The organism is Methylobacterium sp. EM32 (genome assembly GCF_040593685.1).
Taxonomy (GTDB): domain Bacteria; phylum Pseudomonadota; class Alphaproteobacteria; order Rhizobiales; family Beijerinckiaceae; genus Methylobacterium.
The window spans coordinates 1-42,229 of record NZ_JBEXZS010000037.1 but is presented as its reverse complement, the minus strand read 5'-3'; the positions used below and the strand labels follow the sequence as shown (position 1 = coordinate 42,229).

37 protein-coding genes and 1 riboswitch are annotated in these 42,229 nt (G+C 70.4%); of the genes, 6 read left to right on the top strand and 31 right to left on the bottom strand.

Annotated elements, in window-relative coordinates:
* Positions 1 to 109: 109 nt before the first annotated feature.
* Positions 110 to 1,438 (bottom strand): benzoate 1,2-dioxygenase large subunit, encoded by a 1,329-nt coding sequence (gene benA, locus ABZT49_RS05590; protein WP_355284129.1) that lies wholly within the window; start codon positions 1,436 to 1,438, stop codon positions 110 to 112.
* Positions 1,439 to 1,676: 238 nt separating this feature from the next.
* Here benA and ABZT49_RS05585 point away from each other — a divergent pair, with 238 nt between their 5' ends.
* Entirely contained in the window at positions 1,677 to 2,585 is a 909-nt protein-coding gene (locus ABZT49_RS05585) for a LysR family transcriptional regulator (RefSeq protein WP_355284126.1), read from the top strand.
* A gap of 436 nt (positions 2,586 to 3,021) precedes the next feature.
* Here ABZT49_RS05585 and ABZT49_RS05580 read toward each other — a convergent pair whose 3' ends face one another.
* The 7 genes from ABZT49_RS05580 to ABZT49_RS05550 all read right to left on the bottom strand — a co-directional run bounded on the left by ABZT49_RS05580 (position 3,022) and on the right by ABZT49_RS05550 (position 9,971).
* Entirely contained in the window at positions 3,022 to 3,789 is a 768-nt protein-coding gene (locus ABZT49_RS05580; RefSeq protein WP_355284123.1) for an SDR family oxidoreductase, read from the bottom strand.
* The gene (locus ABZT49_RS05575; protein ID WP_355284120.1) at positions 3,786 to 4,775 is read right to left on the bottom strand and encodes an ABC transporter substrate-binding protein; all 990 of its coding nucleotides are present in this window, start codon (positions 4,773 to 4,775) and stop codon (positions 3,786 to 3,788) included. The genes ABZT49_RS05580 and ABZT49_RS05575 overlap by 4 nt, the downstream gene beginning before the upstream one ends.
* A gap of 6 nt (positions 4,776 to 4,781) precedes the next feature.
* A complete protein-coding gene (locus ABZT49_RS05570) occupies positions 4,782 to 5,531 on the bottom strand; it encodes an ABC transporter permease (protein WP_355284117.1) in 750 nt (249 codons plus the stop codon).
* Positions 5,528 to 6,325 (bottom strand): ABC transporter ATP-binding protein, encoded by a 798-nt coding sequence (locus tag ABZT49_RS05565; protein WP_355284114.1) that lies wholly within the window; start codon positions 6,323 to 6,325, stop codon positions 5,528 to 5,530. The genes ABZT49_RS05570 and ABZT49_RS05565 overlap by 4 nt, the downstream gene beginning before the upstream one ends.
* Positions 6,315 to 7,769 (bottom strand): acyl-CoA reductase, encoded by a 1,455-nt coding sequence (locus ABZT49_RS05560; RefSeq protein ID WP_355284112.1) that lies wholly within the window; start codon positions 7,767 to 7,769, stop codon positions 6,315 to 6,317. Before ABZT49_RS05560 ends, ABZT49_RS05565 begins: the two co-directional genes overlap by 11 nt.
* Positions 7,766 to 8,893, bottom strand: coding sequence for a hypothetical protein (locus ABZT49_RS05555; protein WP_355284109.1), 1,128 nt, complete (start codon positions 8,891 to 8,893; stop codon positions 7,766 to 7,768). Before ABZT49_RS05555 ends, ABZT49_RS05560 begins: the two co-directional genes overlap by 4 nt.
* A 46-nt stretch (positions 8,894 to 8,939) precedes the next feature.
* A riboswitch (TPP riboswitch) is annotated at positions 8,940 to 9,042 on the bottom strand.
* Between the two features lie 341 nt (positions 9,043 to 9,383).
* A complete protein-coding gene (locus ABZT49_RS05550; protein ID WP_355284106.1) occupies positions 9,384 to 9,971 on the bottom strand; it encodes a TetR/AcrR family transcriptional regulator in 588 nt (195 codons plus the stop codon).
* Between the two features lie 106 nt (positions 9,972 to 10,077).
* Here ABZT49_RS05550 and ABZT49_RS05545 point away from each other — a divergent pair, with 106 nt between their 5' ends.
* A complete protein-coding gene (locus ABZT49_RS05545; protein WP_355284103.1) occupies positions 10,078 to 10,488 on the top strand; it encodes a RidA family protein in 411 nt (136 codons plus the stop codon).
* 57 nt (positions 10,489 to 10,545) lie between these two features.
* On the opposite strand, the gene ABZT49_RS05540 is transcribed toward ABZT49_RS05545, so the two are convergent.
* From ABZT49_RS05540 to ABZT49_RS05505, 8 genes are all read right to left on the bottom strand, one after another.
* Entirely contained in the window at positions 10,546 to 11,232 is a 687-nt protein-coding gene (locus ABZT49_RS05540) for a hypothetical protein (RefSeq protein WP_355284101.1), read from the bottom strand.
* Complete coding sequence (locus tag ABZT49_RS05535) at positions 11,229 to 11,651, bottom strand: DUF2188 domain-containing protein (protein ID WP_355284098.1); 423 nt, start codon at positions 11,649 to 11,651, stop codon at positions 11,229 to 11,231. Before ABZT49_RS05535 ends, ABZT49_RS05540 begins: the two co-directional genes overlap by 4 nt.
* Before the next feature lie 444 nt (positions 11,652 to 12,095).
* Positions 12,096 to 13,124, bottom strand: coding sequence for a GTP-binding protein (locus ABZT49_RS05530; protein ID WP_355284095.1), 1,029 nt, complete (start codon positions 13,122 to 13,124; stop codon positions 12,096 to 12,098).
* On the bottom strand, positions 13,121 to 14,731 hold the full coding sequence (locus ABZT49_RS05525) for an amidohydrolase family protein (RefSeq protein ID WP_355284092.1): 1,611 nt from the start codon (positions 14,729 to 14,731) through the stop codon (positions 13,121 to 13,123). The genes ABZT49_RS05530 and ABZT49_RS05525 overlap by 4 nt, the downstream gene beginning before the upstream one ends.
* Positions 14,732 to 14,757: 26 nt before the next feature.
* Positions 14,758 to 15,585: an ABC transporter permease gene (locus tag ABZT49_RS05520; protein ID WP_355284090.1), complete on the bottom strand. Its 828-nt coding sequence runs from the start codon at positions 15,583 to 15,585 to the stop codon at positions 14,758 to 14,760.
* 260 nt (positions 15,586 to 15,845) lie between these two features.
* A complete protein-coding gene (locus tag ABZT49_RS05515; protein ID WP_355284087.1) occupies positions 15,846 to 16,871 on the bottom strand; it encodes an extracellular solute-binding protein in 1,026 nt (341 codons plus the stop codon).
* Positions 16,868 to 17,929 carry an ABC transporter ATP-binding protein gene (locus ABZT49_RS05510; protein ID WP_355284085.1) on the bottom strand — a complete coding sequence of 354 codons (1,062 nt, stop codon included), beginning with the start codon at positions 17,927 to 17,929 and terminating at the stop codon, positions 16,868 to 16,870. Before ABZT49_RS05510 ends, ABZT49_RS05515 begins: the two co-directional genes overlap by 4 nt.
* Entirely contained in the window at positions 17,929 to 18,801 is an 873-nt protein-coding gene (locus ABZT49_RS05505) for an ABC transporter permease (protein WP_355284083.1), read from the bottom strand. Before ABZT49_RS05505 ends, ABZT49_RS05510 begins: the two co-directional genes overlap by 1 nt.
* Before the next feature lie 421 nt (positions 18,802 to 19,222).
* Here ABZT49_RS05505 and ABZT49_RS05500 point away from each other — a divergent pair, with 421 nt between their 5' ends.
* The gene (locus ABZT49_RS05500) at positions 19,223 to 20,467 is read left to right on the top strand and encodes an amidohydrolase family protein (RefSeq protein ID WP_355284080.1); all 1,245 of its coding nucleotides are present in this window, start codon (positions 19,223 to 19,225) and stop codon (positions 20,465 to 20,467) included.
* Positions 20,468 to 20,851: 384 nt separating this feature from the next.
* The gene (locus tag ABZT49_RS05495; RefSeq protein WP_355284077.1) at positions 20,852 to 22,537 is read left to right on the top strand and encodes a methyl-accepting chemotaxis protein; all 1,686 of its coding nucleotides are present in this window, start codon (positions 20,852 to 20,854) and stop codon (positions 22,535 to 22,537) included.
* A 7-nt stretch (positions 22,538 to 22,544) separates the two neighbouring features.
* On the opposite strand, the gene ABZT49_RS05490 is transcribed toward ABZT49_RS05495, so the two are convergent.
* The 8 genes from ABZT49_RS05490 to ABZT49_RS05455 all read right to left on the bottom strand — a co-directional run bounded on the left by ABZT49_RS05490 (position 22,545) and on the right by ABZT49_RS05455 (position 31,859).
* A complete protein-coding gene (locus ABZT49_RS05490) occupies positions 22,545 to 23,306 on the bottom strand; it encodes a DeoR/GlpR family DNA-binding transcription regulator (protein ID WP_355284074.1) in 762 nt (253 codons plus the stop codon).
* 5 nt (positions 23,307 to 23,311) lie between these two features.
* Positions 23,312 to 24,310 carry a 4-hydroxythreonine-4-phosphate dehydrogenase PdxA gene (pdxA, locus tag ABZT49_RS05485; RefSeq protein ID WP_355284072.1) on the bottom strand — a complete coding sequence of 333 codons (999 nt, stop codon included), beginning with the start codon at positions 24,308 to 24,310 and terminating at the stop codon, positions 23,312 to 23,314.
* Entirely contained in the window at positions 24,307 to 25,575 is a 1,269-nt protein-coding gene (locus tag ABZT49_RS05480) for a four-carbon acid sugar kinase family protein (RefSeq protein ID WP_355284069.1), read from the bottom strand. The genes pdxA and ABZT49_RS05480 overlap by 4 nt, the downstream gene beginning before the upstream one ends.
* Positions 25,572 to 26,591: a 2-keto-3-deoxygluconate permease gene (locus ABZT49_RS05475; protein ID WP_355284066.1), complete on the bottom strand. Its 1,020-nt coding sequence runs from the start codon at positions 26,589 to 26,591 to the stop codon at positions 25,572 to 25,574. The genes ABZT49_RS05480 and ABZT49_RS05475 overlap by 4 nt, the downstream gene beginning before the upstream one ends.
* A 193-nt stretch (positions 26,592 to 26,784) precedes the next feature.
* Entirely contained in the window at positions 26,785 to 27,453 is a 669-nt protein-coding gene (locus tag ABZT49_RS05470) for a hypothetical protein (protein WP_355284064.1), read from the bottom strand.
* A gap of 297 nt (positions 27,454 to 27,750) precedes the next feature.
* Positions 27,751 to 30,057: a TonB-dependent receptor domain-containing protein gene (locus tag ABZT49_RS05465; RefSeq protein WP_355284062.1), complete on the bottom strand. Its 2,307-nt coding sequence runs from the start codon at positions 30,055 to 30,057 to the stop codon at positions 27,751 to 27,753.
* Positions 30,058 to 30,128: 71 nt separating this feature from the next.
* The gene (locus ABZT49_RS05460; protein ID WP_355284059.1) at positions 30,129 to 31,496 is read right to left on the bottom strand and encodes a PepSY domain-containing protein; all 1,368 of its coding nucleotides are present in this window, start codon (positions 31,494 to 31,496) and stop codon (positions 30,129 to 30,131) included.
* Between the two features lie 48 nt (positions 31,497 to 31,544).
* Positions 31,545 to 31,859 (bottom strand): hypothetical protein, encoded by a 315-nt coding sequence (locus ABZT49_RS05455; RefSeq protein WP_355284056.1) that lies wholly within the window; start codon positions 31,857 to 31,859, stop codon positions 31,545 to 31,547.
* Between the two features lie 415 nt (positions 31,860 to 32,274).
* On the opposite strand from ABZT49_RS05455, the gene ABZT49_RS05450 reads away from it, so the two are divergent.
* Positions 32,275 to 32,844, top strand: a complete 570-nt coding sequence (locus ABZT49_RS05450; RefSeq protein WP_355284055.1) for a hypothetical protein — start codon at positions 32,275 to 32,277, stop codon at positions 32,842 to 32,844.
* Positions 32,845 to 32,854: 10 nt separating this feature from the next.
* Here the strand turns inward: ABZT49_RS05450 and ABZT49_RS05445 are convergent, their stop codons facing one another.
* A complete protein-coding gene (locus ABZT49_RS05445) occupies positions 32,855 to 33,802 on the bottom strand; it encodes a glyoxylate/hydroxypyruvate reductase A (RefSeq protein ID WP_355284052.1) in 948 nt (315 codons plus the stop codon).
* Between the two features lie 13 nt (positions 33,803 to 33,815).
* Complete coding sequence (locus ABZT49_RS05440) at positions 33,816 to 35,024, bottom strand: pyridoxal phosphate-dependent aminotransferase (protein ID WP_355284050.1); 1,209 nt, start codon at positions 35,022 to 35,024, stop codon at positions 33,816 to 33,818.
* A gap of 185 nt (positions 35,025 to 35,209) precedes the next feature.
* Here ABZT49_RS05440 and ABZT49_RS05435 point away from each other — a divergent pair, with 185 nt between their 5' ends.
* Positions 35,210 to 36,013: an alpha/beta hydrolase family protein gene (locus tag ABZT49_RS05435; RefSeq protein ID WP_355284048.1), complete on the top strand. Its 804-nt coding sequence runs from the start codon at positions 35,210 to 35,212 to the stop codon at positions 36,011 to 36,013.
* A gap of 290 nt (positions 36,014 to 36,303) precedes the next feature.
* On the opposite strand, the gene ABZT49_RS05430 is transcribed toward ABZT49_RS05435, so the two are convergent.
* From ABZT49_RS05430 to ABZT49_RS05410, 5 genes are all read right to left on the bottom strand, one after another.
* On the bottom strand, positions 36,304 to 37,617 hold the full coding sequence (locus ABZT49_RS05430; protein ID WP_355284045.1) for a dicarboxylate/amino acid:cation symporter: 1,314 nt from the start codon (positions 37,615 to 37,617) through the stop codon (positions 36,304 to 36,306).
* Positions 37,618 to 37,735: 118 nt separating this feature from the next.
* Complete coding sequence (aspA, locus tag ABZT49_RS05425; protein WP_355284043.1) at positions 37,736 to 39,151, bottom strand: aspartate ammonia-lyase; 1,416 nt, start codon at positions 39,149 to 39,151, stop codon at positions 37,736 to 37,738.
* Positions 39,152 to 39,347: 196 nt separating this feature from the next.
* Positions 39,348 to 40,247, bottom strand: a complete 900-nt coding sequence (locus ABZT49_RS05420) for a LysR substrate-binding domain-containing protein (protein WP_355284041.1) — start codon at positions 40,245 to 40,247, stop codon at positions 39,348 to 39,350.
* Positions 40,248 to 40,366: 119 nt separating this feature from the next.
* Positions 40,367 to 41,311, bottom strand: a complete 945-nt coding sequence (locus ABZT49_RS05415) for a hypothetical protein (RefSeq protein WP_355284039.1) — start codon at positions 41,309 to 41,311, stop codon at positions 40,367 to 40,369.
* 140 nt (positions 41,312 to 41,451) lie between these two features.
* On the bottom strand, positions 41,452 to 42,102 hold the full coding sequence (locus tag ABZT49_RS05410; protein ID WP_355284037.1) for an alpha-ketoglutarate-dependent dioxygenase AlkB: 651 nt from the start codon (positions 42,100 to 42,102) through the stop codon (positions 41,452 to 41,454).
* Positions 42,103 to 42,229 lie beyond the last annotated feature (127 nt).

Genomic DNA, 42,229 nt, shown 5'->3' with positions numbered 1-42,229 from the left:
GTGGGGGTGGTGCCGGAGAAGTCTCAGCGGTGCCTTCTGCACCACCCCCACGTGGGATCTTCGATCCCCATGACCCCTCCCCACAAGGGGGAGGGGAGAGGGCGTCGCGTCACGGCAAATGCCGCCGCATCGTGTCCATCCAGTAGCGGTGCTGGATCGCGAACAGGCCCTCGTCCTCGGTCTTCACCCCGCTGAGCAACGGCTTCAGCCCGATCGCCTTCGCGCCCTCGTCCGCCCCCTCGATCCAGTGATCGGCCCCGCGGCAGAGGTCGTTCCACTGCGCCGCCCGGCCGCGATAGCCGATCTGGCAGGCGCGGAACTCTTCGAGGTCGTCCGGAGTCGCCATGCCGCTGGCGTTGAAGAAGTCCTCGTACTGGCGGATCCGCCGGGTCCGGGCCTCCGGCGCCTCGCCCTTCGGGGCGATGCAGTAGATCGTCACCTCGGTCTTATCGACGGCGATCGGCCGATAGGTGCGGATCTGCGACGAGAACTGGTCCATCAGGTAGACGTTCGGGTAGAGGCAGAGGTTGCGCGAGCGGTTGATCATCCAGTCTGCCATCGCCTGCCCGTGCTGGTCCGCCAGCTCGGCCCGCCGGTCCCAGTTCGGCCGGTCCTCCGGGTTCGACCAGGTGGTCCACAGCAGCAGGTGGCCGTGCTCGAACGAGTAGAACCCGCCGCCCTGCTTCGCCCAGCCGCCCGCATCCATGGCGCGGGTCTTGTCGACGACGTGCGATTCCTTGCGCCGGCTGGTGGTGGCGGCGTAGTTCCAGTGCGTCGCCGAGACGTGGTAGCCGTCGGCGCCGTTCTCAGTCTGGAGCTTCCAGTTGCCGTCGTAGACGTAGGTCGAGGAGCCGCGCAGGACCTCGAGCCCGTCCGGCGACTGGTCGACGATCATGTCGATGATGCGCTTGGCCTCGCCGAGATGCTCGGAGAGCGGTTTCACGTCGGGGTTGAGGCTGCCGAACAGGAAACCGCGGTAATTCTCGAACCGCGCCACCTTGGTCATGTCGTGCGAGCCGTCGCGGTTGAAGCTCTCCGGATAGCCGGCGCCCTCCGGATCCTTCACCTTCAGCAGCTTGCCGCCGTTGCTGAATGTCCAGCCGTGGAACGGGCAGGTGAAGGTCGCCTTGTTGCCGCGCTTGTGCCGGCACACCATCGCGCCGCGGTGGCTGCAGGCGTTGACGAAGGCCTGCAACTCGCCCTTCCGGTTGCGGGTGATCACCACCGGCTGGCGGCCCATGAAGGTGGTGAAGTAGTCGTTCGGGTTCGGGATCTGGCTCTCGTGGGCCATGTAGATCCAGTTGCCCTCGAAGATGTGCTGCATCTCCAATTCGAAGAGATCGGGATCGGTGAAGATGTCCCGCCGGCAGCGATAGGTGCCGGTCTCAGCGTTCTCCTCGACCGCGCCCTCGATCACCTGATGCAGATCGTCCAGCATGATATTCTCCCTGCCGCTTCGGCTGTGACGAGACGAGAGAGGGCGTTGCCGGTCCACGCGCTGTGCGGGCCGGCTCGGATCCGTTTCTCGTCTTGCGCAGGGTGGCGTGGTCTCGGGTGGACTGTCTCGTCCCGAGCCTCGCTCGCGCCCTGAGCGTTTCCTCTTTTTTCAGTTCTAAGGAAGGGGCATACCGAGGTCCAAGACCGATTGGGAACAAAACCATTCCTGGGAGGAATGATTGGAGCTGCGCCACCTGCGTTACTTCGTGGCCGTCGCGCGCGAGCAGAGCTTCACCCGCGCGGCGGAGGCGATGCACGTCGCCCAGCCGGCGCTGAGCAAGCAGGTGCAGCAATTCGAGGAGGAGTTCGGTCTGGCGCTGATCGAGCGCGGCTCGCGGCCGGTGCGGCTGACCGAGCCGGGCCGGGTGATCTACGAGCAGGCGCTCCAGATCCTGGAGCGGGTCGACGACCTGCGCGAGACCGGCCGGCGCCTGCGCATCGCCGAGCGCAACAGTTTTCGCATCGGCTTCGTCGCCTCGACGCTCTACGGCCGCCTGCCGGAGATCCTGCGCGGCTACCGGATGAAGCGCCCGGACGTCGACATGACGCTTCTGGAACTGCTCACCCTGGAGCAGATCGCGGCGCTGAAGGAGGGGCGGATCGATGTCGGCTTCGGCCGGGTCGAGATCGAGGACCCGGCGATCACCAGGGTCTTGTTGCGCAACGAAAAACTGATCGTCGCGGTGCCGATGGCCTGGGACGCCGCCCGCCCGGCGGGTCCGCTGAAGTTGCACGACCTCGCCGATACGGCGCTGATCCTCTACCCGAAGAGCGCCCGGCCCAACAACGCCGACCGCATCCTGGCGCTGTTTCGCGAGCACGGCGTGCGCCCGCCGGTGATCCACGAGGTGCGCGAACTCCAGACCGCGCTCGGCCTCGTCGCGGCGGAGGCGGGTTTGTGCGTGGTGCCGGCCTCGATCGAGCGCCTGCGCCGCGACGGCGTCGCCTACCGGCCCCTCGACGAGGAGCGGGCGCTGATCCCGGTGATCATGAGCTATCGCCGGAACGATCCCTCGCCGGAGATCGGGCTGATCCTGCAATGCGTGAGGGAGGATTACGAGCGGGAGGGGTTGGCGTTCGGGGTGTGAGAATCAAATCTCGGGATTGCTTGTTCGATCCCATCCTCGACCTCATCCTGAGGTGCGAACGGAGTGAGCCTCGAAGGAGGGCTCCAGAGATCGCTGCGAGGACTGGAGCCCTCCTCCGAGGCCTACGCTTCGCTTCGGCACCTCAGGATGAGGTCGTGGGTGGGAGACGGAACAGGCGGTTATGAATGGGACAGAGCAGGCACCATCACGGAATAGTCTATCCCGTTGACGTCCATCCACCCTCCGTGTCATCCCGGGGCCGCGCAGCGGAGCCCGGGATCCATAACCGCTGACGGTGCCGAACAAGGCGACAGGTCTTCCGCGATGTCCTGAGCCGTCAGCGGTTATGGATCCCGGGTTCTCGCCTGCGGCGAGCCCCGGGATGACCCTGAGCGTTTGAAACGTCAGCGGGTCTCCTGTCCGCGGGTTCGCTGCTTCACCCCATCACCAACCCACCATCCACGTACAGCACCTGCCCGGTCACGAACCGGCTCTCCTCGCCCGCTAGAAAGAGCACCGGCCCGGCCACGTCCTCCGGCGTCGCGAGGCGGCGCAGCGGCGTCTGGGCGATCAGCGCCTCGCGCACCGCCTCCGGCGTGTCCCGGCTCGCCTCCGTGGGAGTGACCAGCCCCGGCGCGACGCAATTGACCCGCACGCCGATCGGTCCGAGTTCCGCCGCGAGGTTGCGGCTGAAGCCCACGAGCGCCGCCTTGGCGGTGGTGTAGTCGTGATAGGGGATGGTCGGTCGCGCCACGAGGTCGCTCGCCAGGTTGACGATGGCGGACCCGCTGCGCCGGGTCATCAGCGGGAGCAGGGCCTGGATCACCGTGTAGGCCGCCCGCACCGCGCCGTCGAACTGGCGCTGGTAGGAGTCCCACGGCACATCGCGAAAACGCACGCGATGGTCGGGGTCGAAGCGGTAGGGCGCGAAGGCGTTGTTGATGATCGCGTCGAGGCGGCCGACCTCCTCGGCGATCCGCGCCGCGAGCCCCGCCACCGCAGCCGCATCGGTCACGTCGGCCGCGACCGCGAGCGCCTGCCCGCCGAGCGCCCGGCATCTTTCCGCCACCGCCTCGGCGGCGGCATGGTTCTCGCGGTAATTGACGATGACGAGGCCGCCCTCGGCGGCCAACGCCGTGGCGATCGCCGCGCCGATGCCGCGGCTGGCGCCCGTGACCAGGATCGCGCGGTCGCGGAATCTCACGGCGTGGCCTCCTTCGCCGGGATCAGGTCGCCCTTCACCACCTGGCCCATGTCGAGTTGGCGCGTGACGAGGCCGAGGCTGCGGAACTGATCGGCGCCCTGTTGCAGCACCGGGAGGTCGAAATGGCCGAGGCCCTCGCGGTCGGTGGTCGGCGACACGCTCGACGCGTTGCGCAAGGAGATCACCTCGCGGTTGATCGCCTCGTCGCGCCCGTTGATCGCCCGGGTGACGGCGAGCCGCGCCGCCTCGTCGGGCTTGGCGATCATCCAGGCTGCCGAGTCGCGGTAGGCGGCAAGGAAGCGCGCCAGGAGCGGCTTCCTTGCCTCGTAGTCCTTCCGCGTCACCACGAAGATGTCGCTCGGGAGATTCAGGTGGTCCCGCACCGCGATGACGTCGACCTCGCCGAGTCCCTTGGCGCGGCCGACGAGGAGGCCCGTATCGGTGGCCGCCGTCGCGTCGACCTGGCCCTGGATCAGGGGGGCGAAGTTGAGCAGCCCCGTGACCTCGACCGTGACGTCGCTCTCCTTCAACCCGGCTCCGGCGAGCAAGAGCAGCAGGTGCTGGCGCGTGCCGCTCGCCAGACTGTAGACGCCGACGCGCTTGCCCTTGAGGTCCGCCACCGAGCGGATGCCGCGGGACTTCGGCGCGACGACGTTGAACACGTTCTGCGGATAGATGTTGTAGATCGCCACCAGGTCCGCCCCCTTGTCGAGGGCGAGGTAGAACGAGGCCGGATCGGTGAAGGCGATGTCGGCCTGCCCCGAGAGCAGCGCCTGGATCGCCGAGCCGCCGCCATTGCCCGGCACGTAGTCGAGGGCGATGCCGCGGGCCTTGAACAGCCCGTGATCGGGCTCGGCGAGCAGGTTGGTGATCTCGCTGATCGGCTGGCTCCAGCCGCCGACGGTGAATTTTTCGAGGTTTTGCGCCAGGGCCGGGGAGCCGAGCCAGGTGACGGCCAGGAGAATCAGGAAGCGTAACGCGCGCATGGTGGGTCAACCTCTGGCGTAGCGGCGCAGGATCAGGAACTCGAGCCCCCGGGCAGCCTCGTAGACGGCCATCCCGAGGGCGGTGATCACCACGAAGAGGGCGACGATCAGGCTCGAATCCATCGTGCTCTGGGCGGCGATGATCGAGGCGCCGAGGCCCTGGCGCCCGCCGACGAACTCGCCCACCACCGCCCCGACCAAAGCGAGCACGATGGCGACGCGAAAGCCCGCGAGGATTACCGGCAGGGCGGTGGGCAGCTTGAGGCGCAGGAGGGTCTGGGCACGACTCGCCCCGAGCATCCGAAAAAGTTCGCGCTGGCCGGGCTCGACCTGGGCCAGGCCCGTGAGGGTATTCTCGAAGAGCGGGAAGAAGCAGATCAGCGCGGTGATGACCACGGTCGGCGTCAGGCCGAAGCCGAACCACAGGATGAGCAGCGGGCCGAGCGCCAGCTTCGGCACCAGCTGGCTCGCCAGCACGTAGGGGCGCAGCACCCGGTGGAGCGCCGGCCACTCGCCGAGCAGGATTCCAGCGCCGAGGCCGAGGACCGTTCCCGCGAGGAGGCCGAGCGCCATCTCCGTCACGGTGACGCGCAGGTGCGGCCAGAGCCGGCCCGACGCCACCTCGCCCCACAATGTTTCGGCGACCGCGGAGGGTGCCGGCAGGACGAGGGGCGAGACCGCGCCGGAGCGGCACCACGCCTCCCAGGCGACGAGCAACGCCGCCAGCAGCAGCGCGGAGGCGAGCCGCGTCCTCACGCCGCCCGCCCGATCGCCGGGGCAGGGCTATTCGAGGGCGCGCCGTCCATGATCGCGCGGAGCGCGCGGCACACCGCCCCGAAGGCGGGCTCGTAGCGGATCCCCGGCGGCCGGGGCCGCGGCAGCGGCACCGCGCCCTCGTGCACCAGGCGCCCGGCCGCCATCACGCCGACCCGGTCGCCGAGATACGCCGCCTCGGCGATGTCGTGGGTGACGAAGAGCGCCGCGGTGCCGCGGGAGGCGCAGAGGCGCAGGAGATCGTCCTGCAGCTCCTCGCGGGTCAGCGCGTCGAGGGCGGCGAAGGGCTCGTCGAGGAGGAGCAGGTCCGGCTGCGTCACCAGCGCCCGGGCCATCGCGACCCGGCTCTGCTGCCCGCCCGACAGGGCGGCGGGGCGGCGCTCCGTGAGGTCGCCGAGGCCCATGGCCGCCAGGAGGTCGCGGGCAGCCTCGCGGTCGGAGGCGCGGGGCCGGCGCGCGAGCGAGACCGGCAGCAGCACGTTGTCGAGGGCCGAGAGCCAGGCGAGCAGGGTCGGGGCCTGGAACACGAAGCCGACGCCCGGGGCAGGGCCGGTCACCGCCCGACCGTCGATCCGCACCGTGCCGGCATCCGGCGCCAGCAGCCCGGCGGCGAGTTTGAGCAGGGTGGTCTTGCCGCAGCCGCTCCGCCCGAGCAGGCAGTGGATCGCCCCGCGGGGGATCGCCCAGTCGACGCCTGCGACGGTCTCGATGGGATCGCCGGGGAAGCGGTAGCGCACGCCGTCGAGGGCAAGGGCGAGAGACGGCTCAGTCGGCATAGGGCGCGAAGCCTTCCGCCGCCGCCTCGGCGCCGGCCTCGATCTCCGTCATCGAGACGAGGTCGAGCAGGCTGAAGCGGCCGTCATGGTGCCAGCCGGCCTCCGGCGCGGTCATGCGGCCGATGGCGGTGATCCGGGTGACGCCGACCGCCGCCAGATCCTCCGCGAGGGCGAACAGCCGCGCCGGGGCGGCGGCGATCCCGGCGCTCTGGAGATACGCGCGGTGCGGCGCCACCAGGGCCGGCACCTCCGCGAGATCCTCCACCGCCACGACGGCCACGCTGCGGTTGAGCCCGGACGGGTTCAAGCCCGTGGCGGCATCGAGCAGGACGACGCTCCACGGATCGGAGGAATCGCCCAGCAGCGTCACGCCCCCGTCGAGGGCCCGCATCTCGTGGGTGCTGCGCCATGCCGCGATCGACGCCGCCTCGCCCGGATCGAGGCGTCGGCGCGGGTGGCGGCTCGCGAGCGCGGCGAGCTCGTGGGCGAGGTGGCGGGCGAACTCGTCCGGCGCGACCGGAGCACCGCGCTCGACGAACAGCATCTGCGGCGCGTAGCAGCCCTGCTGTTCGTAGCGGACGATGTCCTGGGCCGCGAGGTGTGCCAGCGGCCCGGCGCGGCGACTGTCGAGCGCCTCGCGGGCGACCATCGCGAAGCCGATGCGGTGGCCGTGCGGCAGGAACCGGGTGGTGACCGGCACCTTGGCGCGCAAGGCCGTCAGGGTCTCGTTGCCGCCATAGGCCATGACGCAATCGGCCTGTCCGAGAAACGCCGCTTCGGTCCCGCCGGCCCCGCCCTTCCACCAGGTGACCGCCAGGCACTCGCCGAGCTCGGAATCCGCTTCCGCGATCAGATGCGCGAACCAGCCCGCGGTCAGCGGCTCGGCCGAGGCGAGCTTGCCGATGCTGCCGGCCTTGACCAGGAGCCCCGAGACGAGGCTCCACAGCGGCAGGGCCGGGACGTTGCCGGCCCAGACATGGAGCATCAGGTCGGGCCCGCGCGCCCGCACGAACCCGCCCTTCACCGCCGGCTGAAACCCGTCGAGCACGCCCGGATTGGAAAAATCTTCGGCGAGGAAGCGTAGGAGCTGCGGCCGCCGGAAAGTCTTCAAATAGCTCGACAGGCCGAGCCGCACTGTCTCGCGGTCGTAGCCGGTGACGACAGGCAGCAGCGCCTCCGCCTTGCGGCGCAACGGGTGAGCGCGGTCGAGGAGGCAGGCGCTCGCCCGGTCGATCGCCGCGATGATCCGGGCCGTCTCCATGCGCCGCAGGGTGTCGCGGGCGCGGGCGCGGACATGCCCGCACAGGGCCTTCGCCTGATCCTCACTCAAGTCCGGCAGGGCCACCGCGACGGTCTCGCCCCAGGCGCGGTGCTCGACGATGCGCCGGCCGATCCTCTCGGCGGGGATGCCCGGCAGATGCCCGGCCTGCTCCAGAATGCTCATCCCTGCGCGGCGGCCAGGAACTCGGCCACCGCGACCGAGCAGCCGCGCGAGGCGGAGCCCTCGACCCGGCCGAGCAGCCGGAAGCCGCCCGGCGCGATCACCCCGGCATCCTCGGTCAGGATCGCCGAGACCGAGTTGAAATGGGCGAGGTCGTGGTGGACCAGCACGCCGGTCTCGCCCTCGGGCAGGTCCTGGCCGGTCAGCGGATCGACGACGCGGCTGCGGATCCAGTGCGGGCCGGACTTCACCGGCGGACAGACCGCGTTGCCGTCGTCGTAGAACTGGGTGCTCAGCTCGGTCATGCCGTACATGTTGAGGCACTCGCTCCGCGGGACCCCGAAGGCCTGCGAGAGCCCGTCGTAGAACGCGTCCGGCTCGATCTCGCGCGACTGGCCCTTGAAGCCGCCGGTGTCGAAGAGAAAGCTGCCCGCCGGCAGGGCGAAGCGGCGGCCCTGCTCGTCGAGCGCGTCCATCACCGGCACGAAGGCGTAGGTAGCGCCGAGGAGCGCGACCGGCTCGCCCGTGGATTCGGCCTGCGCCAGCATTGCCAGCAGCGCGTCGAGGTCGAGCCCGCCGGGACCGACGAAGACCGCGCTGCCTTCCGTGCCGAAGGTGTCCTTCGCCAGCGCCAGGTAGTGGGCGAGGGAGGAATTCGGCAAAGCCGCCTCGTCCGGGAACAGGATCCCCATCCGGATCTTCTCCCGCCCGCGCATGATCCGGGCGGCGAAGCCCGCGAGCATCGAGGCGTCGTAGACTTGGAGCGTCGGATGGTAGCTGCGGCCGCGCCCGCTGCCGGTCGTGCCGCTCGTCATGAACACCCGCTCCGCTTCGTCGGGCGGGCAGCAGCTCAGGGTCAGGTCCTTGAATGCCTTGATCGGCACCGCCGGGATGTCGCGCCAGCGCCGCACCGTCAGCGGCGTGCGCCCGCGCTGTTGCGCGAAGCGCCGGTAGGGCGCGTTATGGGCGAACTGGTAGGCGAAGACCCGCAGGGCCAGAGCCTCGAACTCGGCCTCGGTCGCGCCTGGGCGTCCGATGAAGTCGAGGAGCGCCCCGACAATCTCCGCTTGCGACATCACGGCCACCTCGCGCCCATCCCGGGCGACGGCCAGTCCGGCGGAGATCATGCGCGAAAAGACGGCTGTGACGGCCTTGGAGCCCTCGCCGATCCCGCATCCCTACGCCGGCATGACCCGGATCAGGTTCATAGGGTCACCGCGGCGCCCGGACGGAGCCGGACCGGCGGAATCTCAGCCTCCTCGCGAGGCCCCCCTGGGAGCCGGGGAGAGTGGGGGGTGCGGGGGCGGGTGTCAAGTTGGGCTCGATAGCCAACACGGATGGCCGCACGTCTCGGCGCATCGACGCTTCATCGTAACCCACACCCTTTCCCGGACGACTGGAGCGACAGCGGAAGGAGATCCGGGATCCAGCTGTAAGACTCGCCGCGAAGCGGCTCTGAATCTTGCACCGTTGCAGGCAAGCAGACGCTTCGCGACGTTTCGCGCTGGATCTCGGATCTCCTTCCACTTCGTTCCAGTCGTCCGGGAAAGGGTCGTGGGTGTTCGTCTGTCCGTGAGATGAGGCGGAGGGTACTGCCACGGACCCGGCGACGAGCGCTCAAGCCCGCGCCAACCCCTCCGCCAGCCGCCCGAACGCCTCGAGCGCCTTGGCCAAGGTCGCCTCAGGCTCCCGCGACGCCGCGACCCACAACGCCGCGTGCAGCGAGGCGCCGTTGAGGAGGCGGGCGGCCGCCTCCGCGTCCACCGGGGGGATCGCCCCGGCGGCGACAAGGTCACGGATGCGCCGCGTGGTCTCGGCGAGGCAGGCATTCTGGCTCGGCCACAGCGACGGATCGCCGAGGAAAGCCGGGCCGTCGAGGAGCAGGATGCGCTGGATCTCCGGCTCCAGCGCCATCTCGATATAGGCCCGGTACTCGTCGAGGAGGCCGCGCCACGGATCGGAGGCCCGCTCGCCGATGGCGCGCAGGCGAGCTGCCATCTCGGCGTCGATCTGCTCGATCACCGCCTGGAGCAGGCCCTTCTTGTCGCCGAAATGGTGATAGAGCGCGCCCCGCGTCAGCCCGGCCGCCCCGGTCAGCTCGTCCATCGAGGCGGCGGCGAAGCCCTTCTCGGCGAAGGCCGCCCTGGCCGTCCGAAGCAGCTTGCCCTTCGTCTCCTCCATCATCTGCGCGCGTCGCCCGGCCACCCCGACCCCCACCCGTTTCGACATACGATACGTATGTGAATTGACATACGGCGCGTATCCATGTTCTCTCACATACGTCACGTATCTCGAATCGAGGAAGCGATCCATGGCCCAGGCTCAGAACAAGCGCGACGCCGTCTTCCCGCCCGGCCGGCAGTCCCTCTACGAGAAGCACCGCTACTCGGCGGCGATCCGCTCCGGCGACCTCCTGTTCGTCTCCGGGCAGGTCGGGAGCCGCGAGGACGGCTCGCCGGAGCCCGATTTCGAGGCGCAAGTGGCGCTCGCCTTCGCGCGGCTCTCGGCGGTGCTGGCCGCGGCGGGCTGCACCTTCGACGACGTCGTCGACGTCACGACCTTCCACACCGACCCGGCGGCGCAGTTCGACGCGGTGATGCGGGTGCGCGATCGAGCGATCGGAGCGGCGCCCTACCCGAACTGGACGGCGGTCGGCGTGACTTGGCTCGCGGGATTCGACTTCGAGATCAAGGTGATCGCGCGGATTCCTCCCAGCGCCTGAGCCCTCGCGGCGGCTGCCGTCGTTGCAGATGCGGGACGACGGCTGGAACGACGATGCCTATGCGGCGGGCGGAGCGATAGCCACAGGTGCGATCGTCTCCTCCTTCAATCGCACCACGTACTCCGTTGCCATGAGATTGAAGTCGGCGAATTGAAGCTCGTCCGGCTCCATGTTCTTCTGCTGGCACAGTCGAGGCAGGATGATCCTGAACGCCTCGTATTCGCGCAGGATGCTCTGCCCGCCGCCGGCATGGGTGCCTCCGGGCAGGTGTCGCAGCCAGTTGGCGAGCTTCGAAATCAGCATCGGGACGCGGCCCTCGTGCCACTGGATGTCCTGCCCGCCGATGTCGGAGATGAACCGCTGGTAGCGGTACTGCTCGCGGTCGAACACGATGCAGCACTTGCCGACCTGATCCGTGCGGCCGAGGTGATGCGCGCCCAGCCAGAGGCCGAGTTCGAGCGGCATGTTGAAGCGCGGAAGCGGCGGGTCGCCGCTCGGCTCGGTCCGCGAGATATCGTGGATGCCGAACGGGCACTCGCCGATGATCTTGATGATCTTCGCGAGCCGGTTCACCGCCGCGTCCTCCGTCTCGAGGGCGCAGCGCGCCCGAAAGCCGGAGCGGACCACCGTGAAGACGATGGCGTTGAAGATCGCGGCGTAGTCGGCATCGAACGGGCAATTGATGAAGACGTCGCGCGCGGTGCTCGGCTTCGGCCGGCGCCGCGCGCCCGGCCGCCCGCTCACGTCTCGCGCCACGTCTTCCGCTTCCCGGCCGGGGACCGACGCACGCGCTTGGCGATCGGCGCATTGCCGGGGTCGAGCTCGCGGGCGCGGGCGACGGCCTCCTGCTGAGTGTTCGTGATCGCGCTCGCTCGCTTGGCGCCGGGTCGTCGGACCTCGAAGCGACCATCCTCGCGCCGCTGCACGCGCAGCTTGTCCGTCTCCCCGAGCGGCGTTCCGGCAGGCTTGGCCGCCTTCTTTCTCGGTGCCGTCGATGGGGACGATACGCCGATATCCTGCATCGCCCGCTCGATGGCTTGCCGGACCTCGGCCGACGTGAAGCTCTTCGAGCGCGTCTTGGGCGCCAGCACCTCGACGCCGTCGTAGGTGCGTCCAACCGTCTTGTAGCGGCTGGTTGAACGGCTGCGAGGGGGTTTGGTCATCGACGACACGCGCAGCGGGCGACAAGCCCACCTCATCACGTTACGCTAGCACCGTCTGTTCCAACTGTCACCTGCCCGTCGATCGCTGGCGCTTACAATTTATAAGATAATTGTCTCAATACAGGCCGCTGATTATAGTTGTAGTAAAGACAGATATTTATGTCAATTTCATCAAACATTCAATTATTCATTTGATCTCAACAGTTTATAATAGAAGTATTTATTCGCATATCGTCTTATTTAAGAAGTATTTGTTGTGCATAATGATTATACAATATAGAGAATAGATGGTTCTTCGTTTAATGGGCTGCGTTCCGCTTCCTCCTGTACCATCTGCGTGCCTAGATCCCGGCCTCTCGCCTTCGGCGAGCCCCAGGATGACTCGGAGCGTGTGAGGAGCGCTGGTTCAAGCGACCGGTCTTTGCCAGTTCGTCGCTCAGCCCCTCAACCCCGCACCACCTCCGCCCGCGGCACCCCAGCCCCCGCGCGCGCGAACGGCCTGCCTGGCACCCGCGGGGCGAAGCGAAACAGCCCGGCGGGCGCCACGCCCTCCAGTTCCCCCGCCGCCAGGTCGCGGGCGATCACCACCACGAACGGCGCGGCGTCCTCGGCCGGCCGGCCGAAGGGGCGGGGACGCGAGAACAGCGTGCCGACGCTCTCGACCAGCACGGGCCGGTCCGACTCGACGACCCGCACCAGGCCCTTGAGGCGCAGCAAGCGCTCGCCGAGACGGCCGGCGAGGTTGTCGAGCCAGGCGGCCAGGTCGTCGTAGGGGAGGGGGACGATCGGCCGGGCGAGCCAGACCGCGACGCGGGGATGGGCGCCGGCGGGCTCCGCCCGGATCAAGGCCGGATCGAGGCCGGCTCCGGGCAGGGGCGCGAAGGCGGCCGCCACCGCGGCGGCACGGTCGGGATCGGCCACGATCTCGGCGAGCGGGTTCAGGCCCGCGACCTCGGCTCTCGCCCGCGCAAGACGGTCGGGCGGCGCGGCGTCGAGCTTGGTGAGCACGATGCGGTGGGCGGCGGCCCATTGCGCCGCGGCCTCCTCGAAGGCGGTGGTTTCGGGCCCGCGCAGCGCGTCGTAGGTGGCCAGCACCGAGACCCGCATCGGGAAACCCGCGAGGCTTCCGAGCTGGCGCAGGACCGGGCCGGGCTTCGACAGACCGCTCGTCTCCAGCACGATTCTTCGGAGTGGCCCCGAGGCCTCCGGCCGCTCGGCGGCGAGCAGCGCCTCGACCGTGCGGGCAAGGTCGCTCGTCATCTGGCAGCAGACGCAGCCATTCGCCAGCATCGTCATCGGCACGTCACCCCCGCTCTCGCGTAGGATCAGCCCGTCGAGGCCGATCTCGCCGGCCTCGTTGACGATGATGGCAGTATCCGCTGCCTCCGGGAGGGCGAGATAGTCCCGCAGGAGCGTCGTCTTGCCTGAGCCGAGGAAGCCGGTGAGGAAGACAAAATCGAGGCTCTCGCTCACGGCGCCGCCTGCTGCGGTGCCGCGTATTGCGCCGGCACCGCCTCGTCCCAGGTCGCCTTCACGAGGGCGCGCACGTCTGCGAGCAGCTCGGCGGTATCGTAGATCACCCCGTCCTTGATCGTGTACTTGAGGCCCCGGTGCCAGGTGGCGCCGTTCGTCGCCTCGTCGAGGCGGAGTGCCCCGGTGCCGTAGAGCAGCTTGAAATCGGTCAGCGGGTTGTGGTCGTGGACGAGCAGATCGGCGTGCTTGCCGACCTCGACGGTGCCGATCTCGTCCTCGAGCCCACACAGGGCGGCGCCCTGCGAGGTCGCGGCGCGCATCACCTCCAGCGGGTGGAAGCCGGCCTCCTGCAACAGCTCCAGCTCGCGGATATAGCCGAAGCCGAAGATCTGGTAGATGAAGCCCGAATCCGAACCGGCGCAGACCCGGCCGCCGCGGTTCTTGTACTCGTTGATGAACGCCATCCAGAGCCGGTAGTTCTCCTTCCACTCGATCTCGTTCTGGGTCGACCAGCGATACCAGTACGAGCCGTGGCCGCCGCGCTGCGGGGTGAAGTAGTCCCACATCGACTTCCAGGTGTACTCCTTGTGCCAGTCGGCCTGGCGCGCCCGCATCAGGTCGCGGTTGGCGTCGTAGATCGTGAAGGTCGGCACGAAGGTGAAGCCGAGCTCCAGGAACCGCTCCAGGGTCTCGTTCCATTTCCTCGATCCGGGCTCCGCGCCCTGGCGGAACATCTGGCCGGAGACCGAGAAGCGGAAATACTCGTCGTTGTAGTCGTAATCGAGCGGGAAGTTCTGCACCACCCGGTCCTCGAACAGGGCCTCGGGCAGGCCGTAATAGTGCTCGGCGCTGGTCAGGCCCCAGCCGGCGGTGGTGAGCGCGTTCATCCGCGTCACCGCCATCTGGGCGTGGTGGCAGCCCGACTTCAAGCCGAGTTTGCGGCATTCGTCGAGGGCCGCCTCCATGATGGCGGGCGGGGCCCCGAAGAACTTCACCCCGTCGGCGCCGCGTTCCTTGAGCTTGCGCAGCCACGCTCGTCCCTCGTCCGGGGTGTGGATCAGCTTCAGCATGTCGTTGACGGCCGGGAAGTAGCTGTAGGCCAAGAGCCGCGGCGCCGCGATCTCGTTGGCCTCGGAGCGCTTCTTCTGGTCGAGCATCCAGTCGAGGCCGTTGAACGAGCCCATCTCGCGCACCGTCGTCACGCCGTGGGCGAGCCAGAGCTTGTAGACGTACTCGACCGGCGGCACCCAGCCATTGGCGGCGTGATACGCGACGCCCGCATGCGCGTGGCAATCGACGAAGCCGGGGGTCACCCATTTGCCGCGGCAATCGATCTCGTGGTCGCCGGGGGCCGGGCGGTTGGCGGTGTTGGCGAGATTGCCCGTCACCTTCTTCAGCTGCACGATGCGGCCGTTCTCGACCACGATGTCGGTCGGGCCGATCGGCGGCGCGCCGGTGCCGTCGATGACGGTGGCGGCCCGCAGCACCAGGCGCTTGTGCGGCCCGATCCCGCGGTCGCGGGAGGTCGAGGGCACGAGGGGCGGCTGGCCGGCCTTGGCCCGCTCGGCGGCGAGCTCGTTGCCGGCGAGGATGGGGGCGTCGCTCATGGTGTCCTCCCGTGTTCTTGTTAGGCCTAGCGCGCGTAGCGGCGGCCGAGAAGCGCGGTGCCGAGCGCCGTCAGCACTAGGGTCGCGGCGAGCAGGATGAAGGCCAGCGCCGCGCCGAAGGGCCAGTTCATGCCCCGCGAGAACTGGTCGTAGACGGCGGGCGCCATCATCTTGAACTGCGAGCCGCCGAGCAGCACAGCGGTCGCGTAGGTGTTCATGCACAGGATGAAGACGAGGACGCAGCCCGCCACCGTGCCGGGGAGCGCCAACGGCCACACCACCCGGCGAAAGACCGTGAAGCCGCTGGCGCCGAGATTGGCCGCCGCCTCCTCCACCGCCCGCGGGATGCTCTCGATCACCGAGGACAGGGTCAGGATCATGTAGGGCAGCACCACCGCGATCGTCCCGATGGCGACCGCGCCGGGCGTGTAGATCAGCTGCAACGGCGCCGCCGTGATGTGCAGGCCGCGCAGGGTGGCGTTGATGAGCCCGTCATTGCCGAGGAGCCCGAGCCAGCCCGCGGCGCGCACGACGTTGCCGACGAGGAGCGGGATCAGGGTCAGTACGGTGACGAGGCTCTTCCACCGGCTCTCCATCCGGGCGAGCCGGTAGGCCGCCGGGAAGCCGAGCGCCAGGGTCAGCGCCGTGCAGGTGAAGGCCATCACCAGCGTCGTGCCCATCACGCCGCGATAGTACGGGTCGGCCACAGCGGCGAGATAGTTCTGCGCCGTCGTCGCCTCGATCATCAGCTGCGTCGCGCTGTACTGGTTGAGCGAGATGCGCGCGAGCAGCACCATCGGGCCGACCAGGAGCGCGGCGACGACGAGAACGGCCGGCAGGATGAGGGCGAACACGGCGGACCTTCGGATCTGGAATTCTGTGATTGCTGGCGCAGTGAGGTTCGATGCGACTGCCCCACCTCACAGGGTCATCCCGGGGCCGCGAAAGCGGAGCCCGGGATCCAGAACCGCGGATGGTTCAGGGAGAAGCGAATAGCGTCCCGCCCTGTTCGTCAGCACCTGCGGTTCTGGATTCCGGGCTCTCGCCTTTGGCGAGCCCCGGAATGACGCGGAGGGTGAGAGGATTGTCGCGGGGAATGAGCCGTGCGACAGCCCTACCCCTTGAATTCCTTGTTCCAGAAATCCGTAAACGCCGCCTGCTGCGCCTGCATCGTGGCGTAGTCGAGCGGGCGAAGCTTGGCCTGCTGGGCCTCGGTCAGGCTGATCTGCCTGGCCAGATCCTCCGGGAGCTTGGCGTCCTTGACGGTCGGCACGTAGCCCATCTTCTGGGCGAAGGCGACCTGCGCCCCCGGGTCGAGCATGGCGTTCAGGTACTTGAAGGCGCCGTCCTTGGCGCGCGAGTTCTTCGGCACGCCGGCCTCGAACAGGATCGGCAGCGCGCCCTCCTCCGGCGCCGCCATCGCGACCGGAATGCCGGCCTGCTTCCACATGAAGCCGCGGGCGAGCCACATCAGCGAGATCCACACCTCCTCGGACTTGAAGGCCGCAGCCAGCGTCTCGTTCGAGGGATAGACCTTCGGGGAGAGCTTCTTCAGGTCCCGCAGGGCCGCCTGGCCCTTGGTGAAATCGGTCGGCGTCCCGCCGGCGCCGATATTGGCGCCGGCCATGTTGAAGTTCCAGAGGATGTCCGAGAAGCCGACCCGGCCCTTGTATTTCGGGTCGAAGATGTCGGCGTAGCGGGTCGGCGGGGTCGTCACCTTGCTCGGGTTGTAGAGCACGACCAGCGCCGAGTAGATGTGCGGGATCGAGTGGGGCTTCTTGAAGACGTCGATCACCTGCGACAGCCGCGGCACCTCGGCGGCCGGCACGGTCTCCAGCACGCCGAGCTGGCTCAGCATGTAGCTGTCGATGTCGTTGATGCAGGCGACGTCCATGCTGGCGCGGCGGCTGGTGCGCTCGGCGATCAGCTTGGTGCGGCGCGGATCCTGGTTGGCGATGTCCTGCGACACCTCGATGCCCTGCGGCTTCATCAGCGGGACGTCGATGTTCTGCTGCAGGAGCGCGCCGTAATCGCCGCCCCAGGTGCCGACGACGATCGGGGCGGCCTCGGCCCGGGCGGGAAGCGTGCCGGCGAGGCCGAAGGCGGCGCTGCTGGCGATCAGGGAGCGACGGGTGATCATCGGGCAGGGCTCTCCGTACGGGGGATGACGCGGGCCGCGTCGGGGGTCCAGGTGATGCGGACGGGGTCGCCGGCGCTCAGGCGCCGGCGGGGATCGTCGGGAAGCGGCGTCGGGCTCACCGCCACGATCGCCTCGCCGGCGAGATCGAGATGGTACTCGGTGCGGGCGCCGAGATAGGTCACGGCCCGCAACCGCCCGGTGCCGGCGGCATCGGGAGCGACCGTGATCCGCTCGGGCCGGATCGCCAGCAGGCCGTTCGCGGCGGTCGCGTCGGGCGCGCACGGCACGGCGCTGCCGCTCGCCAGCCGGAACACGCCGATCCCCTCGCGCGCGCCCTCGAGCAGGTTGCAGCGCCCGACGAAGCCGGCGACGAAACTGTCGGCCGGGCGCTCGTAGAGGTCCTCCGCGCTGCCGACCTGGAGCACGCGGCCGTGCTCCATCACCACCAGCCGGTCGGCCATGGCGAGGGCCTCGTCCTGGTCGTGGGTGACCATCAGGGTGGTGAGGCCGAGCCGCGTCTGCAGTTCGCGGATCTCGAGCCCGACCTCGGAGCGCAGCTTGGCGTCGAGGTTCGACAGGGGCTCGTCGAGGAGGAACACCGCCGGGCTCACCACCAGCGCGCGGGCGAGCGCCACGCGCTGCTGCTGCCCGCCGGAGAGCTGGCGCGGCAGACGGTCGGCGAGGGCGTCGAGGCGCACCAGCCGCAGGGCCTCGGCGATGCGCCGGTCCCGCTCAGAGCGCCCCACCTTCCGCATCTCGAGCCCGAAGCCGACATTGTCGGCGACGCTCATGTGCGGAAAGAGCGCGTAGGACTGGAACACCATGCCGGTGTCGCGGGCGTGCGGCGGCAGCCGCGTCACGTCGCTCCCGCCGATCAAGACCCGGCCGGCCGTCGGCTCGATGAAGCCCGCGACCATCCGGAGCGTCGTGGTCTTGCCGCAGCCGGAGGGGCCGAGCAGCGCCACGAGCTCGCCCTGGCGGATGTCGAGGTCGACGCCGGCGACCGCGGTCGCCTCGCCGTAGCGCTTGGTGACGCCGTCGAGCTGGAGGGTGCCCATCAGACGATCCGCGACAGCTTCACGAAGCGGTCGGTGACCAGCATCAGGATCGTCACCATCAGGATCTGCGCGGTCGCGACGGCGGCCAGGGTCGGGTCCATTCGGAATTCCAGGTAGCTCAGCATGGCGACCGGCAGCGTGGTGCGCCCCGGGCCGACGAGGAGGAGGTTGAGTTCGAGGTTCTCGAAGCTCGCCACGAAGGAGAACAGGGCGGCGGCCACGATGCCGGGCCGCAGCATTGGCAGGGTGATGCGGCGGAAGACCGTGAGCGGCGTCGCGCCGAGATTGGCCGCCGCCTCCTCCGCCGCGCGGTCGAGCCCGGCGAGACTCGCGGTGACGAGGCGCACCGTCCAGGGGATGGTGATCAGCACGTTGGCGGCGACGAGGCCGCCGAGCGTCGCCTTGATGTCCATGTCGAGCCAGTCCTCGGCCCGGAGATAGAACATGTAGAGGGCCGAGCCCGCGACGATCGCCGGCACCGCCAGCGGGGCGAGCAGGAAGGTGTTGATGAACCCGCGCCCCGGGATCTTCGCCCGCACCAGCGCCAGCGCCGCGGCGGTGCCGAGCGGCACGCCGATCGCGGTGGCGGCGAGCGCGATCTGGAGCGAGGTGAGGAAGCCGCGGGCGAAGTCGCGCTGCGCCCAGGCGTTGAGGTACCAGCGCCAGGTGAGGCCGTCGGGCGGGAAGCTGACGATCTCTTGGTCGAAGAACGAGGTGACGATCACCATCGCGATCGGCGCGAACACGATCGCGTAGGCCAGGACGACCGCCGCCAGGACGGCGAGGCGGCCGAGCCGGGCCGGGAGGCCAGGACCTGAAGGGGAGAGTCCTGCCGGGGAGAGCCCGGCGGGGGCGAGGGTGGCGGCGGGCATGCGGCTCACGGCTTCGAGGTGACGGCAGCTGACCTATTCGTAGGACAGGTCTGCATCCGTTTGGCAAGGTCCGCCCGGTCTGCAGGGTGGGTCGCCGCCCGGGCGGCGAGCGAGGGGTTGGCAAGACGGGTGCCAAGCTCACGAGCCGTCGCGCCAGGGCCTCGCGACGGCGCGGTCCGGCGAAGGCGGCGTCGCCCGCAGGTCTCCTGATGCGCTTCGGTCGTCGCGCGCACCGGCCACAAGCGGGTCGCGGGGTTCTGCGCCCGACGCTGGCGTTCGGTCCGCGTCACTGATCCTCCGGGATGCATCGCCTGATAAAAAAACAAGCTTGCCTGTTTTTTTATCGCTGTCCAGTGTGCCGCGGAACGCCCCGCCTGCCCGGCGATCCGGGCGCCACCCGACCCTGCAAGGGACCGCCCGCATGAGCGCCGACCTCGTCCTGTTCCGCAACGCCCGCATCCTCGACGGCACCCACGACACCGCGCTCGACGGCCACGACGTGCTGGTCGAGGGCGGCACAATCCGGGAGGTCTCGGACCGTCCGCTCACCGCGTCCTCGGCCCGGGTGATCGATCTCAAGGGCCGCACGCTGATGCCGGGCCTGATCGACTGCCACGTCCACGTCATCGCGACGATTCCCGACCTCGGCGCCAATGCCGAGCTGCCGGATTCCCTGGTGGCGTTGCGCACCGCCAAGATCATGCGCGGGATGCTGATGCGCGGCTTCACCACCGTGCGCGACCTCGGCGGCGCCGATCACGGGCTGGTCATGGCGGTGCGTGAAGGCCTGATCGACGGCCCGCGCCTCGTCATCTGCGGCAAGGCCCTGTCGCAGACCGGCGGCCACACCGATTACCGCGGCCGCTACCACGCGAGGGACGTGAGCCATTACGGCACCAAGCTCGGGGCGCTCGGCCGGGTCTGCGACGGCGTCGATGCCGTGCGCCGCGTGGCGCGCGAGGAGATCAAGGCCGGGGCCGACTTCATCAAGATCATGGCCAATGGCGGCGTGTCCTCGCCGACCGACCCGATCGCGTTCTTCGGCTACTCGGTCGAGGAGCTGCGGGCGATCGTCGAGGAGGCGAACAACGCCCAGACCTACATCGCCGCCCATCTCTACACCGACGCGGCGATCCGCCGGGCGGTCGAGAACGGGGTGATCTCGGTCGAGCACGGCAACCTCGTGACCCCTGAGACCGCGCGGCTGATCCGCGAGAAGGGCGCCTACGTGGTGCCGACCAACGTCACCTTCGACGCACTTGCCAAGGAGGGCGCGTCCTTAGGCTTGCCGCCCGCCTCGGTCGCCAAGATCGAGGACGTGCGCGAGGCGGGGCTCGCCGCCCTCGAGACCCTGCGGGAGGCGGGCGTGATGATGGCCTACGGCACCGATCTTCTGGGCGAGATGCACCGCCACCAGTCGGAGGAGTTCGTGATCCGCGGCCGCTGCCTGCCGGCGATCGAGGTGATCCGCTCGGCCACGATCAACGCCGCCAAGGTCGTACGCCTGGAGGGCAAGGCCGGCGTGGTGGCCCCGGGCGCCTTCGCCGACCTGATCGTGGTCGACGGCGACCCGCTCGCCGACCTCTCGCTCCTCACCGGCCAGGGCCGGCACATGCGGGCGATCATGATCGACGGGCGGTTCGTGAAGGACGAACTGGCGGCGTGACGCCTTCCGCGGCCACGGGACGATGCAGGAGCCCCCGCTCCGACGTGAAAGGCGAACAGCACCCACCTTTTCGCCGATCCGTTCCGCGGCCCAAGGGAAGGCGGGCCGGCGCATCATCTTGCGCCGGTCTGGTGATGCAGGGTGAGTGCGCGCGAGCGTCGACCGCTTCCTGCTCACCATAGGCGGCGCATTCCTTCGTATAGAGCCGATTTCGATTGCCGGGCGCGTGACGAAAGGCCGGGTCGAGGCGGCGGCGTCGCCACGATGACGCTTTGATGACGCTGCGGAACGTATCGAATTCAGACGATCGTCGCTCAAGAAAGCTTAACCGTTCGTCGGGGAGAATGGCGTCGTTCGATTGTCAGATGTCGGGACGGCAGCATCATGCGTAACGGGGTGTCGATCGCGGCGAAGCTGGGGCTGTGCCTCGCTGCCCTGGTCCTCCTGATCGGAGCGACGAGCGGGCTGTCGCTGGCCGAGCTGCGCCGGGTCAACACGGCCGCTGCGGACCTGCGCGACGTCCGGGTGCCGGCGACCGACACGCTCGGCTGGATCGGCATCAACATCATGCGCCAGCGCGTGAACGGATCGCGGCTGATCACCGCCGACACGCCGGAGCTGCGCGCCGAGGTCGCTGGGCAGATCGCCAAGCGCGACGCGATCATGGAGGCGCAGTATGCCCGCTTCGAGGCGCTGCCGCTCTCGCCGGCCGAGCGCGATCTCTACAAGGAATTCCGCCGCCACGTCGCCGACTACGCCGAGCAGCAGCGCCAGGCCGTCGCCAAGGCGACCGCCGGCGACATCCCGGGCGGGCAACGGATCTACAACACCACGATGTCGAACGGCATCATCGCCATCATGGGCGCCTGGGAGAAGCTGGTGGCGCTGAACGGCGCCGGCTCGAAGGCGAGCGGCGCCCTGATCGAGGAGACCTACGCCGCGGCCAACCGCAACATGCTGGCGCTCACGGCGCTCGCGCTCCTCGTCGCCGGCGGCGCGATGGTGCTGGTGCGCCGCGGCGTCGCCGGGCCGCTGCGGGCGATCACAGCCGCGACCCAGCGGCTCGCCGGCGGCGAGACCGGGGTGGCGATCCCGGGACAGGGGCGCCGCGACGAGATCGGCGCGCTCGCCGGCTCGCTGGTGGTGTTTCGCGACAACCTGATCCGCAGCCGCGCCCTGGAGGAAGAGACTGCGCTCGCCCGCGCCTCGGCGGAGGCACAGCGCAAGGCCGGCATGCGCCAGATGGCCGATACCTTCGAGGCGGCGGTCGGCAGCATCGTCGGCGGCGTCTCGGCGGCGGCGACCGAGCTCGAAGCCACCGCCCGCTCGCTCAGCGGCAGCGCCGCGCAAGCCGCCGGCCAGTCGGGTGCCGTCGCGGGCGCGGCGAGCGAGGCGGCCGCCAACGTCACCGTGGTGGCTGCCGCTGCCGAGGAGCTGGGCTCGTCGGTCCAGGAGATCGGCCGGCAGGTCTCCGGCTCGGCCGAGCTGGCGCGGGTCGCCGTCTCCGAGGCCGGCGAGACGGTCGCGCTGGTGCAGGACTTGGCCGAGGCCGCCGCCAAGGTCGGCGACGTGGTGGCCCTGATCTCGTCGATCGCCAGTCAGACCAACCTGCTCGCGCTCAACGCGACGATCGAGGCGGCGCGGGCCGGCGAAGCGGGGCGGGGTTTCGCCGTGGTGGCGGCGGAGGTCAAGCAGCTCGCCGGCCAGACGGCCCGGGCGACCGAGGAGATCACCGGCCAGATCGGCCGCATCCAGGCCTCGACCGGCCAGGCCGCGGCGGCGATCGACGGCATTGGCCGGCGCATCCGAGAGATCGACGGCGTCGCGAGCTCGATCGCCGCCGCGGTCGAGGAGCAGGGCGCCGCGACCCAGGAGATCGTCCGCAACGTCGCCGAGGCGGCGGCCGGCACCGGCGCGGTCACCGGCACCATCGCGACGCTGGCCGAATCCGCCGGCGAGACCGGGGCGGCCGCCGCCGAGGTGCTCGGCGCGGCCTCCGAGATGTCGCGCCAGTCCGAGCACCTGTCGGCGGAGGTGGCGCGGTTCCTGGCGACGGTGAGGGCGGCCTGAGCGGGGTTCACCCCGCCGCCCGCACCACCCGCGCGCCCACCGCCTCGGCTTCTGCACATTGCGCCGGCGTCGCCCCGGCATCGGTCACCAGGGTCCAGCGGCGCGGCAGGGGTGCCCAGGCCCCTTGCGTCGCGCGGCCGAGCTTGGAGGAATCCATCAGCACCACGATCTCGGCCGCCTGCTCCATCATCAACGACTTGAGGGCGACCTGCTCGATCGCCGCCTCGCACAGGCCGCGGCCGGCGACGAAACCGTCGCCGCTCACCACCGCCTTGTCGGCGGTGAGACGGCGCAGCGAGGCCTCGGCGAGCGGGCCCATCGTGCTCATGCTGCCCGGCCGCACCGCGCCGCCGAGCACCGTCAGGGTCAGGCCCGGCGCGCCGGCGAGCGCGCTCACCAGCGGCAGGTTGTTGGTGATGACCGCGTGGCGCCGCCCGGTCAGGCCCGCCCCGAAGGCGGCCACCGTCGAGCCGCCGTCGAGGACCAGGATGTCGTCGTCGGCAAGCAGCGCCAGGGCGGCCCGGGCGATGGCGGCCTTCTCGGGCCGGGCCTGTGTCTCGCGCTCCGGCAGGCTGGTCTCGGGCAGCGGGTGGGCGATCACGGCGCCGCCATAGGTGCGCCGGATGGCGTTCTCCGTCGCGAGCCGCTGCAGATCGCGCCGGATCGTCGAGGCGGAGACGCGGAAGCGCTCCGCCAACTCCTCGACCACGACCTCGCCGGCCTGGAGCGCCTCCAGCAGCAGCGGGTGGCGGTGCCGGCCGCGGGTCACGGGTCTCAGACCGCCCGGCGCGGCGCGAGGTCGACCGCCTGGCGCAGGGCCTCGACCAGCGAGCCCGCATCGGCGACGCCCGTGCCGGCGATGTCGAAGGCGGTGCCGTGATCGACCGAGGTGCGGATCACCGGCAGCCCGACGGTGATGTTCACCCCCGCCTCCAGCCCCAGCACCTTGATCGGGCCGTGGCCCTGGTCGTGGTACATCGCCACCACGATGTCGTAGTCGCCCCGTCCCGCGAGGAAGAACAGCGTGTCGGCGGGCAGCGGCCCCTCGACCCGCCAGCCCTTCGCCCGGCAGGCCTCGACGGCCGGCGTGATCTTCTCGGCCTCCTCGCCGCGGCCGAACAACCCGTTCTCGCCGGCATGGGGGTTGATGGCGCAGACGCCGATCCGCGGATTCGCGATGCCCGCCTTGACCAGGGTGTCGTGCCCCCGTGCGATCACCCGCTCGACGAGGCCCGGCTCGATCCGCGCGATGGCGTCGATCAGCCCGATATGGGTCGTGACGTGGATCACCCGAAGCTTGGGCGAGACCAGCATCATCGAGACTTCCGGCGTGCCGGTCAGCGCGGCGAGGAGCTCGGTATGGCCCGGATACTTGTGCCCGGCGGCGTGCAGCGCCTCCTTGCTCAGGGGCGCGGTGCAGATCGCGGCGGCCTGGCCGGCCTGGACGATCCGGACCGCCCGCTCGATGAAGCGGAACGCCGCCTCGCCGGAGATCGGCGAGACCTTGCCGAAGGGATGGCCCGGCGGGATCAGCCCGAGATCGATGCACGCGACGGTGCCGGGGGAGTCGGACGCCTCCTCGGGCGAGGCGAGCGCCTGGACTTCGAGGGCCGAGCCGACGATGCGGCCCGCCTCGCGCAGGCGCCCGGCGTCGCCGACGACCAGCGGCCGGCACAGCGCCGCGACCTCCGGGAGGGCCAGCGCCTTCATGATGATCTCAGGGCCGATGCCGGAGGCATCGCCCATGGTGATCGCGACGGTCGGTCGGCTCATGTCGAGGGTCCCTGGTGTCTGATGGCCCGGAGGTGATGAACGGCGCGCAGGAGCGTGTCTTCGTTGCCGAAGGCGCCGGCCTTGGTGACGATCGGCACAGTGAGCGCGCCGCGCGTCAGGCCGAGGGACACGCCGGGCTCGATCTCGTCGATCAGCCGCAATCCGTCGACACCTAGATGCGCGAGCAACGCCGCCGCGGTCTCGCCGCCGGTCGCCACGAGCGCCCCGAGATGGGCTGCGACGGGGGCGAGCCACGCGCCGAGGGCGTCGGCGAGGCGGGAACCGAGGGCGAGGTCGGGCGCCGCACCCATCGCGACCTCGACCAGTACGTCCTCCCCGGCGCTCAATCCCGCCGCCACCGCGGCGCGGCAGCGGGCCCGCGCGGCCTCGTCCGTCCCGAGCAGCAGGTCCGGCGCGACGGGGACGTGGCGGGTCTCGTCGGCGAGCCGGCGCGCGGCGGCGCGGGAGGCGGCGGCGAGGCTTCCGACCACCACGAGGGTGCCGCCGGGGCCGGCCGCGATCTCCGGCGCCGGGGCGGAGGGCCCGGCTTCCTGAGCGGCGAGCGCGTGGGCGAGGCCGGCGCTGCCGATCCAGACCAGCTTCTCCTGCGCGTCGAGCGCGAGGCCGGCCTCGGCGATCCGCGCGAGGTCGTCGTCGGTCTCGGCATCGGGTACCGCGACCGCGCCCGCCCGCGCCGCCGCGACCAGAGCCGCGCGGAGATGGTCGCCGCCGGCCCGCACGGTCGTAAGCGCGATCGTCGCGCCCGCCAGCCCGGCTTCCTCCAGCATCCCGGAGAGCGCACCGGTCGCGTAGGTGTGGTCCCGGCGCCAGAGCTCGGTCTCCTCCAGCGGCCGGCCCTCGACCCGGATCCGGCCCGCCACCGTGGTGCGGCCGGTCGCCGGGAAGGCCGGCGCCAGGATCCCGAAGGCGCCGCCGCGCCGGCGCAGGGCCGCGAGGGTGGCGGCCAGTTCCGCCGCGGGCTGCCCGCGCAGGGTCGAGTCGATCTTCTTGAACACCGACCGCCCAGGCCGGTGCAGCCGGTCGACGAGGGCGGCGTGGCGCGCGGCGGCCGCCTCCGGGCCGAGCTGGCGGCTGTCGGCATCGTGCGAGACGACGTCCTCGTCAGCCCCGGATTCCCGCGCTCCGGATCCCGCCGCGCCCCATTGCACGCAGGCCGAGCGGCCGCGCCGGGCGAAGGCGATGGCGCAATCGGCGGCCCCCGTGAGGTCGTCGGCGAGGATGAGCCAGCTTCGCGCCACGGTCACGCCCGCTCCGCCACGCGCGGGGAGGGGACCGGCGCGGCCTCCTCCGGGCGCTCGCCGAAATGCCGGGCGGTCCAGGCGGTGGCGAGCGGGGTGAGGATGGCGGTGACCACTACAGTCGCGGCGACCAGCACCGTCGCGGGGGCGGCGGCATCGGCATAGGCCGGGTTGGCGGCGGCGATGATGGCCGGGACCGCGGCGGCGTTGCCGGCGGTCGAGGAGGCGGCGACGCCCGCCACCCCGGTGCCGCCCGTGAACCGGTCGGCGAAGAAGAGCGGGATGCCGGTCACGACCACCACCGCGACGCCGAGCCCGAGGCCGAGCAGCCCCGCCTGCCAGATCTTGGTCAGGTCGAGCCCGGTGCCCAGCGCGAAGGCGAAGAACGGGATCATCACCGGCACGGCGCGGCCGAGGAAGTCGCGCATCTCGCGGTCGAGATTGCCGAGGATCATGCCGACGAGGAGCGGCAGGATGCTGCCGACCATCGTCTGCCACGGAAACGCCGACAGGCCGGCGACGCCGAGCGTCACCATGGTGAGGAAGGGCCCGGATTCGAGGCACATGAGCGTGTAGGCACCGACGTCCCGCGGCCGACCATACTGGCCCATCAGCGCCATGTAGAGGCCGCCATTGGTGTCGTTCATGGCCGCGACGATCGCCAGGGTCGAGAGGCCGGCGAACAACCCGCCGGCGATCGGCGCCTCGCCGAGCAGGCGGCCGAAGATCACCCCGAGGATCATCGCGATCCCGACCTTCACGACGAGCAGCGTGCCGCCCTTCTTGACGATGTAGGGCGTCGCCCGGAAGTCGATGCTCGCGCCCATGCAGACGTAGAACACCGCCAGGATCGGCAGCGCGCCGGTGAACAGGGCGCCGGTGAACGAGCCGAACACCTTCGGGGTCGCCGGGAACAGGGTCGCGATCACCGCGCCGACCAGCAGCGGCACCACCATCATCCCACCCGGCACGCGCTCGATCGCGCGCTTGATCCGGACCTCTCCCATCCGCAGCCCCGCCATGCGGCCCTCCCTTGCGCGGATCGCGCAGTGAGTTGCGCGCATATCCATCTGTTAGTGCTTGAAGATCGCATAAACGGGCGGGTGTCAATCGTTAATTTGCGCGATGTGTGCAGTGCTGCCATGGTGGGATGGCCACGCTGCCGGCGGTGCGGCGTGGCCACGGGGCAGCGGTCCGAATGCGCGGACGCCGGTCCTACTCGACGATCAGGCGATACTCGATGTCCTGCAGCATCCGCCCGTAGGCTCCGGAGGCGCGATTGTAGCGTCCGCCGAACTTGAGCACGTGGAGCCCGGGCTTAAGCGGGGCGAGGGCGATCCAGAAGCCATCGCTCGCTGTCGGGAATGCGTCGTAGACACCGCTCTGAGGTGAGGCGTTGGCGAAGAGGTTGAAGCATTCCTTCGTCGCCGCTCGATACCGGGCGAGATCGTCGAACGATGTGCCGTCGAGTTCCAGGAAGAGATCGACGGCGTGCTCGTTGTTGAGCGCGGCCGCTTTGCGTGCAACGTCGCAGGTCAGCAACGGTGAGTTTGCCGGCCGCCAATAGGCCATGTTGATGAGCGGGAAGAACAGGTGCTTCCCGGCAGGAATGCGGCAGGTGCGCGTGATCTTCGCGCTGCCGAAGCCGCCAGCAAGGAACCACGCATCGCCGCTCTGGCGGTCCGCGCACTGCGCCCCGTCGCGGTCGGCGACCGGGCTGCGTGCGCTCGGGACCGCCATCGCCCATTTCCACCACTCGGCGCTCAAGGCAGGCGCGGCGACCCCTCCGATCGTGAAGCCGGGCTGGAGAATCGGTCCCGCTGCGCACGCCTCACTCAGTGTCAGAGAAGACGAAAGACCCACGATTGCCAATACGGCAACCATGTTTTTGATTCTCGATGCTGGTCTGATCTTTAAGTGAAGCATGACGATTGCCTTGGTACGGGGGCGTGAAATCGATAGTGTTGCTTCATTCGTAAATGATGAAAACGAGTATCGAAATACTAGAGCATTTTCCGACCAAGTGGCTGTCGGTTGGGCGAAGAAAATGCGGCAAAATCAAAGACCTAGATGGCTTCGCGATTGCAGCGCGATCGTGAAGTGCTCTAGGCGATCATGCGAAGCATTCGCGGCGCGCGGGTCGCGGCGGACGCCCGCACGCCATTGGGCTGGTTGCGCCCTTCAGAACGCCAGCTTCATCCCCCCGACGACACTGCGCGGCGCGCCTGCGAAGATCGACCCGGTGGTGGTGGCGAGCACGCCGGCGCCGTTCTGCAACCCGGTCACGGCGCTGATCGAGTTCGCCAGCGGCTGGGCCGAGGCGATGTAAGTCGCATTGAGCAGGTTGCGCACCTCGACGTAGAGGCTGAGGCGCTTGGCGTAGGCTCCGACGAGGTCGGTGTCGTAGTGGATGTTGGCGTTGAGGATCGCGTAGCCCGGCGCCCGCAGCAGGTTGGCGTTGTCGAGGAAGAACCCGTCCTGGTAGACCGCCTCGACGAAGGCGCCGAGCCCCTTGAACGGTCCCGTCGGCTGGTCGTAGCCGATACGGGCGAGGAGTTGGTGGGCCGGCACGCCCGGGATCAGGCGGCCCGCCCGGTCGAACCGCGCAGTCAGGCTGCCGGCGCTCAATTGCTCGACGTAGCGGGTGTAGAACTGGTCGTTGAGGCCGTAGGCCGCGAAGGCGCGCCAGCCGGGCGAGAATGCCCATTCGGCGCCCGCCTCGATGCCGCGATGCTCCGAGGCCGGGGCGTTGAAGGTGTAGCTGAGCAGGCCAGCCCCCGGCGACTGGGTGACGAACTCGTTGCGGAAGAACTCGTAGAAGCCGGTCAGGCTCAGGCGCAGGTCCGGCAGGGGCGACCAGTCGGCGCCGAGGTCGAAGCCGAGATTGGTCTGGGTGCGCAGATCGGTGTTGTTGCCCGGCACGCCGGCCGGGGTCACGAACAGCACGTTCGCCGCAGGCGTCGCGTAGCCGGTGGCGACGCGGCCGCGGAACGCGAGAGAGTCGTCGGGCCGGTAGACCAGCGCCAATTCCGGCGCCACGTTGAGGAAGCTGCGGTCGATCCGGGCCAGGGCCTGGCTCGTGCCCCCGGCCGAGTAGCCGTAGGTGAGGGTGCGCCCTGTCAGCCAGGTATTCTCGGCCGAGACGCCGACGACACCGGTCCATTGCTCGGAGAGCGCGATCTCGGCCCGGGCCCGGCCGCCGAGATTCGACTGCAGCGCCTCCTGGTTGCTCACGAGCGCGCCGAGCCGCGGGCCGCCATAGGGCGCGCGGTTGTAGAGCGCGATATGGTTGTCGATGGCGCTGTAGGAGAGCGCCGCGTAGCCGACGACCGGCAGGCCGAAGGCTTGCGTGCGGTGCGTGATGTCCGAGAGGACATTGTAGGACGGATAGCTGCCGCGCGAGGAGGTGGTGTAGAACGGCTGGTCGAAGTTGCGCTCGTCGAAGCCGACCTGGGTGCGCCAGGTCGTGTTGGCGTCGATGTCGTGCTCCCAGCGCCCGGCGATGAGCGTGCGCCGGTCGTTGCGACCGAAGGCGCCCTCGTCCGCCGTCACCGGCACGGTGGCGCCGAAGGCGCCGTTGCGGAACAGGTTGAAGGTGGTGCAGCCGACAGCCGCCGTCGCGGCGCTGGCGCAGCCGCGCTGGTAGGGGTTGATCCGGTACTGCGCCAGCGACGAGCGGGCGGGCAGGTCGACGTCGACGAGGTTGTTGATGACCTTCAGGGTGAAGCGGTTGTCCGGTGTCGGGGTGTAGCTCGCCAGCAGGTTGACGGTCTGGGTGTTGGCGCTGGCATGGTCCTGGAAGCCGTTGAGGCGGAAATCGCTGGCGAACAGGCTGACCTCGTAGGGCCCGCTGACCCCGCCCACCGTGAAGTAATGATTCAGGTAGCCGAAGCTGCCGGCGTCGGTGCCGATCTCGTAGCCACCGATCTCGCGGCCGGTGCGGGTGCGGAAGGCGATCGCCCCGCCGGTGGCATAGTTGCCGAACAGGGGGGATTGCGGCCCGCGGAAGACGTCGATGCGCGAATAGGCCCGCGGATCGGTGAGGTCGAAGCGCGAGGCGCCGTCAGCTTGCGTGACGACGAAGCCGTCCTCCAGCACCACCATGTTCTTGATGACGCCGGTCGAGCGGGCGTTGTTGCCGCGGATCGACACCACCACGTCGCGCGGCCCGTTGCCCTGGCGCACGCTGACGCCGGGACTGTTGACGAGCACCTGGCCGACGCTGGTCGCCGGGCGGTTGGCGATCACGTCCTGGCGGCCGATTCCCGTGACGATCTCGCCGACCGGGCGCTCGATCACGCTCGGGGCCGAGCCCGGCGGGGCGGCGACGCCGAAGGCGGGACCGGCTGGGCTCGCCCCGGCGACCGAGATCTCGTCGAGGGCGATGGTTTCCTGCGCCGGGGCGGCGCCGGGCGCGAGGGCGAGGAGAGGTGTGAGGAGGAGGGCGAGCGCGCGCGGGCGCAGGCCGGAACCGGGGAGGGGCGGCATCGGACGTCTCGTCGTAGAAGCGGGAGAGGCGGCGCGCGAGCGCCGGCCAGGATTCGCGTGAGGGGTTCGCGTCAGGCCGTCGCCGGCCGGCGCAGGCCGCGCCGCAGGCCGAGCCACGCGGCGTCGAGGGCGATCATCGCCAGGATCGCCAACCCGGTGAGGGGGAAGAGGATCCCCATCGCCGCGACGAGGCCGGTGACGGCGCCGATTGCGCGGCGGTCGTCGGGCCAGGCCGGCACGCCGAGGCGGCCCGCGGGGCGGCGCTTCCACCACATCACCGCGGCGGTGACGGCGAGCAGGATCGTGGCGAGGCAGAAGGCCAGCATCAGCAACTGGTTGAGCCGCCCGGCGACCTCGCCCTTGTGCAGCCCGATCCCGTACTGGATCCCGCGCCCGACGATCCCGATATCGGCAAACCGCACGTTCACCAGCGGCCGGCCGCTATACTGGTCGAGGGAGATCATCCGCTGGCGGGTGACGTCGCGCGGATAGGCGGCGGCCGCGTAGACGCCGGTCGGCCCCTGCGGCAGCGCCAGCTCGTAGCCCGCCGGCATGCCGAGACCGGTCAGGATCTCGGCCGCCCGGTCGATACCGATCGGCACGCCGTCGCGGCTTGCGGAGAGCGGCAGCGGCGCGGCCTCGAGCGTCCAGCCGGTCTGGTCGAGCACGGCACCCATCGGCACCGTCGAGACCGGCACCCCGGCCCAGAGCGCGTCCGGCTGGCCGAGCCCGGCGCGGTTCGACACCGCCCGGATCTGGTCGCCCCACAGGATCGACCACGGCAGGCCGGTGGCGGCGAGGAAGAACAGGCCGGCCCCGGCGACGAAGCCGGTGACGGCGTGCAGGTCGCGCCACCACACCCGCCGCGCCGGCGTGCCGCGCACCGAGACGACTCCGCCCTTCTGGCCGCGCGGCCACCACAGGTAGATCCCGCTGAGCACCAGGATCAGCGTGAAGCCGGCCACGACCTCGATCAGGCCGTTCGCTACCGGCCCGAAATAGGCGAGGCTGTGCAGCCGGCGCACCACCATCATCGCCTCCTCGCTGCGCCCGACCCGGTCGAGGACGGCGCCGTCGTAAGGGTCGAGGTAGACGAGGGTTTTGGCCCTAGGGCCCGCCATGGTGACGATCGCCGTGCGGTCGGGTGCCTCCGGGCCGGCATAGGTCGTCGGCTGGGCGTCCGGCACCGCGTCGGCGGCGATGAAGATCAATTGCTCCGGCGACAGAGGCGCCGTCGCGCGCACCGGCACGAGGGTGCGGTGGGCGAACAGCGTGCGGTTGATCTCGTCCTTGAACAAGTAGACTGAGCCGGTCGCCGACAGGAGGACCAGGAACGGCAGGCAGAGGAGGCCGGCATAGAAGTGCCAGCGCCACACCGCGCGATGCACGGCATCGCGCAGGCGGGCGCGCCCCGGGGCCGGGGCGGAGGAGACGGGCATGGGTCGAGGATCCGAAAGGCTCAGTGATCGATGCGGGTTCGCGGTCGATCAGGCCTGCGGCGGTCCTCGTGGGCTGGCGCTCGCGTCGGGCGGCGCGCGCGCCGGGCGCTCGTCGGCGGCGGGCGGGACGCGCTCGGCGAGGCCCGGGCGGTCCCAGGCGAGATGGAAGGCGAGGAGGAGCGGGCCCGCGAGGAGGACGGGGTGGGCCGCGACGCAGCAAGCGAGGGCGCAATGGGTGCCGCCCTGCGGGACCCCATCCGTCCCCTCGACATGGCAGATCACCGCGCCCGGGGCCGCCTGGGCCGGCACGGGCGCGAGGGCGCCGAGCAGCACCTGCAGGCATAGCGCGTAGAGCGCAACCACCGCGATGGTCGCGCGACCGATCGACCGTGTCGGTGGGTTCCCGCGCATGCCACAGGGGGTAGGCCGGCGGGGCGGAGAGCGTCAATGACGAAGGATGGGAAACTGGCGGAATTTCGGCGTGTGGTGCCACCGGAGCACCCGGGATTCCGGTACGGGTCGCCCGCGTACACGGGCGGCGGCGAGCTTCCCGGGCGGCCAGATGGTAGTCCAATACAGCATTCGGCGCAGCATGGTGCCCAAGTCGGTGGCTTGGAATTGCCATGACGAGCCGGTCTTCGAGTCGAAACTCTGACCTTGGGTCAAAGTCCTGGTCCCCGGCTTTCCTGTCTCTGGCTTAAGCGCGAATTAACCGTAACGAGCGATTGTCAGCGTCAACGCTCATCCATGGCCCGAACAGGCCGACGGGACACACGCCATGGGACTCGACGTCTTCCAGAGCATGCGCGCGACGCGGCCGGGCACCGAGTGCGACCGGCTCGAGCAGAGCTTCGTGACGAATCTCGGCGGGGTGCTCCGGTCGATCGGTGCGATCACCGCGCGCGAGGGCCTGACGCCGGTCGACGGCGCCTCCCCGCCGCGGGACTGGGACGCGTTGATCGCGCATGTCCGCAAGGCCGCAAGCGCCCCCGGCGAGGCCGATACGCAGCTCCGGGAGCGCGAGCTCCGGGCCCAGACCCTGCTGCGCAGCGCCCGCAAGCGCCTCGACGAGGCCACCGCGCTGGAAGGTCAGGTCGAGTCGCGGGTGCGCGCGGCGGAGGCGAGAGCCCATGCGGCCGAGGCGAGGACGCTCGCGGCGGAGGACGCCGCCCGCGCCGCCGAGGCGCGGGCCATCGTGATGATCGAGGCGGCCGAGGCCCGCGCGCGCCAGGCCGAGGAAGCCGCCCGCAGCGCCCTGGACTGGCTGCAACGCCTGCAGCAGGCGGGGCCTGGCGCCGGACCGGCCATGGTGCCGCCCCCCGGCCTCCGGCTCCGGCGCGCCGCCTGAGCGCGGCCTCTCAGTACCCCCGGCCTACGTCCACCGCGGCCGGGATCCGCCCCGTGTCCCGATAGGCGCGCACGTTCCCGGCGACGACCGAGGCCGCGCTGGCCGGGGTGGTCGGCCCGGAGATGTGCGGCAGCACGGTCACGCCGGGATGGCGCCACAGGGGCGACTCGGGCGGGAGCGGCTCGACCTCGAACACGTCCAGCACCGCGTGCGAGAGATGCCCGGCATCGAGGGCCGCGAGGAGCGCCTCGGTCGCGACGATCGGCCCGCGGCCGAAATTGATCAGCCCCGCCCCCGGCTTCATCGCGGCGAGGCGTTCGGCATCGAGGAGGCCGCGCGTCGCCTCGGTCAGCGGCAGCAGGCAGACGGCGACGTCGCTCGCCGCGAGCAGATCCCGGAGGCCCTCCGGCCCGGAATAGCCCGTCACCCCCGGCGGCACCGATTTGGGCGAGCGACTCCAGGCCGCGACTCGGAAGCCCGCCCCCGTCAGGCGCTCGGCCGCCGCGCTCCCGAGCGCTCCGAGGCCCAGGAGCCCGACGGTGACCTCGGCCGGCGGCCGGTAGGCGTGCTGGCGCCAGGTTCCGGCCTCCTGCTGGCGCCGGTAGGCCGGCATGTCGCGCTGGAGGTAGTAGGTCCAGGCCAGAACCGCCTCGGCCATGGTGCGGGCGAGCTCGGGGTCGATCAGGCGGACGATCGGCGCGCTGCTTTGCCCGAGATCGCGCACCAGCCGCTCGACCCCGGCCCACAGGCTCTGGATCCAGGCGAGGTTCGGCAGCAGCGCCACCTCGGCGGGATCGGGATTGGCGACGATGGCGATCCGGATCCCGTCGCGCTCCGCGGCGCTCAATTGCCGGAACGGCCGGATGGTTTCCTCGGGCATGGCGGCGGCGAGCGCCGCCAGGAAGTCGGCCTCCTCCTCCGCGTCGAGGGTGCCGAGGAAGGCGATCGGTTCGGACATCGAGAGCCTCGCGTCAGCGGCCGAGGACGGGGGTGAGGCGCGCCACCGCCTCCCGGGCGAGGCCCGGGCTGATGGCGAAGCACAGGCGGATGAAGCCCTCGCCCTCCGGCCCGAAGGCGGTGCCGGGCGCGACGCCGACCTTCGCCTCCTCGAGGAGCCGGAAGGCGAGGGCGAGGCTGGTCTCCTCCGGGCGCGGGGTCCCGGGGCCGGCGACCCGGGCCATCAGGTAGAAGGCGCCCTCCGGCACCGACACGGTGACGCCGGGGAGGCGCGAGAGGCCGGCGACCAGGATCTCCCGGCTCTCGGCGCAGCGCGCGACCATCTGGCGGATGAAGCCGTCGCCCTCCTCCAGAGCCGTGATGGCGGCGTGCTGGATGAAGGTCGGGATCGAGGTGGTGTTGTACTGGCCGAGCTTGGCGAAGGTGGGCCCGAGCCCGCGCGGGGCGATCAGCCAGCCGGCGCGCCAGCCGGTCATCGCCCAGTTCTTCGAGAAGGTGTTGGTGACGACCAGCCGGTCGTCCTCGGTGCAGATCTGCAGGAAGGACGGCGCGATGGCGTTGCCGTAGGTGAAGTGGGCGTAGACCTCGTCGGCGATGATCCACAGGCCCCGCGCCCGGGCAAGATCGCGTAAGCCCTTCATCTCGTCGAGCGGCATGATCCAGCCGGTCGGATTCGAGGGCGAGTTGACCACGATCACGCGGGTGCGCGGGGTGATCGCCGCCGCGATGTCGACGAGCGGCAGGGCGAAGCGCCCGTCCCCCTGCACCCGGTAGGGCACCGTCACCGGCACGCCGCCGGTGATGCGCACGGCTTCCGCCAGGTTCGGCCAGGCCGGGGAGGGGATGATGATCTCGTCTCCGGGCTCCAGCAGGGCCTGGGCCGCCTGCATGATCGCGTTCATGCCGCCGGCGGTGACGGCGAAGCGCTCGGGCGGGACGTCCACGTCCCAGTGCCGGGCGTGGTAGGCGCTCAGCGCCTCGCGCAGGCGTGGGAGGCCGAGGGAGGTGGCGTAGCGGGTGTGGCCTGCCAGCATCGCCTTGTGGGCCGCCTCGACGATGAAGGGCGGCGTCGGCAGGTCGCCCTCGCCGATCCACAGCTTGACCACCTCGGGATCGTCCCGGCCGCGGTCGGCGACGAGGCCGATCTGGCTCGTGCCGATGCCGCGCATCCGCGGCGACAGCGTGGCCGAGAGGTCCGGTGGGGTGGTCTCCGCGTAGGTCATCGGTGGGTCGTGCCCTCGTGTCGGGGGAGCGTGTCGGTGACCCTCCATAGCATTGCGGGCGCAGGGTGCGAGCCGCGCTCCGCGCATGCGTCGCCATGGATCTTGGCCGAGGACCTTGGCCGATGGATTTGGGCCGGTTCGCCACTACAACGCTCTCAAGAACGAACATCGGGAGGACCCACAGCATGACGGTCAACCGCAGAACGGCCCTGGCGGGCGTCTCCGCCCTCGGTGCCGCCGCCCTCGCGTCGGGCGCCGCGCAGGCGCAGGGCGCCGCTCCGAAAACCTACGTGCTGGTCCACGGCGCCTATGGCGGCGGCTGGATCTGGCGCGACGTCGCCGCCGGCCTGCGGAGCCAAGGACACCGGGTCTACACGCCGACCCAGACCGGGCTCGGCGAGCGCAGCCACCTCCTGTCGCGCCAGATCACGGTCGACACCCATATCGAGGACGTGGCGAGCCTGATCGCGTTCGAGGACCTGCGCGACGTCATCCTGGTCGGGCATTCCTACGGCGGCATGGCGGTCACCGGGGTCGCGGACCGGATGACCGACCGGATCCGCCACATCGTCTATCTCGACGCGCTGATCCCCGAGACCAGCGATACCGCCTTCACGATCCTGCCCGCCGGCATGGCGGAGGCAAGGCGCAAGACCGCCCTGGAGCAGGGCGCGGGCGTGGCGCTGCCGGTGCCCGGCCCTGAGGCTTTCCCGATTCCCGCCGGCCCGGCCAAGGACTGGTTCATGCAGCGCCTGCGGCCGCACCCGATCGGCACCTACGAGAGCCCGGTGCGGTTGAGCAAGCCCGCCGGCGCCGGCCTGCCGGTCACCTACGTCGCTTATACCAGCCCGGCGCTCGCCTCGATCGAGCCGAGCCGGCAGCGGGCGAAGGCGAAGGCCGGGTGGCAGTACCGGGAACTGGCGGTGCCGCACGACGTCGAAGTGCCGAACCCCGAGACGGTCGTCGAGGTGCTGGCGGGGGTGGGGTAGGGCGAGGAGGCGGGGTCGTTCCCGCCGCCGGATATCACACACTCCGCGTCATCCCGGGGCCGCGCAGCGGAACCCGGGATCCATAACCGCCGACGGTTCAGGGCAAGACGGAACGTCAGCCGCCTTGTTCGGCACTGTTAGCGGTTATGGATCCCGGGTTCTCAACTACGTCGAGCCCCGGGATGACATTGAGAGCTTCAAGTCCCGCAGCCCACATCGAGCAGGCTTCGAAGGGCGGAGTCATCGGATCGGCTGACCGGCGGCCGTCATCGACGACCGCCGGCCCCACCTCACGCCGCCTTGCCGGCCGGCATCGCGACCGCGGCGGGCGCGTCGACCGTCTCGTCCGCGCCCTCGTCCATCTCGCCCTGCCAGCGGGCGACCGCGGCGGTGGCGAGGCCGTTGCCCAGCACGTTGGTGACGGTGCGGCCCATGTCGAGGATCTGGTCGACGCCCATGATCAGCAGGATGCCCGCGGCGGGCAGGCCGAACATCGGCACCGTCGCGGCTACCACCACCAGCGAGGCGCGCGGCACGCCGGCGATGCCCTTGCTGGTCACCATCATGACGAGCAGCATGGTGAGCTGCTCGGTGATGCCGAGATGGATGCCGAAGGCCTGGGCGATGAACAGCGAGGCGAGCGCCTGGTACATCATCGATCCGTCGAGGTTGAACGAGTAGCCGAGCGGCAGCACGAAGCCGGTGACGCGGGGCCGCACGCCGAATTTCTCCAGCACCTCGACGGTGCGCGGGAAGGCGGCCTCGCTGCTGGCGGTCGAGAAGGCGACGATCATCGGGGTGCGCAGCAGGCGCAGCAATCGTACGACACTGTTGCCCAGCACCAGCCAGCCGGCGCCGATGAGGAGCGCCCACAGCACCGCGAGGCCGAGATAGAACACGGCGATGAACTTGCCGTAATCGATGAGCACGCCGAGGCCCTGGATGGTGACGACCGAGGCCATGGCGGCGAAGACCGCGAGGGGAGCCACCTGCATCACCGCGTCGGTGACCTTGAACATCACCTGCGCGAGCCCGTTCAGCATGTGGATCATCGGGTCGGCGTAGCGGCGGTCGATCGCGCTGAGACCGGAGCCGAAGAACACCGAGAAGACCAGGATCTGCAGCACCTCGTTCGTCGCCATCGCCGACACGATGCTGGTCGGGAAGACGTGGGTGATGAATTCGCGCAGGTTGATCGAGGCGGCCTTCAGCCCGGTCTGCGCGCCCGCATCCGGCAGCGGCAGGCCGAGGCTGGCGCCGGGCTGGAAGAGGTTGGCGACGAGGAAGCCGAGCGAGAGCGAGACGATCGAGGCGGTGAGGAACCAGCCCATGGCGAGGCCCGCGACGCGGCCGACCGTCTTGGTGTCGCCGAAGCTCGCGATGCCCGACACGATGGTGGCGAAGACGAGCGGCGCGATGATCATCTTGATCAGCCGCAGGAAGATGTCGGTGCCGATGGTGAAGTAGCCGGCGATCTCCTTGGCCTCGGCCGGGCTTCCCGCCATGCCGTGCAGCACTGCGCCGACCGCGACGCCGAGAGCGAGCCCGATTCCGGTATAGAGCGTCAGCCGGCCCGAACGTCCGGTCGATTCAACCTGTGCCATTTGTCATGTTCCTCCCAGGGGTGAACGGATGTGCGGCAAGGGCCCCGGACGCCATGGTGAGCGCGCCCGAGGCTTCCCGCAGATGTCTGGCGTTTCCGTCCGTGAAGTGGCAGGTCTCTTAGAGTGCCGTCAGGGCCTGCGGGCGCGTCAGCTGGTCGGGTTGGAGCACCCGGTCGAGCTGGTCTCTGGCCATCAACCGCTTCTCGAGCACGAGGTCGTAGACGCCCCGGCCCGTGGCGTGCGCCTCCATAGCGATCGCCGTGGCGTTGCGATAGCCGATATAGGGATTGAGCGCCGTCACGATCCCGATCGAGTTCTCGACGCTGGCGCGCAGGCGCTCGCGGTTCGCCGTGATGCCGCGCACGCAATGCACGTCGAGGGTGCGGCAGGCCGCCTCGAGATGGGCGAGGCTGCGGAACAGGCTGTAGGCGATCACCGGCTCGAAGGCGTTGAGCTGAAGTTGGCCCGCTTCCGCCGCGAAGGTGATGGTGACGTCGTTGCCGATCACCTCGAAGGCGACCTGGTTGACGACTTCCGGGATCACCGGGTTGACCTTGCCGGGCATGATCGACGAGCCGGCCTGGCGCGCCGGCAGGTTGATCTCGTTGAAGCCCGCCCGCGGCCCGCTCGAGAGCAGGCGCAGGTCGTTGCAGGTCTTCGACAGCTTGACGGCGACGCGCTTGAGCACCCCCGAGACCTGCACGAAGGCGCCGCAATCCTGCGTGGCTTCCACCAGGTCCTCCGCGGTGATCAGCGGGATCTCCGTGATGGTCGAGAGCCGCTCGCGCACGAGGCCGGCATAGAGCGGGTGGGCGGTGATGCCGGTGCCGATCGCGGTGGCGCCGAGATTGATCTCGCGGATCAGCAGCTCGGCCTCGCCGAGGCGGGCCTCGTCCTCGCTGAGCATCCGGGCGTAGGTGCCGAATTCCTGGCCCAGCGTCATCGGCACCGCGTCCTGGAGCTGGGTGCGGCCCATCTTGAGGACGTCGCGGAATTCATGCGACTTCGCCTCGAAGCTGGTCCGCAGGGCGGCCATCGCGTCGACGAGGCGGCGGAGCGCCCCGATCCCGGCGATCTTGAGCGCCGTCGGGTACACGTCGTTGGTGCTCTGGCTCATGTTGACGTGCTCGTTCGGGTGCAGCCGCCCGTAATCGCCGCGCGCGGCGCCGAGTAGTTCGAGCGCCCGGTTGGCGATCACCTCGTTGGCGTTCATGTTGGTCGATGTGCCGGCCCCGCCCTGGATCTGGTCGACGACGAACTGGTCGTGCAGGGCGCCGCCGCGGATCTCGATGCAGGAAGCCACGATGGCGTCGCAGCGCTCGGAATCGAGCAGGCCGAGCTCGCGGTTGGCGAGCGCCGCGGCCTGCTTGATCGCCGCCAGCGCCCGGATCAGGTCGGGGCAGGTGGCGAGCGTCGTGCCGGTGATCGGGAAATTCTCCACGGCGCGCAGGGTGTGGATGCCGTAATAGGCGCTCTGCGGCACCTCTCGGTCGCCGAGAAGGTCGTGCTCGATGCGGGTCGCGGTCGTGGTCAAGGCGGGCTCCTGGCGGATTTTTCGGCGCGCGGCCGCGAGCCGGCGCACCGGAGGGCGCGCAGGCGGCGGGGCCGCGGCGGAGGGGCGGTCTGGGGCCGGGATCGGGCCGGTTCCGCAGGGAACCGTGGCGCCGTCACCGGATGGCGGCGGAATAATCCCGCATCGTCGGTGCCGCCAATGCTATGTTCGCGATGAACTATTCCGCATCCGAATAGTTTGGCGGATCCTCCGCCGCGACGGCCCATACCTCGTCGAGGAAGGAGCGGTGGCGCTCGGCGCTGCGGTAGAGGCGGATGTCCATCGGCATCTCGCGGCCGAGCACCGTGAGCGCTCCGGCCCGGATCTCGGGTGCGACCAGGCTGCGCGGCAGCCAGGCGATGCCGTGGCCGCCGAGCGCCATCGAGCGCAGGGCCTCGGCCATCGAATTCTCGTTGGTGTGGACCGGGTAGGTCGCCGGCGCGTCCTCGGCGGATTGCGCGATGCCGGCCAGCCGCCCGAGGAACGAGCCGCGGGAATATTGCAGCAGCGGCAGGCGCCCGCGCGCATCCGGCACCAGCGCGCGGGGGGAGGCCACCGCCGCCAGGCTGTCGCGGCCGACGACCCGGCAGGGATAGCGCTCGGGGTCGAGCGGGATCGGGATGCCGGGGTGGTGATAGGTCAGGAGCAGGTCGTAGCCGCCCTCGACCAGGGCCTGGACGCAGATGTTGAAGTTGTCCGGCAGCACCCGGCTCGCCACCGGCCCGAGGGCGTCACGGATGCGCCCGAGCCAGCGCGGCAGGAACGACAGGCAGAGCGAGTGGAGCGCCGTGATCGTCACCACCGGCAGCCCGGCGCCGTCGCTGCGGGCACGGAAATCGGCCCGGCTCAGGGTGAGCAGCCGCACCACCTCCTCGGCGGTCTCGAGGAACTGGCGCCCGTCGGCGGTGAGGGTGATCGGGTAGGTGCTGCGGTCGAGGAGCGCGGTGCCGAGCCAGACTTCCAGCGAGCGGATGCGTCGGCTGAAGGCCGACTGGGTCACGGCCCGGGCTTCCGCCGAGCGCGAGAAGCTGCGGGTCTCGGCGAGGCTCAGGAAGTCCTCGATCCACTTGAGTTCCATCGCGGTCGTCCGGGTGGGCGGGGGCTGGTTACGCTGCCCGCTTCCGTTTCTCAGCGGATGATCGAAATCCTCATCCCACCCGCCACCTCAGGATGAGGTGGCGGGTGGGAGAAATCAGTTCAGAACGTGATCGCGTCCACCACCTTGCGGAAGCGCGGCAGCATCGCCTCACGGTCCTGGGCGCGCACCACGCCGACGGCGCGGAAATAGCCGTCGGGCTGGAAGCGGATGGTCTGCGACACCACCACCGGCATGCCCGACGGCACGTCGGTGGCGCGCGCCACGATCTCGTGCCACTCGGCGCCGTTCTGGCGGAAACCCTGCGAGCGCTCGATCGCGAAGTCCTTCATGGTCTGGTTCGAGTACAAGGCGGCCTTGGCGAAGGCGTCGCGCTGCTCGGCCGACGGCGCCGGCTGCACCGCCTCGGCCAGCACCAGGATCGGCTGCTCTAGGTTCATCATCTGGTCCTTCGGCCCGTCGGTGTAGAGCACCGAGTTGCCGCCGAGCACCCGCACCGGGCGGAAGCCCGCGGTCTCGGTGACCCGGAAGGGCAGGGCCGCGACCTGCTGGTCGAGGGTCAGGGCCGGGCGCACCCGCACGCTGGTCAGCATCGCGCGCATCGCCTCGTCGGATTCCGCCGCCGGCAGGGTCTGGCCGATGATGATGCCGGTCACGGTCGGGTCCGAGACGAGGAAGACCCACTTGTGCAGGGCCGGCGCGCCGGCGGGCTGCTCGATCGGCTGCTCGCCGGTGAACAAGAGGCCCTCGCGCCCGTCGGCGAGCTTCAGGGGCTCGCGGGTCTTCACCACGAGGCCCTGGCTCTTCAGGTTCTCGTCGGTGAAGTTGGCGGTGAGGTCCTTGTAGGCCTGGGGCGGCAGCTCGACCACCGAGACCGTGGCGCCGCCGGCCGGCCGCTCGAAGCCGGTGAAGCGGCGCGACACCACCATGTCCTTGGCCGGCTCGAAGCCGAAGCGCGAGCCCGGCGGATAGACCGGATCGGCAGCCAGCGCCCCGGCCGGCAGGGCGACCAGGAGGGAGAGGAGCGCGACCGCGCGCTGAGACATGGAACGGACGCGCAGCGACATCACACGCGGCGGCAGGGGACTCGTCGGCATCGGACTCGTCTCTGGGTTGGCGAGAGCCCGCCCGGGAGCGGGCATCGTCTCGGACTTCGCCGGATGCGTCGGCCGTGCGCGCCGGTCTGTCAAGCGGGGCGGATCGCCGAGACGCGCCGCAAGGTCAGGTTGAGGCGTCCGCCTGCCGCCACCGCCCCGGGCAGGACCGGCGCGGATCCGGAGGCCAGGAGATCGGCGGGCAGGATGCGGTCGACCCCGTGGAAGATCAGGCGCGAGGGGCCGCCGATCACCAGGGCGTCGCCGGAGGACAGCCGCACCGAGCGGGTCGGATCGGCGCGTTGGAGGCCGCCGTAGCGGAAGAGCGCGGTCGCCCCGAGCGACAGGGAGAGGACGGGGGCCGAGAACTCCGCCTCGTCCCGGTCCTGGTGCAGGCCCATCCGGGTGCCGGGGGCGTAGAGGTTGACGAGGCAGGCCTCCGGCTCCGCCGGGCACCCGGCGAGTTCGGTCCAGGCCCGCGTCACCGCCGCCGGCATCGCCGGCCAGGGCCGGCCGGTCTCCGGGTGCGTCGCCTGGTAGCGGTAGCCCGCCCGGTCGGAGACCCAGCCGAGGGGGCCGCAATTCGTCATCCGCACCGAGAACGGCTTGCCGGTGCGCGGCATCGCCGGCGTGAAAGGCGGGGCCTCCGCCAGCACGGCGGCGAGGTCGTCCGCGAGGGCGCCTTGTGCCGCGGCGTCGAGATAGCCCGGATAGTGGATCAGGCCGGGGGCGAGTTCGATCACGGCATGCTCCTGTGGCGGATGGCGCCGTGTCCTAGCAGCCTGTCGGATTGGTATTTTGCTGTGACGGGCGTGTCGTTTGTGGGGGTGGGGCGGGCCGTAAGGTCTCAGGCGTGGCACAAGCGGTGGA

Bases quoted from the DNA above. Each gene is read 5' to 3' on its own strand.
- ABZT49_RS05430 (WP_355284045.1), bottom strand. From the start codon at position 37,617: ATGGCACAGGTTGAATCGACCGGACGTTCGGGCCGGCTGACGCTCTAT.
- ABZT49_RS05420 (WP_355284041.1), bottom strand. From the start codon at position 40,247: ATGGAACTCAAGTGGATCGAGGACTTCCTGAGCCTCGCCGAGACCCGC.
- ABZT49_RS05510 (WP_355284085.1), bottom strand. From the start codon at position 17,929: ATGGGCACCCTCCAGCTCGACGGCGTCACCAAGCGCTACGGCGAGGCG.
- ABZT49_RS05575 (WP_355284120.1), bottom strand. From the start codon at position 4,775: ATGCGCGCGTTACGCTTCCTGATTCTCCTGGCCGTCACCTGGCTCGGC.
- ABZT49_RS05515 (WP_355284087.1), bottom strand. From the start codon at position 16,871: ATGATCACCCGTCGCTCCCTGATCGCCAGCAGCGCCGCCTTCGGCCTC.
- ABZT49_RS05535 (WP_355284098.1), bottom strand. From the start codon at position 11,651: ATGACCAAACCCCCTCGCAGCCGTTCAACCAGCCGCTACAAGACGGTT.
- ABZT49_RS05435 (WP_355284048.1), top strand. From the start codon at position 35,210: ATGACGGTCAACCGCAGAACGGCCCTGGCGGGCGTCTCCGCCCTCGGT.
- ABZT49_RS05445 (WP_355284052.1), bottom strand. From the start codon at position 33,802: ATGTCCGAACCGATCGCCTTCCTCGGCACCCTCGACGCGGAGGAGGAG.
- ABZT49_RS05450 (WP_355284055.1), top strand. From the start codon at position 32,275: ATGGGACTCGACGTCTTCCAGAGCATGCGCGCGACGCGGCCGGGCACC.
- ABZT49_RS05440 (WP_355284050.1), bottom strand. From the start codon at position 35,024: ATGACCTACGCGGAGACCACCCCACCGGACCTCTCGGCCACGCTGTCG.
- ABZT49_RS05565 (WP_355284114.1), bottom strand. From the start codon at position 6,325: ATGCCGACTGAGCCGTCTCTCGCCCTTGCCCTCGACGGCGTGCGCTAC.
- ABZT49_RS05495 (WP_355284077.1), top strand. From the start codon at position 20,852: ATGCGTAACGGGGTGTCGATCGCGGCGAAGCTGGGGCTGTGCCTCGCT.
- ABZT49_RS05475 (WP_355284066.1), bottom strand. From the start codon at position 26,591: ATGGCGGGGCTGCGGATGGGAGAGGTCCGGATCAAGCGCGCGATCGAG.
- ABZT49_RS05555 (WP_355284109.1), bottom strand. From the start codon at position 8,893: ATGATCTCCGCCGGACTGGCCGTCGCCCGGGATGGGCGCGAGGTGGCC.
- ABZT49_RS05470 (WP_355284064.1), bottom strand. From the start codon at position 27,453: ATGGTTGCCGTATTGGCAATCGTGGGTCTTTCGTCTTCTCTGACACTG.
- ABZT49_RS05465 (WP_355284062.1), bottom strand. From the start codon at position 30,057: ATGCCGCCCCTCCCCGGTTCCGGCCTGCGCCCGCGCGCGCTCGCCCTC.
- ABZT49_RS05500 (WP_355284080.1), top strand. From the start codon at position 19,223: ATGAGCGCCGACCTCGTCCTGTTCCGCAACGCCCGCATCCTCGACGGC.
- ABZT49_RS05505 (WP_355284083.1), bottom strand. From the start codon at position 18,801: ATGCCCGCCGCCACCCTCGCCCCCGCCGGGCTCTCCCCGGCAGGACTC.
- pdxA (WP_355284072.1), bottom strand. From the start codon at position 24,310: ATGAGCCGACCGACCGTCGCGATCACCATGGGCGATGCCTCCGGCATC.
- ABZT49_RS05460 (WP_355284059.1), bottom strand. From the start codon at position 31,496: ATGCCCGTCTCCTCCGCCCCGGCCCCGGGGCGCGCCCGCCTGCGCGAT.
- ABZT49_RS05560 (WP_355284112.1), bottom strand. From the start codon at position 7,769: ATGAGCATTCTGGAGCAGGCCGGGCATCTGCCGGGCATCCCCGCCGAG.
- ABZT49_RS05415 (WP_355284039.1), bottom strand. From the start codon at position 41,311: ATGTCTCAGCGCGCGGTCGCGCTCCTCTCCCTCCTGGTCGCCCTGCCG.
- ABZT49_RS05545 (WP_355284103.1), top strand. From the start codon at position 10,078: ATGGCCCAGGCTCAGAACAAGCGCGACGCCGTCTTCCCGCCCGGCCGG.
- ABZT49_RS05525 (WP_355284092.1), bottom strand. From the start codon at position 14,731: ATGAGCGACGCCCCCATCCTCGCCGGCAACGAGCTCGCCGCCGAGCGG.
- benA (WP_355284129.1), bottom strand. From the start codon at position 1,438: ATGCTGGACGATCTGCATCAGGTGATCGAGGGCGCGGTCGAGGAGAAC.